This is a genomic window from Paraburkholderia sp. GAS42 (genome assembly GCF_050436565.1).
In the GTDB taxonomy this organism is placed as follows: domain Bacteria; phylum Pseudomonadota; class Gammaproteobacteria; order Burkholderiales; family Burkholderiaceae; genus Paraburkholderia.
This window is the reverse complement of record NZ_JBNDML010000007.1, coordinates 230,380-286,980: the sequence shown is the minus strand read 5'-3', so window position 1 is coordinate 286,980 and position 56,601 is coordinate 230,380. Positions and strand designations below refer to the sequence as shown.

The following is a 56,601-nucleotide window of genomic DNA, read 5'->3' as shown; positions in this document are numbered from 1 at the left end:
AAGGCTTCCAGAAGCGCGCGATGCACACGGCGCTCGCCGACATCCATGAATCGATCGACGAGCTGAAGTATTACCGCGAGCACTTCCTGATTCCAGAGGCCAGCGCGCCCGGCGCTGCCGCCGTCGCGATCTGACTTTCCGTCCCGCGGTCTAAAAACCTACCGGGGAGTGCGCTGTGCGCTCTTCGGGCGGAACGCCTTCACCACGTCCGGGTTCGTCTCCACATACGGGCCGCCGATCAGATCGATGCAGTAGGGCACCGCAGCAAAAATGCCCGGCACGGTCACGGCACCCGCCTCGTCGCGCAGACCTTCCAGCGTTTCCCTGATCGATTTCGGCTGACCGGGCAGATTGACGATCAGCGCGGCGTGCTCCGCTGTTTCGCGGACCACCGCGACCTGCCGCGACAGGATCGCGGTCGGCACGAAATTCAGGCTGATCTGCCGCATCTGCTCGCCGAATCCCGGCATTTCCTTCGTTCCCACCGCCAGCGTCGCTTCCGGCGTGACGTCGCGCCGCGACGGGCCGGTGCCGCCCGTTGTCAGCACCAGATCGCAGCCCGTTTCATCGACCAGCTCAACGAGCGTTGCCGAAATGGTGGCGGCGTCGTCCTGAATCAGCCGGGTTTCGACGCGCCACGGTGAGGCGAGCGCAGTGCCCAGCCACGCCTGTAACGCCGGAATGCCCTTGTCTTCGTAGACGCCCGTGCTCGCGCGGTCGCTGATCGACACGAGGCCGATCAGGATTTCGTCAGGGTGGTTACGCTTCGGTGTCGTCATCGTCGTCCTCGCGGGCGCCGTCGGCTTCATCGTCGTCGTCGCCGGTTTTGCTCGCATCCTTGATCCACTGGAACAGTTCGCGGAAATAGCGCGGCGGCCTCGCCTGCTGCTGCTCTTTACGTGCGTTGCGGATCAGCGTGCGGCCTTCCTGCGGGTCGGCGGCCGGGTGCTGGCGGATGAATTCGGTCAGCGCCGCGTCGTCGGCAAGCAGCTTTTCGCGCGTGCGTTCGATCCAGTGCAGGCGGGCCGTTTCAGCCTTGTTGACGCCACGGTAGCTATCCAGTGCGGTGCGCAGCGCGGCGGTTTCCGTATCAAGCAGCCCGCGCATCACGCGGCCGACGTACTGCACCTGCCGGCGCTTGCCTTCGTGATCGGTAATGCGGCGAGCTTCGCGGACTGCGTCGTTCAGCGCTTCTGGCATCGGCATGCGCTTGAGCGCGTCTTTCGGCAGCGCGATCAGTGCTTCGCCCAGTTCCTGCAGCGCGTGCATGTCACGCTTGAGCTGCGATTTGCTGGGACGGTCATACCCGTTCTCGTCGACTTCCGGAGCGGGTTGCATGGGTTGAGTGCGGGTTTTGCGTGTCATGCCCATATTGTAACGTGCCGTGCCGCGCAAACCCCTATGCCGGATGGCTGACGCCTGGGCGCAAAGGCATCTGAAGGTCAGGTGCAGCGGCGCGGACCTTGCTATGATCGCGGGATGCAGAATTTCACCGATGCGAACAACCCGTGGGCCGGTTTCCGGCCCCGAACCGGACGGTAACGACGATGGCAGCAGACACCGACATGGACGTCAAACAGCGCTTTTTCCCGCACACGCAAGATGAACTGAAGCAGATCGCCGAAGACATCCTGCGCCACGCCAGGGCAATCGGCGGCAGCGACGCGGCCACCGAAATCTCCGAGGGCGACGGCCTGTCGGTCTCTGTGCGGCGCGGCGAAGTCGAAACGATCGAGCACAACCGCGACAAGATGGTCGGCGTGACGGTTTTTATCGGCAACAAGCGCGGCAACGCGAGCACGTCGGATTTTTCATCCCAGGCACTGAAGGATACCGTCGCGGCGGCGTACAACATCGCGCGCTTCACTGCGGAAGACGACTGCGCCGGCCTCGCCGAGCAGGAACTGCTGGAATCGAATCCGCGCGATCTCGATCTCTACCATCCGTGGAATCTCTCCGCCGACGAAGCGGTCGAAATCGCCCGTCGCGCTGAAGACGCCGCGTTCGCCGTCAGCCCGCAGATCCGCAACTCGGAAGGCGCGAGCGTCTCGGCGCAGCATTCGCAGTTCGTGCTGGCAACCTCACGCGGCTTCCTGGGCGGCTATCCGTATTCGCGGCATTACGTTGCGTGCGCACCGATCGCGGGCAGCGGCCGCAACATGCAGCGCGACGACTGGTACACGTCGAAGCGCAGCGCCGGCGAGCTGGCCGATCCGGAAGCCGTCGGCCGCTATGCCGCCCAGCGCGCGCTGGCGCGTACGGGCGCGCGCGGTCTCGACACGCGCAAGGTGCCGGTGCTGTTCGAAGCCCCGCTCGCCGCCGGTCTCCTTGGCGCGTTCGTGCAGGCAACGAGCGGCGGCGCGCTGTACCGCAAGACCACGTTCCTCGTCGACAGTCTGGGCAAGCCGGTGTTTGCGCCGCACGTTCAGGTGGTTGAAGATCCGCACACGCCGCGCGCCATGGGCAGCGCGCCGTTCGACGAAGAAGGCGTGCGCACGCAGCGTCGTTCGGTGGTGAAAGATGGCGTCGTCGAGGGCTATTTCCTGTCGACGTATTCGGCGCGCAAGCTCGGCATGAAGACGACGGGCAACGCGGGCGGCTCGCACAATCTGTCGCTGCTGAGTTCGAAGACACGTCCGGAAGACGACTTCGAGGCCATGTTAAAGAAGCTCGGCACAGGCCTGTTGCTGACCGAACTGATGGGGCAGGGCGTCAATTACGTGACGGGCGACTATTCGCGCGGCGCGTCGGGCTTCTGGGTCGAGAACGGCAAGATCCAGTATCCGGTCGAGGAAATCACCGTGGCGGGCACGCTGCAGGAGATGTTCCACCACATCGTCGCGATCGGCGCGGATACGATCGTGCGCGGCACCAAGCAGACCGGCTCGGTGCTGATCGAACGGATGACGATCGCGGGGCAGTAAGCGTTCGTCAGCGCGGCCTTGTGCGCGCAAAGCGCACTAAGCGCAATACGCACAAAGTAAAACGCCACGGGCGGCCAGCCCGTGGCGTTTTTTCATGTATTCATTCACACGTGGCGTTCAGCCACGGCGTTCATCAAATCCTGCGCCGATACGTCACAAACGCATAGTCGAACTCATTCGGCGCGTGCGCGCGATGCGTCTCGCGCGTGAGTTCTTCCCAGTGTTCCGGATCGGGCGCGGGAAACGTCGCGTCGCCTTCGAAATCGGCGGAAATCTCGGTCATCACCAGTTTGTCGGCGTGACGGAAGCCTTCGTCGTAAAGTTGTGCGCCGCCGATCAGAAACGCCTCGGGCGCCTGATCCTGTTGAGCCAGTGTGAGCGCCTCGTCCAGATTCGTCACGGTGTCGCAGCCGTTGAAGCGGCGTGTGGCATCGCGGGTGACGACGATATTGCGCCGTCCGGGCAGCGCGCGGCCGATCGACTCGTGGGTCTTGCGGCCCATGATGATGGGCGCGCCCATCGTCGTGCGCTTGAAGAAGGCGAGGTCTTCGGGTAGCCGCCAGGGCAACTGGTTGTCTCGGCCGATCACGCCGTTGCGGGCGCGAGCGACGATCAGGGTGAGCGTCGTCATCGAGGGGTCAGTGAACGTAATCGTGCTGATTCTACCTGACGCCCGCGCAGCCTCCCTTCGCGGAATCCACAGAAAGGAGGCGCGCTACTCGTGATGCTCGCTGTCGCCGTGCAGGGCGGCCTTGTCCTCGGGCGCGATGCCTTCGCGCAGGCCGTGCGCGCCCATCAGCCGGTATAGCGTGACGCGCGAAATGCCGAGATCGGCCGCCGCTTCGTTCAAACGATGGCGATGGCGCAGCAGCGCCGACTCGATCGCGCGCTTTTCCGCGGCTTCGCGCGCTTGCGAGAGGCTCATCGTCTGCTGCTCGGTGAAGTGCGAGAGGTCGAGATCGTCGGCGGAAATCAGCTTGTTTTCGGCCATCACGATCGCGCGGCGGATCCGGTTGATCAGTTCGCGCACGTTGCCCGGCCAGTTGTAGTTGTACATCGCCTCGATCGCCGAAGGCGTGAAGCCGCGGATCTTCCGCCCGCTGTCCGCCTTGAACTTGTGCAGGATGTGATGCGCGAGGATTTCGATGTCCTTGCCGCGCGAGCGTAGCGGCGGTTCGTCGACGCGCAGCACGCACAGACGGTGGAACAGGTCGGCGCGGAAGCGTCCGTCGCGCATCGCGGCTTCGAGGTCGATGTGGGTCGCCGAAATGATACGCACGTCGACCGCGATCGATTCGCGGCCGCCGAGCCGTTCGATCCTGCCTTCCTGCAGGAAGCGCAGCAGGCTCGCCTGGCTTTCCATCGGCAGATCGCCGATCTCATCGAGCAGCAGCGTACCGCCATCAGCCGCTTCGACGCGGCCGATCTTGCGCTGGTTTGCGCCAGTGAACGCGCCGCGCTCGTAGCCGAACAGCTCGGATTGCAGCAGATGATGCGGGATCGAGCCGCAGTTGATCGCGACAAACGGCGCCTTGCGGCGCGGCGAGCGTTCGTGAATCGCGAGTGCGGTCAGCTCCTTGCCGGTGCCGGATTCGCCGGAGATGAACACGCTTGCGTCGGTGTTGGCGACCTTGCGGATCGTGCGAAAGAGCTGTTGCATTGCTTCGCATGTGCCGACCATTTCGTCGTCGCCGGAAACCGTGACGCTCGCGGTCAGATCCGGATCGTACAGCGTGACCATGCCGAACGCGTGGCCGACCAGATAGTCGATCGTCGCGCTGGCAACCGGCGTTTTCACGTAGTCGAAGCAGTAGTGCCGGATGAGGCGACGCGCTTCCGGATCATTGAGCCGTTCAGCCGTGGCAAGCGCGATCCAGCCGACCTGCTGCTGGCGCAGGCTCGATTCCAGACCCGGCAGGTCGCGCAGCGCGAAGCTCGTCAGATCGGCGATGCCGGCGCACGCCATGTCCGGCTTCAGGAGCCGGCCGAGTTCGTGCGCCGAATGCGCCACCGCGACTGTCCAGCCGCGGCTCTTCAGATGGGCGATCAGCGTTTCGTCGGGGACGCGGGCCACGTACAGCAACGTGCGCGCGGCATGCGCATCGAGATTCATCGTGTCCGGCGCGCGCCCGGCGGCGCCTTCCTGCGCGCGGGCGTCGGGCAGCTCCTCCTTGTGGGGCAGCGCCAGGCGCCCCGTCTCCGGCTCGCCTTGCGCGGCGGCTTCCTTGCTGTCGGCAAGCGAAAGCCGCGTGCCGGCGCCAGCGAGCGGAGTGACGGTAGTCAGGTGGGGGGATTCGCGCACGATCGACCTCGTATCGGTGGCACGTCAGAAAGTGTAGGGAAATCGCACGCCGACCACAAAGTTCGGCGCGTCGGGCGTGAGGCCCACCGACACCGCGCCGTTGATCGTCAAATGCCTGTTCACTACGTGATTCAAGCCAAAATTCAATACCGACGCGGTGGTTTCGCTGCCCGGCACCTTGACGTAGTCCGAACCCGGCGACTTCGTCTTCGATGACGGCTCGATGGCCATCGTGTAGGAAATGCTTGCGGAATCCTTGTCCGAGAACGCGAGCGCGACACCGCCACCGAACTGGACGATGTCGCCGAGCTTGACGGTCGCGGGCTGGGTCTGGCCGGACACCGACGAGATATCCGCAAACGAGCGGGCGATGTTGTACGTGTAGGACACACTGCCGAACAGCACGACCGGGTCGTAGGTTTTCAATACTGACATGCCCGCCGTGATATTCCAGAAGCCCGTGCCCGTGGGCAGCTTGCTCGGCGCGACGAGATTCGTGTTGTCGGGTGTCAGCTGGACGACCTTGATGCCGAACGGCGACGTGCCCGTGGGCGCTTTCACGCGCAGACTGCCGACCACGTCGGGGAAGTTGTTGGTCTCCTTCAGGAACTGGTAGTAGATCCCGAAATTGACGTCGCCGATCGCGTTCGAGTTGACCGACGCGTCCGACAGCGTATTGGCCGCGCCACCCGCGCCCCCGACGATGAAGTCGCTGTGACGGTAGATGTACGGCACGTCGACGTCGACGCTGATGCGGTCGGTGAGACCGTAGCGCGTGTCGAGGTCGGCGATCACCTGATGCGATTTCGTCTGGCCGAGGTTGATGTTGCCGAGGAAAATCGCGTCGAGCGCGAGGAACCCGGACAGCTGCAGCTGGCGACGGTCGTAATAGGTATCGCTGATGCCCCAGTCGAGGGTCAGCTTGTGGTCGAAGAGCGGCGCGTGTTCGCGCTGCATGACAGCTTCTTCGGCCGGGGTGCGCACCGGCTCGGCCGCTTTCTGCGTCTGGCCGATCGTGCCATCCGTGCCGGCGGTGCCCGCGGGTCCCGAGGTGCCTGCCGTGGCCGGTGTCGTGCCCGTACCCGCCGGCACGCCGGATGAGCCGCTGTCGGGTGCCGGCGGATTGACGGGTACGCCGGTCGCCGTGCCCGTGGAGCCGCCCGGCGCCGGTGCGCCCGGTGTCACCTGCGCGAGCGGCGGCAGCGGCACGGGCAGGCCATCCGCGCCCGGCTGTTCGGCCACCGCTTCAGAACCGGCCGGGCCGCCGTAACCCGGCGCACCGCGTCCGCGCTGCGCCATTTCGAGGTTCGTGACCTGCCGTTCCAGCGAGTGAATCTGTCTTTGCTGTTCGTCGACGACACGCATCAGTGTATTGAGCCGCTCTTCTACCGACTGCCCCGCGAGCGCCTGCGCGCCCGCCCCCTGCGAGAGCGCGAGCAGCAGCACGGCGGCCGGAATGGCCGCCAGTGCGCTGCGGGGCGCCCTGGCCCCTGAATCGTTCTTCATTCTTCTTTCCCCCGGGAAAACAGCCGCACGCTGCAGGTCTCCTTGTTGCAACGCGTAGCCGCTGGTACTGCCTGAGTCTCTTTTTCCTACGGTCCCTTGTGGCGGGTGGCAGCCCGCATCATCTCCTTGAGTTCTGCAGTGCCTGCAGGACGCCGAGTTGCCGCTGCATCGCCGGTGTCATCTGCTGGGTCTGAAGGTGCAACTGCAACTGGTTCGCGACCTGCTGGTTATTGCCGGCAATCTGCAGCAACTGCGCGATTGAACTGGCCTGCTGTGCGGGACCCGGCGCGATGGTCTGCGTCGCGAGTCCGGCGGGGGTCTGCAGCGCGACGGTGACGCCGCCCGTACCGAACGAGATCCCGGCCTTGACGGTGCCGGTTGCGTTCGATGCGCTCGAAGTCGCCGAATTCGTGCCGCCCGGCAGATTCGCCACTTGTGCCACGTTATTGTTGAAATCGATCGTTGCTGCGTTCACGCCGATGTTACGGTCGCCTGCTACCTGCGTTACCTGCGACACGCCGTTTACCGAGACGCCCTGTCCGCCGCTGGTCGTTGCGTTCGGATTGGCATCGCTGCTGGCGGCGGTGGTCGCGTTGTGTTCGATGACTTTCGTCATCGTGCTCACCCTGGCGTTGATGTCGTTGGTCAGATTCCTCGAGACGGTAAGAGCGCCCTGGGCGATCGCTGCTGCGCCATTAGGCAACTGCCATTGTGAAAGGATACTCAGCACGAACCCGGAAATCATCGGTGCGCCAGCGTACCTGCCGGTCTGATGTTCCAGGACGTCGTCGTCCACCATTTGCCACTTGAGTTGTTGAGGGGCAACATCGTGCGCCGACAGAAAGTCGGGAACGGGCGAAGCGCCCATCCCGTCGGCGGCAAAAGCCCCGCTCGCGAAGACGCAACCCGATGCGCACAACGCAAAGCCGAACCGGGTGAATGTATGCTTCATGGTCGGGTCAGAACAGGTCTGCCTTGGTCAAGCCAAATTCGACAAAAGGAGTCGCCGCCGTCCCGTTTGCCAGCGCATGGGTGCGCAGCTTCAGCGCCAGCGACTCGTTGTCCTGCAACAGCGGTGAATCCTCCAGAAATGGTTTCCCGAGGACGGCGAACACGAGACCGTTCCAGGTCTGCGCGAAGTCCTCTTCGAGCACGATGCGATTGCCGAGGGCAGGATCCGCAATGAAGATGCGGCTGTCCTGCGCGTGCTTGACGATCACGAAATGCTCGTACCCTCCGATATTCATCAGAACCATGACGGGAATCTGCAGGTGATACAACGCGTCGACATTGACCCGATACCCTCTGCCGCGCAGCCCGATCGTCTCGACGAACTTCTTCATGTCGAGCATCGAAAAACCGTTCTTCACGACGACTTCGGGCGTTGAAAACACCATCATGCGACGGATGAGTTCCGTCTCGGGGATGTCGATGCCGTAGCCATACTTGAGAAGGGTGGCGAGCGCAGCTGCTCCGCAGCTGTAATCGAACTGCTGGCTGACGATGTGGCCGTAACGAATGTCTTTCATCGAACGAACCGTTTTGGTGAGCGGAACGCCCGTCAGGGTAGACGTATCGATGACTGCCTGTGCGTGGCCTGCCGCACACATCGTGCAACTTGCCAGCGCAGCGGCGAACCTGACTGCGCGCCGCAACACGAGAGGTGGGACAAGCCCGGACATGCTGGTCTCCTGCTGATTCACGCCGGCCGCTTCGGTGGCGGCCGGCGCGTTCCCCACTGTGGTTCGATCAGTGACCGCTGTTGAGCGCAGCGATCGCCAGACCGTTGTGCTGCAGGTTGCCCGCGCCACCGGCGATGTTCACGCCGATGTTGCCGCTTGCGCCGGCAAGCGCACCTGCGCCCAGCATTGCCGTACCCTGGAACTGACCCTTTACCGACATCGAAGCGTTTTGCGAGTTTTCTTCCGTGGCGACCATCGCCGTGGTCTTCGCAGCGCCCGGCGACGTCGTCGTGACCGCGCCAGCAAGGCTGTTGTTCTGCGCATTGCCGATACCGGACGCGACGTTCACACCCACGTTGCCCGAGACGCCTTGCAGCGAGTTATCGCCGATCGAGGCATTCAGGTTGAAGTTGTTGATTTTCGCGTGGCCGGAAGACGACTGTTTGTTGAAGATCTGCGCATTGCCGAACACGTTGCCGACGTCGACCGAAGCGAGCGACGTATCGTTGCTCTGGGCGTTGTCGATGCCTTCTGCGATGTTGATACCGAGGTTGCCCGACACACCCGAGCCCGCGCCCGTGCCCGTCGTGGCGGTCAGCGTGCCGGCGACGCGCGTGTCATAGACCTGCGTGACATGGCCGGTCGTCTTCACGTCCGTGCTGGTCAGCGTGTCGTTCACGCTATAGCCCCATGCGTGCGAAGCTTCCGACGACTTGCTGAACGACTCCGAGCTCGCGCTTGTGTGCGTATGCGTGTCTGAGTCGTTGTGCGCCCAGGTCGACGTCGAGTTCTTCTGTTTGAAGCCCGAGCCGCTGTCCGTTGCGGTTGCGGCATAGCTTTCGGTTGCGTCGGCGTAGGCTGCGTGGTTGGCATCGGCAGATTTCGACGAGGTCGACGTGTCGTGCGAGTTGTAGCCGTGCGAGGCGGTCGTCGCGCTGCCTTCGTTGTGGTCCTTGCTGTAGCCGGCCGACGTGCCTTCCGAGCCCGAGAGCGTCACGCTCGCGTAGCCGTTGTCGACGTTGCCGCCGCTGGAGGTGGAGATGCCGACCGTTACCGAGCCGGATGCGCCTTGCGACTTGTTGCCGTTGGCGTAGCTGGAGTGCGCGCTGTTCGCCGAATAACCGTCGTTGTGCGTCTTCGTCTTGTCGCTTGCCGAGGCGCTGTTGCTGGCCCAGCCGGAGTCGCTCGTGCTATGCGCCTGGCTGGCTTCCGCGACGCTTGCCGTGTTGCCGTAGGCGTAGTTGCTCGATGAACTCTTCGTCGTGGTCGAGTTGGCTGCGTTCGTCGTGGTCGTCGTGTACATGCGCGACGAGTCTTCGTTCGACTGATACGACTTGTTGTTGTACGTGCTGTTCGTGCCGGTGCCGACGAGGCTGGTCGAACGGTTGTTATAGGTCGTCGTCACAGCGCCCTTGATATAGCTCTGTGCCTGCGGATCGAGCGAAGCGTAGACGCTGGTGCTCTGGTTGTTGTTCACGACGGCGCCGGCGGTGCTGGACACGTGCACGCAACCGAACAGGGTGACCCAGCCCTCGATGCCGACCTGTTCGCCGATCAGCGTGGCATTGAACAGGTAGGGGTTCGAGGGCGATGCGAAGGCGGAACCCGTAGCTGCCGCAAACACCGCCGCTGCAATAATTGTGCGTTTCATTTTTTCGCTCCGATACGAGTGTGGCTATTTAGAAAAGAGTGCCCGCCGGGGGACGGAGCACAAAACTGTTTGCCGTTGCATTACCCGCTCCGGCAGTCTGGTTGATCTGGACGATCCCGCTGACGTTCTTGAAGGCCTCCCCTGAAATGTTGGCCTCCCTGACGCTTTGAACCCCGATGGATTGACCCGAACCACCGTTTTTCGCGGCCGCCGCGGATAGCACCCCATCCGCGACGGTCTCGACTCCGAGCGCCGCAGTGCCGAGCTGCACACTGTTTTGCTGGAGATTCCCTGCGCCCGCAGACTGGTTCAACATCACCGCTCCGGAGGTACTGGAAAACGCGTTGCCTTCGATCGAGGCGCGCGCGGCCTTGACCTTCGCGGCTACCGTCGAGCTCTGGGCGCTGGCGTTGTCGTTCGCCACTGCGCCGCCCGTCGTGATCGTCAACTGATTGGCCTGGACATTGTCGAGGCCTGCCGTTTCGTTCATCGCGATCGCGCCGTGTACGCCGGTCGCTGCGCCGTTCGCGATCGTCGCATCGGCGGTGACGCGCGGAACGGACTGCGCGTGTGCGGTCTCCGGGAGGAAGCCGCCGAACGCCGCGGCGCCAGACAGGGCGCACGCGACGAGCGATGCGCGCAGGCTCAGGCGGCTGATGCGGCGCGGGCTCATTTCAGGCCTCCCAGCGCCCCGCCGAGGGCGGTCGACAGCGGTGCCAGTGCGCCCGATACCGATGAGGAAATCGTGCCGCCGATGCCCGGTGCCGGCGTACCGATGTTGCCGTTGTTCAGCGCGACGTTACTGCCGGTCGTGTTGCCGCTGAGGATGCGCGTGACCGCCTGCAGGCCGGCTGCGCCGACGCCGCCATCAGCGAGTCCGGTCGAGCCGTGCGCGGACGTCAGGTCTGCGTCGGACACCAACGTCGCCATCATCGGATTGAAGCTGTTGGCCGGGAACGTCGTGGCCCGCACCAGCACCGGGTCCTGGCTCTTCGGCACGTTGTCGTAGGCGATGCGCGGGGTGATCTGGCGTTCGACGATGATGTCGCCCGGATTCGTGACCTGCTGGGCGTTCGCGAGCGTCGCGGCGCCGGCGGCCAGCGCGCCGAGCAGCAGGGCTGCAAGGCGCGGCGCATGCAGGCTGCGGGCATGCGTCGTCTGGGTTGGAGCGGTCATGTCTGTGTCCCCGATATCGAACCGAAATGCCGGCGCAGTGCAGCGGCGATCGCGTCCGTTGTTACATTCGCGTTACTTTCTCGTGTAGCTCGCCACGTTGCTTTGCGCTGCCCGGGCCGCATCCACCGGAACCGGCAGTGGAGTGGGCGGTGCAATCTCATCCCACAGCGTCACCGAACCGCCGCGCATCTGCGGCGTTGCCGCGACCATCACCATGCCGACGGCGCCGCCGCGCTGCCGCGACAGCATCTGGTCGTCGAGCATCAGATCGTTCGAGGCGGCAACGTCGGGCGTGTCGGCGGGAATGGTGAGCGCCTGCGCGGTCACAGCGCCGCCGTCAGCCGGGGCGTCCGCTGCGGCGGACGAGGGGTTCACTGCGATTTCGGTCGGACTGAGGGGGGCCACGGATGCAACGGGTGTCGTGCTGCTGTCGGATGCGGGAGCAACCACCTGGGCGATGACGTCGAGCGGCAGCGTCATCGACGCCAGCGAGACGCAGACTGCGGCGCCCAGCGTGGTCAACTTCATGTCGATGCGGAAAACAGGTCGCATGGTGTGTCTCCTTGATGCATGACATTTAGCGAAACGTGTGCCATCCGCCGCAATCCGTTGACAGGGCTGGACAGCTTCTAATTGATGTGACGGCTGAATTAAGAAAACGCGCGAAAACGTTTCAGACCTGAAACGGGCGGAAGAAAATGCCGGGGATTTCCGAAAGTCGAGATGAGAAGTGAAACGGGGTGGAAACGTTTAATCGTGTGAGGGAAACGGTTTATTAGCAGGTTGCAGACAAGCTGAATCGGCCGCCCAGCCTTGCCTGTGGCGGAAAAGAGATTTAATTTGCATAAATGTTTTCTGGGCGGCGCGCGTATAGTAAGCTCTCGAAAACAGATACACACTTTAAAAAAGTCCGGACCACGGACGTCTCATAACACACGCGCCGCTTTTCGGGGATCCGCTGTCCGCACGGAATGGAATGGCCGTTCGGTTTTTGCCAACGCGAAATCCCGACGTGAACCAGCGTGTCTGAAAACAACTGTTCAGGTACGTGCCGTCATCCTTAACGTTCGTTGACGAGAGGATCTGAATAATGGAATCCGCACCGCGGCAATTGATTTACGTGACTCGCGATCCAAGCGCGGACCTGAACACGCGCTTTCATCAGCGCGGCTGGCATGTGGAAGTAGTCAATTCGGCTCGAGACGTTCGTCGCGCAGTGCGCGCTGGTACGGCAGCCGGTGGCCTGCTCGATCTGTCGAGCCGCTTTCAGCCGCATGAAATTGTCGGCTTCGAGTCGTGCCTCACGATGCCCAATGTCGGCTGGGTTGCCGCCACCACACCCGGCCAGTTGCAGGACGCGGCACTGCGCCGCCTCGTGCGCGACTACTGTTTCGATTACGTAACGGTCCCGTATGCGGGCGACCGCATTGTCGATTCGGTCGGTCACGCTTATGGAATGATCTCGCTGGGCGAGCCCGCCTCGAACGATTCTTCGACCGCCGGCACTGAAGGCGAAATGGTCGGCTCGTGCGACGCGATGCTGGCGCTCTTCCGCTCGATCCGCAAGGTTTCGATGACCGATGCGCCGGTGTTCATCTCCGGCGAATCGGGCACGGGCAAGGAACTGACGGCGATTGCGATTCACGAACGCTCGGGCCGCCGCGCGGCGCCATTTGTACCGATCAACTGCGGCGCGATTCCACCGCATCTGCTGCAATCCGAACTGTTTGGCTACGAGCGCGGTGCCTTTACCGGTGCGAACCAGCGCAAGATCGGCCGCGTTGAAGCGGCCAACGGCGGCACGCTGTTCCTCGATGAAATCGGCGATCTGCCGATGGAAAGCCAGGCGAGCCTGCTGCGCTTCCTGCAGGAAGGGAAGGTCGAACGGCTGGGTGGCCATGCGTCGACGTCCGTCGATGTGCGGATCATTTCGGCGACGCACGTCGACATGCATACCGCGATGATCGAAGGACGCTTCCGCGCCGACCTCTACCACCGTCTGTGCGTGCTGCAGATCGACGAACCGCCGCTGCGTGCGCGCGGCAAGGACATCGAACTGCTCGCGCGCCACATGCTCGAGCGTTTCAGGAAGGATGCGAGCCGGCGTCTGCGCGGTTTTTCGCCGGATGCAATCGCGGCGCTGCATAACTACAGCTGGCCGGGCAATGTGCGCGAACTGATCAATCGGGTGCGCCGCGCGATCGTGATGTCCGAAGGGCGCGCGATCACGGCGCGCGATCTCGAACTCGCGGACTACGTGGAAATTGTGCCGGTGTCGCTCGCGCAGGCACGCGAAGCGGCCGAACGGCAGGCGATCGAACTCGCGCTGCTGCGACACCGCGGACGTCTCGGCGATGCGGCGCAGGAACTCGGCATCTCGCGTGTGACGCTGTACCGTCTGCTGTGCTCGCACGGCATGCGGCATATCGATGGCGAACCCCTCACGCAGAATCCCGATCTGCCCGTGACTATTCCGCATCTCTGAAGCGCGTTCGACGTTTCTTTCAACTTCATCCAGGGACTCGCCGGCTGGCTCCGGTGGTCGCTGGATCGACGGCAAAGCGGCGCGGCCGGACGGGAGTCCGCCGCGCTTGCTAAAATCAGGGATTCTCCGCCAAAAACGGGTGCGTCCGCGCCCGGCCGAAGGAACCCGAATGAAACAATACCTCGACCTCGTCCGCCAGATCCTCGACACCGGTACGTGGCAGGAAAACCGCACGGGCATCCGCACGATCAGCATGCCCGGCGCGATGATGCGCTTCGATCTGCAGCAGGGTTTCCCGGCTGTCACCACGAAGAAACTGGCGTTCAAGTCGGCCGTGGGCGAACTGGTCGGATTCCTGCGCGCGTCTCGTAGCGCGGCGGAGTTTCGCGCGCTCGGCTGCAAGGTCTGGGACGCGAACGCCAACGATAATCCGCAATGGCTCGCGAACCCGTATCGCGAAGGCCCGGACGACCTCGGCGACGTGTACGGCGTGCAGTGGCGCAAGTGGCCGGCCTACAAGGTACTGGACGCGGGCGCCACCGCGCAGATCGCCGACGCGACCTCGCGCGGCTTTAGCGTCGTTACCCGGTTCGACGAAGCGGGCACGCCGAAAGTGCTGCTTTACAAGGCGGTCGATCAATTGCGGCAGTGTCTCGACACGATCATGCGCAATCCGTCGGACCGCCGCATTCTGTTTCACGCCTGGAACCCGGCGGTGCTCGACGAAATCGCGCTGCCCGCGTGTCACCTGCTGTACCAGTTTCTGCCGAACGCGGCGAAGCGCGAGATTTCGCTGTGTCTGTACATTCGCAGCAACGATGTCGGTCTCGGCACGCCGTTCAATCTGACCGAGGGTGCGGCGTTGCTACATCTGGTCGGCCGGCTGACGGGTTACACGCCGCGCTGGTTCACGTATTTCATCGGCGACGCACACATCTACGAGAACCAGCTCGACATGCTGCAGCAGCAACTGACGCGCGAGCCGTTCGAAAGCCCGTCGTTCGCGATTGCCGACCGCGTGCCGGCTTATGCGCAGACCGGGGTCTACGAGCCGGAATGGCTCGAGAAAATCGAGCCGTCGGATTTCTCGCTGGTCGGTTACCGGCATCACGAGCCGCTGACTGCGCCGATGGCCGTGTAGGCTTCGTTTCGTTTTTTTATGTCGCTTCGTTTGGCGTCGCGTCAAAAAAAGCCCGCAGCGATGCGGGCTTTTTTGCGTCTGATTGCGATCGGAAAAGACTTTAAGCTTTGTGACGCTCCTCATGTCCGCCGCTCGTGGCGTGCTGGTCCGGGCGCGGCTGAGGCTGCGGATGCGGCTGCGGTTGCTGGACCTGCTGCGGCGGACGCGGCTGCGGCTGGGGTTGTGGCGCCGGCTGGGGATGCGGCTGCTGCGCCTGCTGCGGATGAAATTCCTGGCGCGGCTGAGGCTGGGGTTGTGGCTGCGGACGCGGTTCCGGACGCGGCTGTTGGGCCTGCGGCTGTGGCTGCGGGCGCGGCTGCTGGACCTGTGGCTGGGGTTGCGGGCGCGGCAGCTGGGCCTGTGGCTGGGGTTGTGGTTGCGGGCGCGGCAACTGGGCCTGTGGCTGGGGTTGTGGTTGCGGGCGCGGCAGCTGGGCCTGCGGCTGGGGTTGTGGCTGCGCGTGCATTTCCGGCGCCCGCGGGGCCTGTTGCGCCGGCTGAGGCTGCGGACGTGGCATCTGTTGCGCCTGCTGTTGCGGTTGCTGCTGCGGCTGCTGCGGATGGATTTCCGGACGCGGCTGCTGGGCGACAGCCGCGTTCTCCGGACGGTTCGGTGCAGGCGGCGCGCCATGTTCCGCCTGTACCGGACGACCCTGCATCGCGCCGCCAGACTGTTGCGGCTGAGGCTGCGGCTGTCCATGGGACTGCTGCGCCATCGGCACGTGCGGCTGCGTCCACGCTGGCTCGTGGCGCGGCTGACCGGCTGCGGCGCCTTGTTCCGGATGCGGCTGTCCGCCATTCGGAGCATTGCCCCAGACCTGTGGCGGACGAGGCACGCCATTACCCGGCTGCGGATGTTCGTTAGCCATCTGCGTGGGCGCGCCCGGCCGTGGTTGCGCCCCCTGAACGGGTTGTCCGGGCTGACCGGGCCGTCCCGCCTGTTCTAACTGGCCAGGCTGTCCGGGCCGTCCCGCCTGTTCTAACTGTCCAGGCTGACCGGGTCGTCCCGGCTGTTCTAACTGACCAGGCTGCCCTGGCCCCCGCGGCCCGCCTTGCATCCCAGGCGCGCCCTCAACGACCGGACGTCCCACGTTTGCAGCAGGCTCACCCGGACGCTGCGCAACCTGACCTTCACGACCCGGCATCGCGCCCGGCCCGTGTGACTGCACAATACGCACGTTCTGCTGCGGCATACCCGGTTCACCGCGTCCCGGCCCGTTACCCAGATGCGCCGGCACGGAAGTGCGCACGACCGGACTACCCGCGTTCGGCACGCGGCCGCCGCTTTGCGCAAAATGTTGCGCGAGGTTGTCGCGATACGCCGCCGGCATCGCCGGACTACGCGTTGCGATTACCGGCCGTTCCGACACGTTCGACGGCGGGCGGTAGTTCGCGTTGCGCATTCCCGGGTTGAAGCTCTCGCGCACCGGCGCGATGCCGGGGCCGCCCGAATTGATCTGCACGTTTTTCCACTGACGCGGATCAACCTTCTGCGCAAAGCGTCCCACTGGCTGACCGTGGACGAATGCCGTCGCCGGGACGGCCGTCACGCCACCTGGCGCGCGATAGTTGATGTAGGTGTTGTGGACGTTGATGTTCGTCACGTTCACTTCCCGGTTGTAGTTGTTCACCACCACCGAGTTGTTGACGCGATCGTAATAGTGCGGACTCCAGCCCCCCCAACGCGGATGCCAGGGCTCGCCCGGTCCCAGCGGGAACCACGCGCAACCCGCCGCCACCGCGCCGCCGATCGCCAGATTCACGCCCCAGTTGAAGTGGCTGTCGCCGCCGCCCACAAACGCGACGAGCGCCGGCGCATACACCGGTGGCTCGCTGACGACAACCGGTCCCGGCGCCCACGCCCATGAATTGTCGACGTAAGCCCAGCGGCCGTAGTGATACGGCGCGAAGCCCCACGGTGCGTCGTCGATCCATGTCCAGCCCCACGGCGCCTGCCAGACCCAGTGGCCGTCGTGATACGGCGCCCAGTCCGTCGGCACCGAATTCGGCACCCACATTTCGCCGTATTGCGGGTCGTTGCGCCACGTGCCGTTCGCATCGAGATCCTGGTAGCCAGGGATGTCGCGCGACACATAGCGCGCCGAGACCGAGCGGTCCTCAGCGGCGTCGCGTCTCAATGCCCATCGATCGAAAGCGTCAGGGCCCGGTGCGCCGTTATCGGCAACCTGCTGCAGGTTCGTGCCGGAGAACGTCACCTGCTGGCCAGCCTGAACGGGCACCTGTCCGCCGTCGCCATAGACCGTCGCGGCGCCATTGCGCACTGTCACGGTCGTGCTGCTGCCATCGGGTGCGACGTCGACGCGATAGTCGCCCGCCGCTGTCACGCCGAGTGCGAGATTCGGTGTGTCGATTTCGTACGTCGAGCCGGGCGGCAACGAACGCACGCGCGTCGAGAGCGTGCCCTGCGCGACCTTGAGCTGCGCATTGTTGTCGTCGAGATTGAGGACGTCGAGGCTCGTCGATTCACCGAGGCGAACCGCCGTCGAACCAAGGTGCATTTCGGAGCGCGCGCCCTTGTCGTTCCAGAGCTGGTCGCCGGTCGTCAGCGGACGGTTGATCTGCGCGTACGACCAGTCGGTCGCGCCGGCGGGTTCCGTCGTGACCGCGCCTGAGGTGTAGTTCAGGCGCGCGACGCGTCCCGGCGGGTCGACGTTCTGTCCTGTTGCCGCCTGCGGCGCGTACGGCGGGGCAGCCTGCGCGAACGCAGTCTGGGCGGCAAGCGAAAACGGAGCAGCAGCGATCAGGGCATAGCCCGTGAGACGACGGAACGTAAGCAGGTGTGTGGTGAGTGTTTTCATGTTTTCTCTCCGTCAGACGCGGCCCTCTGGCTGCATCCTGTGAAATCACTCTACCTGCCGTGCCTGTATCAAGGCGCGCTCATTTGTAAGCCCTCCGGGGATGCGTGTAACAAAAATTGTCGTTTGTGACGTGCCGCGGGAAAAAGCTGGAGCCCGCGGGTCATTCCGTCAGGAAACTGTCGAAATGACGGCGTCCAGCGGGCGTGATTCGCAGGATGCGCGGCCGGTCCGTGCGTTCAACCCAGCCGTGTGTCTTCCACGCATCGAGCAGCGCCGCGCCGAGCGCACCGCCCAGATGCGGCCTGCGCTCGCTCCAGTCGAGGCAGGTACAGGCGAAGCGTCGGCGCAGCGCCTGCTGGCCGCCGACGTCGATGCCCCAGCCGGCGAAGCGGGCCGCGCCGGCGGGCGTCGCGTCGAGCGTGTCGCCGTGTTGCGTGAGCATGCCGTCGCCGACCATCCTTTCAAACACGCGCACCGCCAGTTCACCGGCCATATGGTCGTAGCAGGTGCGTGCGTAACGCATGTCGACCGGTACCGTGCGCGCGGGCCGCAGCACCGGACGTTGCGGCGCGGCGGCCTGCGCGACATTGGCGAGCGCTTCGATCGTGGCGGCGATCTCCGGCGTGGCGATCCGGAAGTACCGATGCCGGCCGCGGACTTCGAGCGCGAGCAGACCGCCGTCAGTCAGCCGCGCCAGATGTGCACTGGCGGCGGACGGCGAGAGCCCCGCGATCAGCGTGAGTTCGCCGGCCGGCCGCGCACTGCCATCCATCAACGCCCACAGCATCGCGGCGCGGCCGGGATCGGCGAGCAGCGCGCCGAGGCGGCTGAGGCCAGGAAAATGGCTCTGGTCACGATCGTCGAGGAGCGGATTGGACATGAGTGTCTCCATATGGGCGGCAGCCGGAAAGGCACGCGATGACATGACTTTAGCGCGGCATCGGCATTCATGTTTCAGCGCGACCTGAAATATGGAGTGCGGTCATGCTTCCGGATGCGTGATCCTCGCCAGGCTAGAATCGGAATCTCCTTCCGGTGTACAGCAAGGCAGTCATGAAACTCTTCTTCGCCATTGCGGCGCTCGCGACCATGGCGCTATGCGCCGGCTGCGCGCAGGGCGGCGCGGGCCCGTCGCAGTCAGGTTCGAGCGGCATCACGATGTACGGCACCATCGACGAAGGCGTCACTTTCCATAAATAACCTCTGCCGCATCGGCAGCATTGGCGGGAATTGATGCATCATTGGCATTCCTGCCATGAGCGGACGTGTGACGATCCAGAACATCGCCACTTCTACCGCGTGAGGCCTGTCGATGTCGTCCATTGGTGCTCCTTCTTCCGCTGTTCCCGATCCGCTTCTGCCTGACGCCGGCGGCCGGCGCGCCGCACGCGTGCTGGCCGTGTGTCAGGCGCTTTACACGTCGTCCGTTTCCATCGATCTGACATTGACCGGGCTCGTCGGATACACGCTCGCCGACGACAAGGCGCTCGCCACGCTGCCGTTTTCGCTGATCACCGTCGCTGCCGCGCTGACGACGATCTTCGCGTCGTTCCTGATGGCCCGCATCGGGCGACGCGCGGGCTTTGTGATTGGCGCGGGTGTCGGTGCGGCGGGCGGCGCGATCTCCGTGTATGCGATCTTTCATCACAGTTTCTGGGCGTTCTGCGCGGGCACGGCGACGGTCGGCGTATTCCAGGCGTTCGCGCAGTACTACCGGCTCGCCGCCGCCGACGCGGTCGGCGTCGAAGCGAAAGGCCGCGCGATCTCGACGGTGCTGGCGGGCGGCGTCGTGGCCGCCGTCGCCGGCCCGGCGCTTGCCGCCTGGAGCCGCGACTGGCTCGCGCCGGTGGCGTTCGCCGGCTCCTACGTGATGGTGACGGCATTCGGGCTGCTGTCGATCGTGCTGCTCGCGCTGTTCTATCGCGATCACGTGCCGTCGGCCGCGAGCGCTGCTGTGGCGGCCGAGCCCGCGCGAGCCCTCGGACGCATCGTCCGGCAACCGATCTTCCTCGCCGCGCTCGCGAACAACGCGCTCGGCTATGCGGTGATGACGTTCGTGATGACCGCGACGCCCATCGCCGCCGTCGCCTGTGGACACACGATCGGCGAAGGCGCGCAGATCATCCAGTGGCATCTGGTCGGCATGTTCGCGCCGTCGTTCATTTCCGCGCGATTGATCCAGCGCTTCGGCGTCCTGCGCGTGATCGGCACGGGAATCGTGCTGTCGGCGCTGTGCGGCGTGCTCGCACTTCGCTCGACCGACCTGCCGCACTTCTATGCGGCGCTGGCGTGCCTCGGCGTCGGCTGGAATTTCATGTTCGTTGGCGGCTCGACACTCCTGTCGCAATCGTACCGGCCGTCCGAACGCGCGAAGACGCAGGCCACCAGCGAATTCACGACGTTTGCGTTTTCCGCGCTCGGTTCGCTGTTCGCCGGGCAACTGCTCGCGCACTTCGGCTGGACGCTGGTCAACGCGGCTATTTTTCCGGTGCTCGGCATGGCCGCGCTCGCGACGCTCGCTTTCGCGTGGTCGCGCGCCCGTGTTGCCGTTGCCGTGGCTTCCTGAGTCTTTCTGTTTCGACTGGACGATTGCCTGCTCACATGACCGGTTCTGTTTCTAATCCTGTTGTCCGTCACGTTGTGATCGCGGTCGCGCCGGATCTCGTGCTGCTCGATGCGTGCGGTCCGCTGGAGGCATTCTGGCGCGCCGAGTTGACGTTGGCTGAAGCGGGGCACAAGGCTGCAGGTTCATCCGCTGGCCATCGTCCGGGTGAGAAGCCGGTGGCGTATCGGGTGACCGTGGCTTCGATCGAAGGCGGTGTTTTGCAGACGTTTCCGGGCTTGCCGGTTGTCACGCAACGGCTCGATACGCTCGACGATGAACGCATCGATACGCTCATCGTTCCCGGTGTGCCGATCGACGAGCGGATCGCGCTGCAGTCCGAACTCGTTGCGTGGATCGCGCGCCGCGCGCCGGATGTGCGGCGCGTGTGCTCGGTGTGCACCGGCGCGTTCTATCTGGCGGCGGCGGGTATCCTCGACGGACGCCGTGCAACGACGCACTGGCGCGACGCTGATCTGCTCGCGCGGCATTTTCCGAATGTGCGCGTCGATGCTGATCCGATTTTTATTCGCGATGCGCGAGACTGGCGTGAAGCCGACGATTTACGTCAGGCGCCTGATGGGCGCGATGCACACGACGCAGGTAACGGGCGTGGTTTGGGCGGCTCCCGCGCGGGTGACGCGCGCGACCTGAAGGAAGAGCGCGCGGTGTGGACTTCGGCGGGCGTAACAGCGGGCATCGATCTCGCCCTGGCGCTGATCGAAGAGGACGTCGGACACGCGGTCGCGATGCAGGCTGCGCGCCGGCTGGTTGTCTTCATGAAGAGGCCGGGCGGACAGTCGCAGTTCAGCGCGGCGCTGGCGGCGCAGGCTTCGGCAGGCGGCCCATTCGACGCGCTGCACAGCTGGATGGCCGTCAATCTGCGCGACGACCTGTCGGTTGAGCGGCTCGCCGGACAGGCGCGGATGAGCCCGCGCACTTTCGCACGACGTTATGTCGACGAAGTCGGGCGCACGCCGGCCAAAACCGTTTCATCGATGCGGCTCGAGGCGGCTGCGCGCTCGCTTGCCGCTTCGCGCTCGCCGCTCAAGCGGATCGCGCTCGACTGCGGTTTCGGCAGCGAGCAGAACCTGCGACGTGCATTCCTCAGGAGATTCGGCGTGTTACCGCTCGATTATCGCGAGCGGTTTGCGTCGGCTTCGTGAGGGGTTTAACGCGTGCAGGTTTCCCGCGCCGGCAAGCCGGCCCCACCGGGCTTCACACCGCGCTGTTTCTGGCACTCGTATAATCGGCTCCTTTCGATAATCTCAATCCGAACGGAGTCCAGGATGAGTAGAGTGAAGACCCACACCCCTGCGGCCCCGATGGACCGTTCCGAAACCACCTTCCGCTTTCTCGCCGAGCCGACCTCGGTCAACTTCGGCGGCAAGGTTCACGGCGGTGCGCTGATGAAGTGGATCGACGAAACCGCTTACGCCTGTGCGGCCGTCTGGTCGGGTCGCTACTGTGTGACGGTGAGCGTCGGCAATATCCGCTTCCGCCGTCCGATCCTGGTCGGTAACCTGGTTGAACTGCGCGCACGCGTCGTCGCGACAGGACGCACCAGCATGCACATTCATGTGTCCGTGCAGGCGGGGGACCCGAAGGGCGGCGAACTGTTGCAGACGACTGACTGCCTCGTCGTGATGGTCGCTGTCAACGAGAACGGGCACCCGGTCGCGGTGCCGTCGTTCGTACCGGAAACCGACGAGCAGAAGCGCCTCGCCAAATACGCAATGGACGTCAAGGAAGCACTCGATGCCATCGTCGAGCTGAAGCCGGAAGAAGTGGTGAAAGGCGAGGTTTGAGATTGCGGGCGGCGTGAGGAAACGCTGCGCCGGCTGACGCCGACGCAGCGTTTTTCACATCCAGCCGCGATCCGGCATCAGACCTTGACCGTACCGACCATCTCGGCCGGCTTGACCCATTCGTCGAACTGCTGCTCCGTCACGTGGCCGAGCGCGAGCGCCGCGGCCTTCAGTGTCGCGCCTTCCTTATGCGCCTTCTTCGCGATCTGCGCGGCCTTGTCGTAGCCGATGTGCGGATTCAGCGCAGTGACCAGCATCAGCGATTCGTTCAACAGCGTGTCAATGCGATCCCGGTTCGGCTCGATGCCGACGGCGCAGTTGTCGTTGAAACTGTGCGCGCCGTCGGCGAGCAGCCGAATGGATTGCAGCACGTTGTGCGCAATCATCGGACGGAACACATTGAGTTCGAAATTGCCACTCGCGCCGCCGAAATTCACCGCGACGTCGTTGCCGAACACCTGACAGGCCAGCATCGTGAGCGCTTCGGACTGCGTCGGGTTGACCTTGCCTGGCATGATCGAGCTACCCGGTTCGTTCTCTGGAATCGACAGTTCGCCCAGACCGCAACGCGGGCCGCTCGCGAGCCAGCGGACGTCATTGGCGATCTTCATCAGGCTTGCTGCAACCGTTTTCAGCGTGCCGTGCGCGAAGACGAGGGCGTCGGCGGCTGCCATCACCTCGAACTTGTTCGGTGCGGACACGAACGGCAAGCCGGTGAGCTTGCCGATGGCGGCCGCGACCTTGTCCGCGAACTGCGGATGCGCATTCAGCCCGGTGCCGACCGCCGTGCCGCCCTGCGCGAGTTCGTACAGATGCGGCAGCGCCGATTCGACATGCTTTGCGCACTGATCGAGCTGCGCGACGTAACCCGAAAACTCCTGGCCGAGCGTGAGCGGCGTGGCGTCCTGCAAATGTGTGCGGCCAATCTTGACGATGCCGGTGAATGCCTTCGCCTTCGTATCGAGCGTATCGCGCAACGTCTTCAAAGCCGGCAGCAGATGCTTGACGATGCCGACGGCCGCTGCGATATGCATTGCCGTCGGGAATACGTCGTTCGATGACTGCCCGCGGTTCACGTCGTCATTCGGATGCACCTTGCGCGCTTCGCCGCGCTCGCCGCCGAGCAGTTCGCTGGCGCGGTTTGCGATCACCTCGTTGAGGTTCATGTTGCTTTGCGTGCCGGAACCGGTCTGCCATACGGCTAGCGGGAATTCGTCGGGGTGCTTGCCATCGATGATCTCGTCGGCGGCCTGGATGATTGAGCTGGCCTTCTTTTCGTCGAGGACGCCGAGGCCCTGATTCACCTCAGCCGCGGCGCGCTTGATGAGCGCCAGCGCCGTGATCAGTTCCGGCGACTGTTTTTCGGTCGAGATCCTGAAGTTCTGCAACGAGCGCTGCGTCTGCGCGCCCCAGAGCCTTGCATTCGGCACGGCAATTTCGCCGAACGTGTCACGCTCCATTCGTACATCTTCGGTCATGGTTCAACTCCACTTGAGAAAGTGCTATCGCGCCGCGTTCTGCGGCTGGCGAACATCAAAGCTGGCTGTCGACTGGCAGCAGCATGAAAACTCCTGTCATCAGATTCCTGTAAAAACCTGCGTCCGGATCCAGGTTCCACGTTCGCAACTGTCCATTTTCTTCACCCGTCCAGATGAGTTCGCTGGGCGGCGCGCTTGTTGCCTTGAGCCGCGCAAGCTGCTCGGGCGTGACCAGCGTCACGCGATAGCTGACCGCCGGCGCCGTTGCATGATCGAAAATCCTCGCCAGTTGATCCGCGATCGGCGCGCTATGAATCACGAGCACCAGTTCAGTGTTGAGATTCGCGGACCGCGGATCGAGATTCATCGAGCCGATCACGGCCGTCTGGCGGTCGATCACAAAGGTCTTCGCGTGCAGGCTCGTCCGCGATGTCGAACCGGCGAAGTCGACCCGCGTACGGCCTTGCTCCTGTTGGGGCATGAATTCGTAGAGTTCGACGCCACGTTCCAGCAGCGGCACACGATAGGGACTGTACCCGGCCGCCACGACGACTGCATCGGTGGCGGCAAGCGAGTTGGTCAGCACGGCGACGCGCACCCCGCGCCGCGTCATTTCACCGAGCGTCTTGACACCCACATCGTGAGGCACGAAGTAGGGTGATGTGATCAGCACTTCCTTTTGCGCCGCGTTCGCGAGCGCAATCACGCGTTCCAGCGGCGGACTTTTGTAGTTCGGCGAAGGATGCGTGATCTTGTCCGGCGTGTCGGCCTTGAATTCGGCGTGCGCCCACGTGAGTCCGAGATCGCCATGTGTAATCTGCGATGCAAGCGGCGTCGCATTCAGCGGCTTCGCGTTGTACGGGTCGGCGTTGGTGCGCCAATGCGCGCGCAGTTCGTCGCGCATTGTGTCGAGTTCACCAGCGTCGAACCGCTGCTTGTTGAGCACGCGTAGCGGGTACGACGCGCTGCTGTTCCAGTATTCGTCAAAGCTTGCCGAAATGTCGGCTGTGACCGGGCCTGCAGCCAGCACGTCGATGTCGCGAAACTGCAGCGTTTCGCTCGCACTGAAGTATTCGTCGCCAAGATTGCGGCCGCCGACAATTGCCAGCTGGTTGTCCGCGATCATCGCCTTGTTATGCATGCGCCGCGTGAAGTGGCCGAGCTGTGTGAATACGTTGCTCGTGCGCTGGAACAGGCTTTCCTGCGCGGAACCGAACGGGTTGAAGACACGGACTTCGATGTTGTCGTGCGAGTTGAGCGCCGCCATCACGCGATCGATGTCCTTGAAGTTCAGGTCGTCGACCAGCATGCGCACCCGTACGCCCTTGTCGGCCGCATAGAGCGCGGCCGCGAGAAGCAGCTTGCCGGTGGTGTCCTCATTGGCGGTGTAGTACTGCATGTCGAGCGTTTTTGTCGCGGCGCGGGTGAGCGCGATACGCATCTGCAACGCGTCGGTGCCGTTCGCCAGCACGCGGAAGCCGGACTCATCAGGGTGGGCGCGCTCGAGCGGCGCCAACGCCGCGCCAAGCGCGGTGGGTTCCGACGCCGGCAGGGCATGCGTGATGTCGCGGTGAAGATCGGTAGCCGGTGGGCGCGTTGCGCAACCGCTGACAAGCGCCACGACCGCGCACGCGAAGGCGAAGCGGATGCCCGCAGTCCACGTGCCATGCAGATGGAGCCAAACCAGATTGTTTTTGCTGTTGTATGCCGGCACCTTCACTCTTTCTCCCGTTGAATCGACTGCCACCGATAGCAAGCGGCATACCGCGAACAATTCACGCGGCCTGGAAAGCATTCTAGGTGGAATCCGGCACGCAGGCCGACTCGGCCATTCGGCATATTGTTTGCACGAGCGGGCCACTTCAGAATGTGTGGAAGCGTTCGGCTGGCTGGCGCGGCGGCACGGTGACGGATGCGCCATAGCGAGTGGCGGAGGGCAGGGCGAGGGTTGGGCAAACACGCGGCGAGCGCTCGGGAGAGCGTGAGCTGCCGCGTATGCGCGGTCATCGGGACGATGGCCGCGCGAAGCGAATAACGACGCGGGTATCGACCCGGGTGACGAGGTGGCTCAACTGCGTTCGGGCGTCAGCGCGGGAGCGCCGTCGGGATGCGTCGAGCCTTTTGCCGGGCGGCCGGCCCAGTAGCCCGCGAGCAGCGAACCCGACAGGTTGTGCCACACCGAGAACAGCGCGCCTGGGAGCGCGGCGATCGGCGTGAAGTACAGCTTGCCGAGCGTCGCGGCGAGGCCCGAGTTCTGCATGCCGACTTCGATTGCAAGTGTGCGGCAGACGGCTTCGTCGAAACCGAGCACACGGCCGCCCCAGTAGCCGCCGAGCAGGCCGATGCCGTTATGCAGCACAACGCCGAGCATCACCACGAGGCCGACCGATGCAATGCTCTTCTGCGTGCCGCCCACCACCGCCGCGATGATCAGCAGGATTGCGACCATGGAAACCAGCGGCAGCAGCGGCTCGATCCTGCGCACGACGCGACCGAACAGATGATTGACGATCAGGCCAACGACGATCGGCAGCGCGACGATCTGCAGGATGCTCATCAGCATGCCGTGTACGTCGACGGCAATCGAAGCGTCGACGTAGAGACGCGTGAGCAACGGCGTCGCGAACACGCCGACGAGCGTCGACAGTGCGCTGATCGTGACAGATAGCGCGACGTCGCCACGCGCCAGATAGATCATGACGTTCGACGCTGTGCCGCTTGCCACACTGCCGACGAGCACCATTCCGGCGGTGAGATCGGGCGGCATGCGCAGCGCCTTCGCGATCACCCACGCGGCAAGCGGCATCACGAGGTAGTGCAGCACGATGCCGGCAACAACCGGAGCCGGCCGCGTAAAGACGCGCTGGAAATCGGCAGCAGAAAGCGTGACACCCATGGCCAGCATGATGATCGTGAGCAGGGTCGTGACGTGCGGGGCGATGCCCGTGACGGACGTCGGCGAAAAGTACGCCGCAAGTGAAACGAGCACGGCCCACAGAGGGAAAAGACGGGTAACGCGGGCGAGCATGAAAGGTCCTGTTTGCCTGGATTGACGGTAAAAGCAGCGCCGCTATGTAGCGGACGCTTATTTTACTGGTCAGCTTCCAGTCAGACAGCCGTTCCCGGCTACGTATTCAGCGTTTACCGGGTAAGTCCTGGGTCGGTCGCCGGATCAGCGGCCGGGATGGCAGCGGGCACGCGCCGGAGGCTCATCCGGTGAAAACGGAGCGTCATCAGCAGCGCCACGCTGGCGAGGCCGGCGGCGAGGCCCCACCACAGGCCGCGCGCGCCCAGACCGAAGTGAAACGCCAGCGTGTAGCCGGTGGGAAAGCCGATGCCCCAGTAGCCGAAGGCAGCGACGATCATCGGCACACGGGTGTCTTTCAGACCGCGCAGGCAGCCGGAGCCGACCGTCTGCATGCCGTCGACGATCTGGAAGATGGCCGCTACGCGGAGCAGGGAAGCGGCAAGCGAAACGGTCGATGCATTCGCCGGGTCGTCAAGGTGCAGATACAGGCCCACGATCGCATGTGGCGCAATGATCAACACAAGGCCCGACAGCACCATGAAGCCGACGCCGAGCGCGAGCGCAACGAACCCGGCATGTCGCGCGGCAAGCGGTTGCCCGGCGCCCGACCAGTACCCGACGCGCACATTCGCCGCCTGGCCGATCGCGAGCGGCACCATGAAAGCCACCGAGGCCACGTTGAGTGCGATCTGGTGCGCGGCGAGCTGCGATTCGCCGAGCAGGCCGACCATCAGGCCGGTCGCGAGGAAAAGCGTCGACTCGACACCGTATGTGATCGCCACCGGCCAGCCGATGCCGAACAGCTCGCCCATCAGCGGCATTTCGGGCCGCGTCGCCGTGACGAAATGCCTGTAGCGCGGGCGCAGATGCAGCAGCGCCAACAGGGTGAGTGCGGTCAGCCAGACAGTGATGGTCGTCGCAGCGGCCGAGCCGAGGAATCCGAGTCGCGGTAGACCGTACGCGCCATGAATCAGGCCGTAGTTCAGGAAAGCGTTTACGAAGACGCCACCGATCGACACCCAGAGGAGCCGCTTCGCCGCCCCGATAGCCGGCAGAAACGAGCGCATCAAGCCGATCCCGATCAGGCTGGCAGGCGCCCCCCAGCGCAGCATCGCCGCGTATTCGCCGACGTTGTGCGCGAGCACGGCGGGTTCGCCGAACGCGAGCAGGATCGGCGTCGCAAGTGACAGCAGCGCGAACGCCGGAGCCGCGAGCAGGATCGAGAGCAGAAGGCCTGTCCAGTAGATATGCGGTACGCGGTCTTCCGCCTGCGCGCCGCGCGCATGCGCAACGCTCACGCTGACGGACGTCAACACGCCCTGCAGCAGCGTCACGACGACGAAGAACAGGTTGGCGCCAAGGCCACCGGCCGCGAGTGCGTCCGGGCCGAGCGAGCCGAGCAGGACGGTATCGGTGACGGCCATCGCCATCTGCGAAAGCTGTGCAATGGCAAGCGGGGCAGCGAGACGGGCGGTGTCGGCGGCATGGCGCGACAGCGAGGGCGCCGCCGTGGCGACGCGGGAAAAACCAGGTTGGGTCATGAACGAGGAACGGCGCGCGGAACCGGGGTCCGCGCCGTTTTCTTCTAAAAGAGACAGCTTATTGTGTCGCGGTGCCGCTGTCGATCAAGAAGCACATTTCTGGTGCGGTTTCTTTCGCTAGCCTTCATGGACGGCGATGCGCGTATCGCCCAGCAGGACGACCTGGCCCGCGCGGATCTTGCAGGTCTTGCGTGTTTCGACCTGGCCATCGACCGTTACCGCACCCGACGCGACGATCAGCTTCGCCGAACCGCCACTGTCTGCGAGGCCGGTGATCTTCAGCAGGTTGTGGAGTTCGACGTAATCGCCGGTCAGCGTGAAATCGAGGTTGGGCATGGCGCGCGCCGGTCAGAAACGACAGAAGGGAGGGGCTCGAATCATAAGCCAGAAGTGCGATGCGCGCACCCCGCGTGCCTGCACGACGACGCATGAACGTTCCGGACCGTTTTATTTGTCCCTCGATCGCCATCGGTCGGCTCGCTGGAAGCAGCAAAGTGCAACGTCCGGCGCACCGAAAAAAGGGCGCTTGTCGGCGCAGGTTGTATGGATATACAGTATGCGTCGCCCCGTCACTTCGCGTTGCTGACCCCTGTGCTTTCTGTCGCCGATTCCCCGCCATCCGATGCCGCCGCTTATCTCGCGCAGCTCAACGAAGCGCAGCGCGAGGCCGTCGAATTCGGGGCGGACAATCCCGGGCACACGCCCGGCGCGCTTCTGGTGATCGCCGGGGCAGGATCCGGCAAGACGAACACACTGGCGCATCGCGTCGCACATCTGGTCGTGAAGGGCGCAGATCCGCGTCGCATCCTGCTGCTGACGTTTTCGCGTCGTGCTGCGCAGGACATGACCCGGCGCGTCACACGCATCGCCGGCGCGGCGCTCGGCGCGCGGGCAGCGCTCGTGCAGGGTCTGACGTGGTCGGGTACGTTTCACAGCGTCGGCGCGCGCCTGCTGCGCGAATATGCCGATCTCATCGGTCTGTCGCCCACGTTCACGATCAATGATCGCGAAGACTCGGCCGATCTGATGAACCTCGTACGCCACGAACTCGGCTTGTCGGCGAAGGAGAAACGGTTTCCGTCGAAGAACACGTGTTTCTCGATCTATTCGCGTGTCGTGAACACCGGCGCTTCACTGGCCGACGTGCTAAACACCGCGTTCCCGTGGTGCCGCGAGTGGGAAGCCGACCTGCGCATGCTGTTCGCCACGTATGTGGCCGCCAAGCAGGCGCAGAGCGTGCTCGACTACGACGACCTGCTGCTCTACTGGTCGCATATGGCCGCAGAACCGTCGATCGCCGCCGACATGTCGGGCCGCTTCGATCACGTGCTGGTCGACGAGTATCAGGACACCAACCGCCTGCAGGCGTCCATCCTGCTCGGGATCAAGCCGGACGGTCGCGGACTTACAGTGGTCGGTGACGACGCGCAGTCGATCTATTCGTTTCGCGGCGCGACGGTGCGCAACATCCTGGATTTCCCGGCGCACTTCAATCCGCCTGCAAAGCAGGTCACGCTCGAACGCAACTATCGTTCAACGCAGCCGATACTCGCTGCATCGAACGCGGTGATCGACCTCGCGGCGGAGCGCTTCACGAAGAACCTGTGGACCGATCGCGCTTCGGCACAGCGGCCGCGTCTCGTCACCGTTGCCGATGAAGTCGATCAGGCGCGTTATGTGGTCGAGAAGGTGCTGGAAGCGCGTGAAGACGGCATGAAGCTGAAGTCGCAGGCCGTCCTGTTTCGGGCGTCGCATCATAGCGCGGCGCTCGAGATCGAACTGACCCGGCGCAACATCCCGTTCATCAAATTCGGCGGCCTCAAGTTTCTCGATTCGGTCCATGTGAAGGACGTGCTCGCGGTGCTGCGATGGGCGGAGAATCCGCGCGATCGGGTCGCGGGTTTTCGCGTTGTGCAGTTGATGCCCGGCGTCGGCCCGGCGACGGCCGCGCGGGTGCTCGATCAGGTCGCCGAACGCGCCAGTGCGGGCGCTATCCCGGACACTCACACAGACGCATGCGGTAGCGTGCATCACACAGTCGACGCGCTGGCGTCGTTCGCGCCGCCGGCCCGCGCAGTGGAGGACTGGCATCCGTTCGTCGAACTGATGTCGAAGATATGCGGCCGGCAGTCGTCGTGGCCGGTGGAGTTCGAACAGGTCCGCCGCTGGTACGAGCCGCATCTCGAGCGTAACCACGAAGACGCCGCGATTCGCCAGGGCGACCTGCTGCAGATGGAAAGCATCGCGGGCACCTATCCGTCACGTGAGCGTTTCCTGACCGAACTGACGCTCGATCCGCCCGACGCCACCAGCGACGAATCCGGCGTGCCGCTGATCGACGAGGATTATCTGATCCTGTCGACGATCCATTCGGCGAAAGGGCAGGAGTGGCGCAACGTGTTCGTGCTGAATGGCGTCGATGGCTGCATTCCGTCCGATCTCGCCACCGGCAACGACGCGGAACTCGACGAGGAGCGGCGTCTGCTCTATGTCGCGATGACGCGCGCGAAGGAAGACCTGCATATCGCCGTGCCGCAGCGCTTCTACGTACACAACCAGACGCAGCTGGGCGACCGCCATGTTTGGGCGCAACGCACGCGCTTCATTCCGGCGCACCTGCTGCCGTTGTTCGACGCACACGCCTGGCCGTATGTGCCTGTGCCCACGGCGCCGACGGCCGCGGGGCTCGCGGCGGCCGCGCACGCGAAAATCGAGATCGCCGCGAAGCTGAGAAAGATGTGGGATTGAGCGAGGGATTAACTGCTGCAGGCGCGCCTTAAATGTGAACAGCAAAGGTGCACCGCAAAGGCGCACCTGCAGCCAGTCGCCGTGCGTTACCGCGATTCCCGCTGTTGCGGGCGCGGCGGCGGCGTGAAGAAATTGCGCAGCCACGCGGCGAGCCGCGTGAACACGTCGTACGGTTCTTCGATGAAAATCTCCGGCTTCAAGAGCCGCAGGTATTCCATGATCTGCTGCGCTTCCTGCTTCTGGAACGAGCCGTGCGAAATGCCAAGCCGCAGCAGTCCGCGCAGTTCACCCAGCTTTTCGCGCGCCATGCTGCCGACGCTCGTCTCACAGCCGATCTTCGCTTCGTACACGCGCTGGCGCAGCGACTCCGCGAGCCGCCATGCCGGCGTCTGCATCACTTCTTCGAGCGCCTGAATATCCTGCGCCGCCGACTTGATCTGCGCCGCGAGCGGATCGATCAGCGACGGGTCGCCCTGCGCCTCATTGACGATCGCCGTGGCCCAGTCGCGGCACTGTTTCACGAGCTCTTCGGGCGTCCACTCGGAACGCGCCGCGAAGCCGAAGCCGAATTCGTTCGCCTGACGCATCAGGATCGCGACCACGTCCGGGAATTCCTTGTCGAGCGTGCGCTTCGCCCACGCGTACTGGCCGCCCTGCAACATACGCTGCACGGCGTGCTCCGTCAGCGGGACCATGTTGTCCAGCAGCTTCGCGCGCAGAAAATCTTCGAATGAAGGCGTTGCGAACTGCGGATCGAGCTTCAGCGATACCCGCAGAAACGCCTCGAAATCCTTGCGCAATGACGCAACGGTCTCGTCTTTCAGTGAGAGGGTGATGTGACCCATATCTTCCTGTCCCGATTGGTCGTCCCGCGTTGCATCTGTCTGGCGTCGCCGGCGGCCCGCGGTGAGCGGCCCGCCAGACGCATTGCGCGGCTGGTCCCTGTTTTCTGGCGAGACCGGCAATTGCGCCAGCCCGACAAGGGGACGTCGACTGTTTATCGGCGGGTGACGCCGAAACTTGAGCGGGATTTATGGAGGGGGCCACCCTGGCTGGACTGTCACCGGCTACCGGCTGGGAGCGCCGGCGGCCAGGTGGCCGGAAGGGCAGGAACCGGCTATTTGAGCACCACGCCTTGCCACAGGAAGAACACCGCAAGACCGACGGCGATTGTCAGTAGCGGCCGGCGCGTCAGCGCGCTCACCAGCACGGCGGCGAGCGCGCCGACCAGCTGCGGATTGCGCCACGTAAGCTCGGCGTCACCGCCGTGCGGCGACACGGCCATCGGCACGATGATGGCCGTCAGCACGGTGACCGGCACAAAGCCAAGCGCGGTGCGCACGAGCGGCGGAAACACCAGCCGGTCGCCGACGATGAAAACCGTAGTGCGGATCAGCCAGGTGATCAGCGCCATCCCCAGAATGATCAGGACGTAATTCATTGCGACACCTCCGCGGTGCGCTGACGCTGCACGTCCGTCCGCGACAGCGCCACACCGATTGCGACGCCCGCGATCACCGCGCCGAGCAGGCCGAGCTTGTACGGCCAGCCCTGCCAGAAAAAGGCGAGCGCGCCGGCGGTCGCAGCCGCGGCGATGTAGCGGAACGCGACGAGCTGCGGCACGACGATCGCGATGAACGTCGCGACCATCGCGAAATCGAGTCCAAGGGACTGCAGGCCGGGAAAGGCCGCGCCGAACAGCAGGCCGGCGAGCGTCCAGATCTGCCAGTTGACGTACATCGAGACGCCCGAGCCGAGAAAATGCCACGGGCCGACCTCGCCGGGCGCGTGACGCCGATAGTGCGTCCACGCGACGGCAAACACTTCGTCGGTGAGAAGGCCACCGAGGACGACGCGCCAGCGCATCGGCAGATGGGCGACGTAGGGCGCGAGTGTCGCGCTGTACAGCACGTGCCGCAGGTTCACGACGAACGTCGTCGCCCACAGCACGATGAAACTGGCATTGCCCGCCATCAGGCCGACGGCGATGAACTGCGCGGACCCGGCGAACACGGCAAGCGACATCAGCTGGCCATGCCACAGGTGCAGCGGCCCCGATGTCACGAGCGTGCCGAAAATGACGCCGAATGGCGCGGCGCCGACCATCATCGGGATCGTGTCGCGGGCCCCTGCGACGAATTCACTGAAACGGCTGGACTGGCTCAATCTCGCTTCTCCTTTGAAGAAGGAGCGTAGCTGTCCCGCGTGGAAGTGGCTTGTACGTTCTTGCTATGGGCGTCGGGGTGACGTTTGTCTGCCCAGTGTTCGCGCTGTGTTTGCGCTGCATTTGCGTTGCGCCGGCTTCGGTTCGCGTAACCCGCAACGAGGCATCGCACCGCGAGGGCCATCACGGCATCGCACGTCAGGTCACGTCCGAAGATTACGCCGACTGCCAGCGCCCCGGCGGCACACCGAACATGCGGCGAAAGTGGCGCGTGAAATGGCTCTGGTCGGCGAAGCCGCTGGCGGCGGCAACATCGGCCACCAAAGCGCCCGCGCGCAGTGGCCCCAACGCGCGCTGCAGCCGGATCTGGTTGCGCCACGCGTGCGGCGGCATGCCGGTCGCCTGTGCGAAAAGCCGTGCGGCGTGAAACGGCGACAACCCGACGGCGCCGGCCAGATCGGACAACAGCACCGGCACCGCGAGATCCCCGCTCAGCTGGGCCTGCATGATCGCGACACGCGGATCACTCGCTGCGATCCTTTGTGTTTCAGGCTGCGTGCGACCGTAGCGAACGAGCAGCGTCGAAAGCGCGTCGATCATCGCGGTTTCGGCGGCGAGCAGATCGGCGCCGGCTTCCATCAGCTGGTGAGCGAGCCGCAGCCTGTGCGCAAGGTCCGGGTCGCGAATGACGGCCGGATCGAACCACGGCAGGGGCTGTGGCCTTCCGGCGAGCTCGTCGGCGATCTGCTGGAGGAAGTCGACCGGCGCGTACATCACGCGATAGCGCCAGCCCGCATCGACCGCCCGGGAACCGGTGTGCAGCTCGCCGGGGTTGATGACCGGCACGCTGCCGGCTTCGGCGACGTAGTTCGACCCGCGATAGCGATAGGCTTCCGCGCCCGCTTCGATGACGGGAATCGCGTACGCATCGTGCCAGTGGGGCGTGAACGCCTGGTCGTAATACTCGGCCGTGAGCATCTCCGCGCCGGGGATGAGCGGCGTGCGCCAGTAGCGGGGGCAATCGCGGAAACGGGTGGAAGTCATGGGCAAAGTCCGGCTGGACCCGTCAGTCTAGCGCGAGCGCGGCTTCGATGGGCCGCCTCGTTACTTCACCGGAATCGCCGTGCCCGCTGGCATCGGCACGGCGGTCACGCTGTTTTTCGGGCTGCCGGTTGCCACGCGGTCGCTATACGTCAGATAAACCAGCGTATTGCGCTTCGGATCGACCACCCGCACCACGTGCAGCGTCTTGAAGATCAGCGACATGCGTTCGGAAAACACGTCCGACTGCTGTTTGACCGGCCCGTTGAAGTGGATGGCACCGACCTGCCGGCAGGCGATCGACGCCTCGGTCGGATCTTCCGCGATACCGAGCGTGCCCTTGATGCCGCCGGTGCGTGCCCGCGACACATAGCAGGTGACGCCGGCGACATCGGGATCGTCATAGGCCTCGACGACCACGCGATCGGAGCCCGTCAGATGGAAGTTGGTATTGACGCTGCCAATTTCCTCGCCGTGGGCGAGCGGTATGACGCAGGCCACCGATGCTGCCGATGCGGCTACGAGCGACGCCCGCAACAAAGTATGTTTCATTGCAATCCCGCGGAAAAAACCGTCATCGTATACCGTCGACCGGGCGCGCGGACGAGGTTTGACAGTTGTTTGCGTCCCTTTTATATTTCGTGGTCAGACCAACTTTACCAATTTCGACAGGTGGCCGGATTCTGCGTTGTCGCCGCATGGCAGCGTCTTGTTCAACTTCTCTGGTTTCCCCATGAAAGTCGCGCTTTTCATTCCCTGTTTCATCGATGCGTTCTATCCCGAAGTCGGCATCGCGACGCTCGAACTGCTCGAGCGTTTTGGCATTGAGGTCGATTATCCGCAGGAGCAGACCTGCTGCGGCCAGCCGATGGCCAACAGCGGCGCGCAGATCGAGGCGGCCGGCGCCGAGCGCGTGTTCGCGCGCAACTTCGCGGGCTATGACTACATCGTCGGGCCGTCGGCGAGCTGCATTCATCATGTGCGGGAACACCTCACGGCAATCGGGCAGACCGACGAAGTCACCAAAGTCCGCGCAAACGCATACGAACTCGTCGAATTCCTGCATGACGTGGTCGGCGCGCGGGCGTTTCCGTGGGCCGAGTTTCCGCACCGCGTCGGGCTGCACAATAGTTGCAGCGCGTTGCGGCATCTGCGGGAAGGATCTGTCTCCGAGATCGCCGGCGTGCCGTCTTCGAAGCCGCGCACGCTGTTGCAGGGCGTGAAAGGCGTCGAGTTCGTCAGCCTCACGCGGCCCGACGAATGCTGCGGCTTCGGCGGCACGTTCTCGGTGACCGAAGAGCCTGTCTCGGTTCGCATGGGTCAGGACAAGGTCCGCGATCACCTGAACGCGGGCGCGCAATACATCGTCTCGGGCGACATGTCGTGTCTGATGCATCAACAGGGCTGCGCCGAACGGATGAAGGCGGACGCCCGCTTCATCCATATCGCGCAGGTGCTGAACGGAGCGCGCGAATGAAGCGGATCGATCATGCGAAGGCGGCCGGCGACTTCATCGCGAAGTCAGAGCACGTCGCGTTTCACGACAGGCGCCTGTGGGATTTGCGCCAGAAGCGCGACGTGCAGGCGCACGGCATCGCCGAATGGGAAACGATGCGCGAACTGGCGTCGGGCATCAAGGAGCACACGCTTTCGCATCTTTCGGCGTATCTCGAACAGTTCGCCAGCGCGGCTGAAGCCAACGGCGTCGTGGTCCACTGGGCGGCGACGGCGGAAGAGCACAACGAGATCGTCTACCGGATCATGTCCGAACGCGGCATGACGGCGCTCGTCAAAAGCAAGTCGATGCTCACCGACGAATGCGCGATGCGTGACTATCTGGAGCCGCGCGGCATCACGGTGATGGAGACCGACCTCGGCGAGCGCATCCAGCAGCTCGATCATCAGGATCCCAGCCACATGGTGGTGCCGGCGGTGCACAAGCTGCGCGGCGACGTGGCCGAACTGTTCGGCCGCACGATCGGCACCGATCCGGAGAACAGCGACATTCACTATCTCGCCGAAAGCCAGCGCATGAACACGCGGCCGTACTTCGTGCGCGAAAAGACGGCCGGCATGACCGGCTGCAACTTCGCGGTGGCGGAGACGGGCACGGTAGTCGTCTGTACGAACGAGGGCAATGCCGATCTGTCGGCGAACGTGCCGCCGCTGCATATCGCGTCGATCGGAATCGAGAAGCTGATCCCTCGAATATCCGATCTTGGCGTGTTTGTGCGGATGCTGTCGCGCAGCGCGCTTGGCTCGCCGGTCACGCAGTACACGTCGCACTTTCGCGCGCCGCGGCCGGGCGCGGAGATGCACTTTATCCTCGTCGATCACGGTCGGGCCGAACGGCTCGCGATGGAGGATTTCTGGTATTCGCTCAAGTGCATCCGCTGCGGCGCCTGCATGAATACGTGCCCCGTGTATCGGCGCAGCGGCGGTCTGTCGTATGGCGGCACGTATTCGGGGCCGATCGGCGCGATCATCAATCCGACGTTCGATCTGAAGCGATATAGCGCGTTGCCGTTTGCGTCGACGTTGAACGGCAGCTGCACGAACGTGTGCCCGGTGAAGATCAACATCCACGAGCAGATCTACAAGTGGCGCGAAGTGATCGCGGTGCGCCACGAGGTGCCGTTCGTGAAGAAGGAAGTACTGAAAATGGCGGGGCGTCTGCTCGCGAGCCCCACGCTGTATCGCGCGACGATCGCGTCGCTGGGCGGCGCGCTGCGGCGGTTGCCGAATTTCGTGCTGTATAACCCGCTCAATATCTGGGGCCGGCAGCGTGAACTGCCGGACGCGCCGAAAATGACTTTCCACGAGTGGTACAAAAAAAATCGCGGAGGCCGTGATGGCGACGCGTGATGCTTTCCTCGCCAGAGTGCGCGCGGCGCAGCCTGCGGCGCGCGCGCTGCCTGACGTGCCGCTGTTCGCTTCGCCCGGTGGCGACCTGTGCGAGCGTTTCACCGCGGCGCTTGGGGCGATGGGCGGAACGTGCGTCGAGGCGGCGTCGGCCACGGACGTGCACGCGCTGCTCGATGCGCGCTTCGGCGCGAACGTGGTGATCTGCAGCGCGACGCCCGAAGTGCAGGGCACGCGCGCGATGGATGCAAACACGCCGCCGGCTTCGCTGGAGGACGTCGACGTGGGCGTCGTCCGCGCGCGCTTCGGCGTCGCGGAGACCGGCTCGGTGTGGTTCAGCGAGAAAGAGTATGTCGTGAATGCGCTCGGCTATCTGACGCAGCATCTCGTCGTGCTGCTCGACCCGGCCCAGATCGTCGACGGCTTGCAGGACGTGTACCGTCAGCCGGATTTTCGTGATGCGCGTTACGCGGTGCTTGTGACCGGCCCGTCGGCAACGGCGGACATCGAAGGCGTGCTGATTCGCGGCGCACAGGGCGTGCGATCGTTGACGGTCGTGTGGATGGCGGCCAGCGGCGCGTCGAGCTGATGATCGAGGCTGCCGCGAAAACCAGTGGGCGCAAAAACAAAAAGGCCCGCAACGATGCGGGCCTTCGCAATTCTTGGCTCCCCGACCTGGGCTCGAACCAGGGACCTACGGATTAACAGTCCGGCGCTCTACCAACTGAGCTATCGGGGAACAGCAGTGCAACGATGCGGTACTACTCTGCGGTACTACTTTTACGCAAAAAAGCCCGTTATGGCTAACGGGCCTTTGCAATTCTTGGCTCCCCGACCTGGGCTCGAACCAGGGACCTACGGATTAACAGTCCGGCGCTCTACCGACTGAGCTATCGGGGAACAACAACAGCAGAGAAGGGAAATTGTATGGGGTGCTTCAGGGCCTGTCAATAGCTTTTGCTCATCCTGGCCGCACTTCCATTACGCCTGGCGTACGCCAGGGCGGGCCGCAAACCCGCGCCGCTCAACGCTCGAGCAGTGCCAGCTTTTCCTTCACATCCTTGAATTCGTCGGCTTCCGGCAGCGGTGCTTTCGTCTTTGTGATGCTCGGCCAGCCCTTCGCGAGATCGGCGTTCAGCGGAATGAAGTCCTGCTGGTCGCCCGGCACGTCCTCTTCGGCATAGATCGCATTCACCGGGCACTCGGCGACACACACAGCACAGTCGATGCACTCGTCGGGGTCGATCGCGAGGAAGTTGGGACCTTCGCGAAAGCAGTCCACCGGGCACACATCAACGCAGTCGGTATAGCGGCACTTGATGCAGCTTTCGGTCACAACGTGAGTCATTCAGGCAGCTCCTGCATGCGGTATCTGGGAAGGCGAAACGCCAAAAGCGCTATTGTAGCGTAACGTCAAGAGGCGCATAGGGTAGCGGTCAACAGGGTTTATATCGTTTCGTGATTAGTTTATGGCGTGCGCGGGTTGTCGTCGCCGTCGTGGCTGTGGCTGTGGTTGTGGGGGCGGTTGTGGCTGCGATTGCCGCTGCGGTCAGACTGCTCCGGACGCCACTGCGCTGGCCATTCGGCGGAGCGCACTTCGGGCCGTGGGGCGACGCGCATTCGGGTAACATGAGACAGGTCGGCCCGTCCGAGGCATGGAGCGCCCGCTGTGGCCTTCTCCGATTATTAGCAGTCCGGCTTGCTCAATATGATTATTAATTCGCTGCTCGATACTGATCTGTACAAGTTCACGATGATGCAGGTTGTTCTGCATCATTTCCCCGCAGCGAATGTGGAATACAAGTTCCGCTGCCGGACACCTGATGTCGACCTTGTGCCGTATATCGACGAAATTCGCGATGAGGTTCGCCAGCTCTGCCATCTGCGTTTCTCGGACGACGAGCTCGATTACCTGCGCCGCATGCGCTTTATCAAGGGCGATTTCATCGAGTTTCTCGCGCTTTTCCACCTGAGCGAAAAATACATTTCGATCAAGCCATCGGAGAAGGGCAATGGCGAGATCGACATTGAGATCAAGGGGCCGTGGCTGCATACGATTCTCTTCGAGATTCCGATGCTCGCCATCGTCAACGAGGTGTATTTCCGCAATACGCAGCAGAAGCCGGATTACACCGAAGGTCGCGAACGCCTGCGCGAGAAGATCAAGCTGCTGGGCGCCCGTCCGGAATTCGCGGAATGCAAGATTGCCGACTACGGCACGCGCCGCCGTTTCTCGAAGCAGTGGCACGAAGAGGTGATCCTCACGTTGAAGGATGGCCTCGGGGAGCAGTTCGCGGGCACGAGCAATGTGTTCTATGCGCTGAAACACGGCCTGACGCCGCTCGGCACGATGGCGCATGAGTACCTGCAGGCGTGCCAGGCGCTGGGCCCGCGCCTGCGCGATTCGCAGATCTTCGGCTTCGAAATGTGGGCCAAGGAATATCGCGGCGACCTCGGCATTGCACTGTCGGATGTCTATGGCATGCGGGCGTTCCTGCGCGACTTCGACATGTACTTCTGCAAGCTGTTCGACGGAGCGCGCCACGATTCGGGTGACCCGTTCGACTGGGGCGAACGGCTGCTCAAGCATTACGAGGCGAACCGCTGCGACCCGCGCACGAAGATTCTCGTGTTCTCGGATGCGCTCGATATTCCGAAGGTGCTGCAACTGTACGAACGGTTCCGCGGACGCTGCAAGCTGGCGTTCGGCGTCGGCACCAATCTCACTAACGATCTCGGCTATAACCCGCTGCAGATCGTGATCAAGATGGTCCGCTGCAACGGTCAGCCTGTCGCGAAACTGTCCGATTCGCCGGGCAAGAACATGTGCGACGACAAGGCCTATCTCGCCTATCTGCGTCAGGTGTTCGGCATCGAGACGCCCGAAGAAGAAGCCGCGAAGTAAAGCGATATCGAAGTGCGCGAACATGGCCGTCCGGACGGGTGTTCGCGAGAAGGGCGGCCGGTATAATTCTGTCGATACCGCAAGGTCATGGTCATCGACACGAGGATTGCACATGGACACATCGGTTGCCCGCCGCAACATTCTGGCTCGCATACGTGCAGCGCAGGGCCGCCCGGCCGAGCCTGCCGCATCCGAACGCGAGGCCGCCGCGGATTACCTTGCGCGCCATCCTGAAGGTCCGCGTCCACCGATGCCCGATGACCTCGTCGCACGGTTCGTCGATGAAGCGCGCAGGATGTCGACCACAGTTGAAGAAATCAATACGTTGAACGACGTTCCCGCTGCCGTGCATCGTTATCTTTCGGAGCACGGCCTGCCGGTGCAGGCCATCGCGTGGCAGACGCTGCGCGACCTCGCGTGGGCCGATGCTGGCATGACGGTGGAATTCCGCAAGCCTGAGGATCCCGATCTCGTCGGCATTACCGGCTGTTTTTGCGCGACGGCGGAGACCGGCACGCTGGTACTGCTTTCCGGACCTGAAACGTACGCATCCGCTGGCCTCCTGCCGGAAACGCATGTCGCGATCGTCCCCGCATCCCGCATCGTCGCGGGTCATGAGGACGCGTTTCGCCTGATCCTTGCCGAACGCGGCGAGTTGCCGCGCGCGGTCAATTTTGTGTCCGGACCGTCGCGTACCGGCGATATCGAACAGACCATTGTGCTCGGCGCACATGGCCCTTACCGGGTTCATGCCATTGTCGTACGTGGCGCGTGAAGCGCCGCGCGGCTCGCCCGCAGATCTCAAACCGGATTCTGATATGAAAAGACGTACCGCGTCCCACGCGGGCATGGCGCTTGTCGCCATGCTTGCGACGTTCCCGCAATTCGCTTCTGCTGCCACGCCAGACGGCGCGACGCTTTCCGCGCTCTGGGGCGTGCCGTTTGCTGGCGTGCTGCTTTCGATCGCGATCTTCCCGCTCGTCGCGCCAGCGTTCTGGCATCACCACTTTGGCAAGATCGCGGCGGCGTGGGCAGCCGCATTTCTCGTACCGTTCGCCGTGGCCTTCGGCGCGGACGCCGCGTTCGGCACGCTCGTACATGCGCTGCTCGAAGAATACATACCGTTCATCGTATTGCTTGCCACGCTCTATACCGTAGCGGGCGGCATCTGCGTGCGCGGTAATCTGCATGGCTCGCCACGGCTCAATACGGGCATTCTCGCGCTCGGCACCGTGCTCGCCAGCATCATGGGCACGACGGGCGCGGCGATGCTGCTGATTCGCCCGCTATTGCGCGCGAACGACAACCGCAAGCACGTCGTGCATGTTGTTGTGTTCTTTATCTTTCTGGTCGCCAACGCCGGTGGCTCGCTGTCGCCGCTCGGCGACCCGCCGCTTTTCCTCGGCTTCCTGAACGGCGTGAGCTTTTTCTGGACTACGACGCATCTCGCTCTGCCGATGCTGTTTATCTGCGTCGTCCTGCTTACCGTGTTTTATGCGCTCGATTCCTACTATTTTCGTCGTCGCGAAGAAGCGCGCAAACCGTTCCTCGATCCAACGCCGGATTCGGCGCCGTTCGGTCTCGACGGCAAGATCAATTTCGTGCTGCTTGGCGCGGTGATCGCGCTGGTGCTGATGAGCGGCCTGTGGAAACCGGGCACCGAGTTCAACGTGTTCGGCACGCACGTCGCGCTGCAAAACGCCGTTCGCGACGCCGCGCTGATCGTGGTGACGCTCGTGTCGCTCGCCATCACGCCGCGCGCCGCGCGCGCGGGCAACGATTTCAACTGGGCACCCATCGAGGAAGTGGCGAAACTGTTCGCCGGTATCTTCGTGACGATCGCGCCGGTCATCGTCATCCTGCGCGCGGGCGAGGCCGGTGCGTTCGCGGGCATCGTTCATCTGGTCAACGACGCGTCGGGCCAGCCGCACGACGCGATGTATTTCTGGGCGACGGGTGTGCTGTCGTCGTTTCTGGATAACGCTCCAACCTATCTGGTGTTTTTCAACCTGGCCGGCGGCGACGCGCAGACGCTGATGACCACCGGCGCCACGACGCTCGCGGCGATATCGGCGGGTGCGGTGTTCATGGGCGCGAACAGCTATATCGGCAACGCGCCGAACTTCATGGTGAAAGCGATCGCGGAGTCGCGCGGCGTGCGTATGCCAGGTTTTTTCGCGTATCTCGGCTGGGCTGTGGTCGTGTTGATGCCGGTGTTCCTGGTGACGACCTGGCTGTTTTTCTGATTCCGTGTCGATTCTGTACCTATAGCAACGTAATGAGGCCAGCGCCCGGTACAGGCGGCGCCGGCGGGAAACCCGGAGAATGGCAATGCAGAAGATTCTTGTGGCGCGTCCGATCTTTCCGGACGTGATCGATCGGCTCAAGCAGTATTTTGATGTCGACTGGAATAACGGCGATGTACTCAGCGTCGACGAACTCGCGCGTCGGCTCGCCGACAAGGACGGCGCGCTGACTGCCGGTGACCCGGTGGGCGCGGCCGCACTCGCCGCCGCGCCGCGGCTGCGCGTGGTGGCCAACATGGCCGTCGGCTATAACAATTTCGACATGGCAGCGTTCAACCGCGCGAACGTGCTCGGCACGAATACGCCCGACGTGCTGAACGAATCGACGGCCGATTTCGGCTGGGCGCTGATGATGGCGGCTGCGCGCCGCGTTGCCGAGTCGGAACACTGGTTGCGCGCGGGTCACTGGCAGAAATGGAACTACGACAGTTTCCTCGGCGGCGATGTGTACGGGTCGACTCTCGGCGTCATCGGTATGGGACGCATCGGCCAGGCGCTCGCGCGCCGCGCGCGCGGGTTCAACATGCAGGTGATCTATCACAACCGTTCGCGCGTCGCGCCGGAGATTGAAGCAGATTTGAATGCGCAGTACGTATCGAAGGAAGAACTGCTGCGTCGCGCCGATCACGTCGTGCTCGTGCTGCCATACACGAAGGAAAGCCATCACACGATTGGCGCATCCGAACTTGTCCTGATGAAGCCGACCGCGACGCTGACCAATATCGCCCGGGGCGGTATCGTCGATGACGCGGCGCTCGTGGAAGCATTGCGCGCAAAGCGCATCGCGGCGGCTGGCCTCGACGTTTTCGAAGGCGAACCGAAGCTGAATCCCGACCTGCTCACCGTGCCGAACGTGGTGCTCACGCCGCATATCGCGAGCGCGACGGAAGCCACGCGCCGCGCGATGGCGAATCTCGCGGCGGATAACCTCATCGCGGCGCTCGGCGCGGGTCCGCGCGCCGGCCGGCCGCCCAATCCAATCAATCCTGAAGTGCTGGGGAAAGTGCGTACATGACCACTATTCTGCTCGCGGCCGTCGTCATTCTGGCGGTTGCGCTCGTCATTGCCCTGCTGGTGTTGATGCGCGGCCGTAACGCCGCAAACGGGGAAGATCGCTTCGCCGAACTCGGCGAACGCATGACCGATACCGCTGGCGCGCAGACACGCGCCTATGAACGGCTCGAACGTGAATTGCGCAACGAGATCACAGAAACGGCACGCACATCGCGTCTGGAACTGGCCGGCGGCTTTTCGCAATTCCAGCAGACGCTTGCTTCGCAGCTCACGAGTATCGCGACTGTGCAGAACAGCCAGATCGACGGCTTTGCGCAGCAACTCGTGAAACTCACCGAGTCGAACGCGCAGCAGCTCGAAGCCGTACGGCAAAGTTTGCAGCAGCAGTCGCTGCAGGCGCGGGAAGAGCAGGGTGTGACGCTGAAGCGTTTCGGCGATACGCTGACCATGCAGCTTGGGCAACTGACCGAAGCGAACGACCGGCGCTTTGCCGAAGTGCGCGCGACGATCGAGCAGCGCCTGAAGGACATCGAAGCGAACAACTCGACGAAGCTCGAGGAGATGCGTCGCACGGTCGACGAAAAGCTGCATGCGACCCTCGAACAACGCCTCGGCGAATCGTTCAAGCAGGTGTCGGACCGGCTGGAACAGGTGCATCGCGGGCTGGGCGAGATGCAGACGCTGGCAGCGGGCGTCGGTGACCTCAAGAAGGTGCTGACGAACGTGAAGACGCGCGGCACATGGGGCGAAGTGCAACTCGAAGCACTGCTCGAGCAGTTGCTGACGGCCGATCAGTATGCGAAGAACGTCGCGACGATTCCGAAAAGTGGCGACCGCGTCGAATTCGCGATCAAGCTCCCGGGCCGGCACGATTCGGGCGACGGCGTCGCCATCCCCGTATGGCTGCCGATCGACGCAAAATTCCCGCGCGAGGATTACGAGCGTCTGATCGAAGCGCAGGAGCGGGCTGATCCGGTGGCCGTCGAAGAAGCATCGCGCGCGCTCGAAGCACGCATTCGAGCCGAGGCGCGCACGATCGCGGAGAAATACGTATCGCCGCCGCACACGACCGATTTCGCGTTGCTGTTCCTGCCGACCGAAGGGCTCTATGCCGAGATCCTGCGTCGCCCCGGTCTCACCGATCTTTTGCAGCGTGACTATCGCGTGACGATCGCTGGCCCGACGACGCTGACCGCGTTGCTGAACAGTCTGCAGATGGGCTTCCGCACACTTGCCATCGAGAAGCGTTCGAGCGAGGTCTGGCAGGTGCTGGGCGCGGTGAAGACGGAGTTCGGCAAGTTCGGCGACGTGCTGGCGAAGACGAAGTCGCAACTGGAAACCGTCACGCGTTCGATCGAACAGGCGGAAACGCGCACGCGTGTCATGAACCGCAAATTGCGCGACGTCGAAGCGTTGCCAGGAGAGGAGGCGAGCGGTCTGCTGGGCGACGCGCTTTCAGGCGCGGATGCGGACGAACCGTGACGCAGGTCCATGCGCGCTGCGTCTGGTGAGCCGCGCGCATGAAACGCTTTGACGCCGGCGATCAGGCAGGGCGGTCAAAAGCGACCTCGCCATACGAGCGTGGGTGACGGAAATCAGCTTGCCCCGGCATTACCCGACGTCGCGAAAATCAGTCCGCCTTGACGCCGCCCGACGCCGCCAGCCGTTCGAGCGCATCGCCCGTCATGCGCACGATGCGCCAGTCGGGCATCACGCTTGCGCCCATCTTCTCGTAGAAGTCGATGGCCGGCTGGTTCCAGTCCAGCACGGACCATTCGAAGCGTCCGCACTGGCGTTCGACGGCCAGTGCCGCGAGATGCTGCAGCATCGCGGTGCCAAGGCCCGTACCGCGTTGCGACGGTTGCACGTACAGATCTTCGAGATACAACCCGCGGCGGCCGAGAAACGTCGAGAAGTTGTGGAAGAACAGCGCGAAGCCGACGATGCGTCCGTCCGCTTCCGCGACCAGCGCTTCCGACGACGGCTTGTCGCCGAACAGCGCATCGTGCAGACCTTGCTCGGTGGCGACGAACAGATGCGTGAGCTTTTCAAACTCGGCCAGCTCGTAGATCAGCGCGAAGATCGCGCTGATATCGGCGGGCGTCGCTGCGCGGATGTTCGCGGCCATTACGCTTCTTCCGGCGCGTCGGACAGATGGATCTCGATGCCGCCGAAGCGCGACGCAACCCAGTTGTACGCGTGGCAGGCAATCCACAGCAGGATGAAGCCGAGAATTGCGTTCAGAAGCAGTGCGCTGAACACGGTACTCAGTTCGACCGAGCCATAGCGGATGAACGCGACCAGTACGCCCAGCAGCACGATCGGCACGCTGAACGTCAGATAGACCAGGATCAGCGCCTTGGCGGTCTGTCCCGGCGCGATGAAGGAGATCTGCTTTTTCATTTGAATCAAACCCGCTGGTCGTAGTGGTTTCGTGGAGATGAGGTGTTCAGACGAGGCCGTCGAACAACATGATGTCGACGGCGTCGCCTGCATCGATGTCGGATTGCTCGTGAGCGAGCATGAGGAAACAGTTCGCTTCGCTCATCGAGCTGAGCACGCCGGAGCCTTGCGAGCCGGTTGGCGTGACGCGCCACTGGCCGTACTCATCGCGCGTCGCGACGCCGCGCTGGAACTCGGTGCGCCCCGCACGTTTGCGAATGGCCTGCGTGCTGGTTGCCGTGATCACCGGCTGCGGCGGCACCGTGGCGCCCGACATGACGATGAGCGCTTCGCGCACGATCTGGTAGAAGGTCACCATGACCGCGACCGGGTTGCCCGGCAGGCCGAAGAACAGCGCCGGCTGACCGGCGCCCGGCCGGCCGCCCGACCAGACGCGCCCGAACGCGAGCGGCCGCCCTGGGCGCATCGCGAGACTCCAGAACGCGACGTCGCCGAAGGTGCGCACCAGCTGCTTCGTGAAATCCGCTTCGCCGACCGACACGCCGCCGGACGTCAGGACGACGTCCGCGCTTTCGGCGGCGTTGCGCAAGGCCGCTTCGAGCGCGGCCGGTTCATCGCGGACGACGCCGAGATCGAGCGCGACGATGTTCATCCGGCGCAGCATCGCGAAAAGCGTGTGACGGTTGCTGTCGTACACGCAACCGGGATCGAGCGGCTCACCGAGCGAGCGCAGTTCGTCGCCGGTCGAAAAGAACGCGACACGCAGACGTCGGCGGACTGACACTTCACCGATGCCGAGCGACGCCAGCAGGCCGAGGTCGGACGCACGCACGACGCGGCCTGCGCGCAGCGCGGGCTGGCCCTGCGCGAGGTCTTCGCCGGCGAGGCGGCGGTTTGCGCCGCACGTCAACGCGTTCGCGGGGAAATGGATCGTCTCGCCTTCGCGAGTCACGACTTCCTGCGGCACGACGGTGTCGCAGCCGGACGGGATCAGCGCGCCGGTCATCACGCGCACGCATTCGCCTGTCTTGATCGTGCGCTCGAACGCGTGGCCTGCGAGCGCCTTCCCGGCGACCCGCAATCCGATCGTGCCCGGTTGGCCCGTAAGCGATGCGCCGGCGAGCAACGCGCCGTCGAACGCGTAGCCGTCCATCGCCGAGTTGTCGTGCGCGGGTACGCTGATCGGCGAAACGATGTCTTCAGCCAGCACGCGATCGAGCGCGTCGTGCAGCGGCACGCGTTCGACGGCCGTCACGGGGCTCGCCCACTCGCGCACGATTGCCTGCGCCGAGGAAACAGGCAGCGCGTGAGGGTCGTACTGGACGATACAACGTGAAAAGTCGTTAGGCGTGGTCATGGGTGGAGAAGCGTCGCGGCCGGATGCGGGTCCGGCGATCGTCTCGTGACGCGTGCGGCCGGAGGCGGCTTTTGCAGCTGCGCAAGGTCTTATGCCCGTTCGAGATCGGCGAGTTCCTGCAAGGAGTTGGCATTGTAAAACGCGCGCCCGTCCGCAAAGGCGACTTCGACGGTCGTGTGGCGCGCGTACCACGCGCGGACCTTGCGCTCGCCAGCCGCCAGAAAGGCCGCGAGATCGTCGGCGAGCGATGTGCGTAACAGCGCGATCACCGGGTGCATCGAGACTTCGCCATTCACATTGCGGGTCGTGGCTGTGGCAATGTCGGCCGTGTTGGCTTCGAGTGCCTCCGCCAGGTGCCGGGCGAGATCGGCGGGCAGATTCGGCGTGTCGCAGGGCGCACTCAGCACGAACTCCGTTTTCGCCGCGCGCAGCCCAGCCAGCAGTCCGGCCAGCGGGCCCGGGAAATCCGGCAACGTGTCGCCGATGACCGTCGCGCCGAATGGCTCGCCCAGTTCGGCGTAGCGGTCGGCATGGCGATTGGCGCTGATCAACAGCGGCCCGGTCTGCAGCGCGAGGCGTCTCAGCGCATGAAGCGCAAGCGGCTCGCCGTGCAGCCGTTGCAGGCCCTTGTCGAGGCCGCCCATGCGCGTACCGCGTCCGCCTGCGAGAACGAGTCCGGTGATCTGTCCGGTGGGGATCGACATGAACGCGACGGCCTCAGCCGCCGATGTACGACATTTCGACGCGCCGCTCGTCCGTCGCGTTCGGCGTCGCGCTGGCGCTGCCGCGCAGCTGCGAATAGCGGTCGGCGCGCGTGTGCCAGATACGGGCCACCGCGGTGGCGATGTCGGCGTCGCTGGCGCCATTGCGCACCAGCGCGCGCAGATCGTGTCCGGACGAGGCGAACAGGCACAGGTAAAGCTTGCCTTCGGTCGACAGCCGCGCGCGCGTGCAGCTTCCGCAGAACGCACGCGTGACGCTGGAGATGACACCGATCTCACCGTTGCCGTCGGCGTAACCCCAGCGCTGGGCGGTCTCAGCGGCGCTATGCGCTTCGAGCGGCACAAGGGGAAGGTCCGCATCGATGCGCGCGACGACGTCGGCGGAAGGCAGGACTTCGGCCATATTCCAGCCGTTCGACGTGCCGACGTCCATGTATTCAATGAAACGCAGTACCGCGCCTGTGCCCCTGAAGTGGCGCGCCATCGGGACGATTTCGGTGTCGTTCGTGCCGCGCTTCACGACCATGTTCACCTTGAGGGGCGCGAGGCCGACCCCGTGCGCCGCTTCAATGCCTTTCAGCACGTCGTCGACCGAGAAGTCGGCGTCGTTCATCCGGCGGAATAACGCATCGTCGAGCGCGTCGAGACTGACGGTGACGCGCGTCAGGCCCGCGTCCTTCAGACTTTGCGCCTTGCGGGCGAGCAGCGATCCATTGGTGGTGAGCGTGAGATCGAGCGGACGGCCATCGGCTGTTTTCAGCGCGGCGAGGCGTTCGATGAGGAATTCGAGGTTCTTGCGCAGCAGCGGTTCGCCGCCCGTCAGACGGATTTTTTCCACGCCATGTTCGACGAATATGCGCGCGAGGCGCTCGATTTCCTCAAACGTGAGCAGGGCGCCGTGCGGCAGGAACGGATAGTCCTTGTCGAAAACCGCGCGCGGCATGCAGTAGACACACCGGAAGTTGCAGCGATCGGTGACCGAGATGCGCAGGTCGCGTAGCGGCCGGGCAAGCGTATCCGTCAGCTCGCCACGCGGCGCGTGCGCGGGACCGGAGAAATCCGGAATCGCGCTGACATCGGCAACAGGGATGATGCGTCGGGACATGATCGCTTTTATGTCGGCTAGATATTCATTCTAGCGGAAACGGGGTGCTCGCTGCCCCCGGCCTGCGCGACATGGGGACATACCTGGTATCGGCGCTGGCGCACGCCAGGCGCGCGTGTCCTGCCCAAAAAACAAAAAGCCCGCCGGTGAGGGCGAGCTTTCTGTATCCAGCGGTGAAGCTTACTGCGAGTGCTTTGCGGTTTCGACCTGCTGCATCGGCGCGCTGTCGACCGGCGGAAGCGGCTTGCGCTCGCGTGCGACGCGTGCTGGCTTGACGGTCTGGGCCGCCGCTTCCTGCGCGGCGCGCAGCTTGTCGGCGTCCGTGTTCACCCAGACGAGACCGGCCTTTTCGAGCACGGGCTGGAGGGCTTCGGCCGACAGACCGTTCGAGCGCGATGCTTCGCGTGCCACGACCGGGGCTGCGGCTACCGGCACCTGAACTGCAGCGACGGGCGCTTCCACTGCGGCAACCGGCACTTCAACAGCGACCGGTTGCGGTTCGGCGCGGACCTCGGCTTGCGGCGCCGGAACGACAGCGACGGCTTCGATACCTGCGTCGTGAACCGGCGCGGGCATTGGTTCAGCTTGCGTTTCGACGACCAGCGCTGCCGTGTGCGCAACCTGCCCGGCCTGCGCGACCGCTTCGCTGACAGCCGGTGCAACGGGCGCCGCGGGTGCAACCGGAGCAACCGGAGCAACCGGAGCAACCGGAGCAACTTCCACCGGAGCCGGTTCGACGTAAGCCGCTGCCGGCGCTTCAACTGCTGGCGCAGCATGAGCAACCGGTGCTTCATCGGCTGGCACGACCGTCTCCGACTTCACAGCTTTTTCGACAGCGAGAGCCGGTGTTTCGGCCGACGCGTGCAGTTCAGAGACGACGGCGGTTTGCGTCGCGACTGCTGCGACGGCGGCTTCCACCGGCGTCACATCGTTTGCTTCGCTACGTTCGACGCGCTGTTCCGGCATACGCACCGGGGCATCGGCTGCGGCGCCGACAGTATCGCCTTCTGCTTCGGCGACATCGGCGGCCAGATTGACGTTCGAGCCGTCTTCCTCGCGCTCGCGACGACCACCGCGACGACCGCGACGGCGACGGCGACGCTCTTCGCCATCGCGCGCAACCGCTTCCTGATCGACCGGAGCACCGCCCTCAGTGACATCTGCCTGTACCGGCAGGGCCGCTTCCAGTGCTGCGTCCTGATTCAGCGCTTCCACGCCTTCCTGCGGCTGGCGGGTGCGACGCTCGCCACGCTCACCCCGTTCGCGGCGCTCGCCGCGTTCCTGGCGTTCGCCACGCTCGGCGCGCTGTGCACCTTCGTTTGCTTCTACGCGTTCGCCGCGTTCCTGACCACGCTCGCCACGGCCATCGCGACCTTCGCGCGGCTCACGGCCTTCACGTGCCTCACGCGGCTCGCGACCGTTGCGCGGCTCACGCGGCTCACGTGCTTCACGCGGTTCACGTTGCTCGCGCGGTTCGCGTGCCTCACGGCCTTCGCGACCTTCACGCGGCTCGCGGCCTTCGCGTTCCTGACGCTGCGCCGGTTGACCCTGACGGCCACCGGTCGCGCCTTCACCACGGCCGGCCGCATCGCGACCCCCTGCGCCACCGCGACGATTGCGGTTGCGATCGCCACCACGCTCACCCGTACGCTCGCCACGCTCCGCACGTTCACCACGTGCCGGACGCGTCGGCTTTTCGGCCTGAGCCGGTGCCGGAGCAGGCGCTGCCGGCGCCACGCCGAACAGGTTCTTCAGCCAGCCGATGAAACCGCCCCCTGCCGGCGTCACGGCGACAGGCGCCGGAGATGCCGCTGCCGGCCTGACAGGCGCGCTCGGTGCCGGCTTTTCGGGCGTGATGCCCTTGACCGCTGCTTCCTGCTTCGGCTTCACTTCTTCGGTGCGCTTGCTGTAACCGGTTTCCGATTCCAGTTCACGGGCCGCTTCTTCGGCCATCTTCCACGAAGCACGCGGATCGTCGAGGCGCGCATCGTCGTGACGCAGGCGCTCGAGCTTGTAGTGCGGCGTGTCGAGGTGCTTGTTCGGGATCAACACGACGTTGACCTTGAAGCGCGATTCGATCTTGTTGATTTCCGCGCGCTTTTCGTTCAGCAGGAAGGCGGTCACTTCGACCGGCACCTGGCAATGAATGGCCGCGGTGTTTTCCTTCATCGCTTCTTCCTGAATGATCCGCAGCACCTGCAGCGCGGACGATTCGGTATCGCGGATGTGGCCCGTGCCGTTACAGCGCGGGCACGTCACGTGGCTGCCTTCCGACAGCGCCGGACGCAGACGCTGACGCGACAGTTCCATCAGGCCAAAGCGCGAGATCTTGCCCATCTGGACACGCGCACGGTCGTGCTTCAGCGCGTCTTTCAGGCGCTGCTCGACTTCGCGCTGGCTCTTGGCCGATTCCATATCGATGAAGTCGATCACGATCAGGCCGCCCAGGTCGCGCAGACGCAACTGGCGGGCCACTTCGTCGGCGGCTTCGAGGTTGGTGCGCGCGGCGGTTTCCTCGATGTCGGCGCCCTTGGTGGCGCGGGCCGAGTTCACGTCGATCGCGACGAGCGCTTCGGTGTGGTCGATCACGATCGCGCCGCCCGACGGCAGCGGCACCGTACGCGAGTACGCCGTTTCGATCTGGTGTTCGATCTGGAAGCGCGAGAAAAGCGGCACATCGTCGTGATACCGCTTCACCTTGCTGACATTGTCCGGCATCACGATGTCCATGAAGGCGCGTGCCTGGTCATGGATTTCGGTGGTGTCGATCAGGATTTCGCCGATATCCGGCTGGAAGTAATCGCGAATCGCGCGGATAACCAGGCTCGATTCGAGATAAATCAGCATCGGTTGACCCGACGAGCCGCTTTGCGACGCAGCTTCGATCGCGCGCCACAGCTGCATCAGGTAGTTCAGGTCCCACTGCAGCTCTTCGGCGGAACGGCCGATCCCGGCCGTGCGCGCGATGATGCTCATGCCTTCCGGCAGTTGCAGTTGCGCCATGGTTTCGCGCAGCTCCTGACGGTCGTCGCCTTCGATCCGGCGCGAGACGCCGCCGCCGCGCGGATTGTTCGGCATCAGCACGAGGTAACGGCCGGCCAGCGAGATGAACGTGGTGAGGGCTGCGCCCTTGTTGCCGCGTTCTTCCTTTTCGACCTGAACGATCAGTTCCTGGCCTTCGCGCAGCGCATCCTGGATGCGTGCGGAGCGCATGTCGACGCCGTCACGGAAATACTGGCGGGCGACTTCCTTGAACGGCAGAAAACCGTGGCGATCTTCGCCGTAGTTGACGAAACAGGCTTCGAGCGACGGCTCGATGCGGGTAATGACGCCCTTGTAGATATTGCCTTTGCGCTGTTCGCGGCCGGCGGTTTCGATATCGATATCGATGAGTTTTTGCCCATCGACGATGGCGACGCGCAGTTCTTCCTGCTGCGTCGCATTAAACAGCATGCGTTTCATTGAACGGCTCCAGAGCGGCTCTGCCTGCCCGCGTTCCGGTTGTCAGCCAGAACGTCGAGGACAGCGGCATGCCGCGCCTTATTGTGTTTTCACAAGCACGCTGGAGCGGGAACGATGGTGGGAGAATTGCCAGATACGGCCGGTCCGGCATACGGACACGGAGCCGCTGGGCACACGCGAATACGGCTTCAAATAACGGCACGACACGCCGCGGGTTCTGGCAGTCCGACCTGCATCGCCTTCATGTGTCCTTCCGGCGCGCCAGCTATGCGCAGGACCATCCGGACGAAGGCTGCGGCCATGCCGCAGCGGGAAGCTTGCTCAAAACGCCCGACTTCCCACTCGGGGTGTCTCACCTCATTTTGACGTCGCCATGTCCCGCACTCTCTGCAGGACGCGCTCGGGCGCACGCCGTATATTCGCAACCAGGAGCATCACGCGGGGCCATCAGACCGCCCGCGACCTACGCTCACCGGATAAATTCTTTTTTACCAACATTCCGTTACCGTCGGAACCGACCGTGACCGAACGCGCCTGTGGGCGCCGTCCCTGCCGGGTGCTGATTCCGCGCGTGCAACTCGCTGCATCTCATTTTCAGGGTGAGCAGCCAGACCCCGGCGCAAGTAAAATAACGGTTTATCGCTTGCACCTGCGCAATCCGCCCGCATTCCGGCGCGATACGCCGGTTAAATGCACCGGTCCAATGCGCCGGCCTTGCAGACTGCTGGGCAAATTATATTCATAATGAAAGAGTTAGGCAAAATATCCCAGAAATCGCTCAACAGCGGGGTCGCAAGCGACCAGGTCTCGATGGTCGAGATCGACGACGGCGCGGCCGGACAGCGCATCGACAACTTCCTTTTGCGCGTCTGTAAAGGCGTGCCCAAAAGCCATATCTACCGGATCCTGCGCAGCGGCGAAGTGCGGGTGAATAAGGGTCGGGTCGATGCCCAATATCGCCTGCAACTGGGTGATCTGGTCCGTGTGCCGCCGATCCGGATCGCGCAGGGCACCGAAGCTACCGCGCACGCGCCGGTGCCGTCTGCGGACTTCAAGATCCTCTTCGAAGACGATCACATGCTCGTGATCGACAAACCGGCCGGCGTCGCCGTCCACGGTGGCAGTGGTGTTGCCTTTGGCGTCATCGAACAGATGCGCGAGGCGCGTCCGCAGGCGAAATTCCTCGAACTGGTGCATCGGCTCGACCGGGAGACGTCCGGCGTGCTGATGCTCGCGAAAAAAAGGGCGGCACTCGTCGGCCTGCACGAACAGATTCGCGAGAACCAGATGGACAAGCGGTACTATGCGTGCGTCCACGGCGACTGGGCGAGCGACTGGGGGCGTCGGCGCGCGGTGAAGGAACCGCTGCACAAATATCTGACCCCGGAAGGCGAGCGGCGCGTGCGCGTGCAGCCGGACGGCCTGCCGTCGCATACGGTGTTCAATCTGATCGATCGCTGGCCTGAATACGCGCTGCTCGAGGCGGAACTGAAGACGGGCCGCACGCATCAGATTCGCGTGCATCTGCAGCATCTGGGGCTGCCGATCGTCGGCGACGCCAAATATGGCGACTTCGCGCTGAACAAGGCGCTGGCGCGCTCGAACGCGAATCCGGGGCTCAAGCGTATGTTTTTGCACGCTTACCGGCTGAAGCTCAAGCATCCCGCCACCGGCGACACGCTGCAGTTCGATGCGCCGCTGCCGGCGGAATGCCGGCGCTTCGTCGACCAGCTGACTGCATTACGTGATCAACCACATAACGAGACGAACACGCATGGCTCGAGAGCAATTTGACCTGATCGTTTTTGACTGGGACGGCACCTTGATGGATTCGACCGCCCACATCACGCGCAGCATCCAGGCAGCGTGTCGCGATCTTGGTCTGCCCGTGCCTGGCGACGAGGCCGCGAGCTATGTGATCGGTCTGGGCCTGCGCGACGCGCTCCAGATCGCTGCGCCGACGCTCGATCCGGCTGACTATCCGCGCCTTGCCGAGCGCTATCGCTTTCACTATCTGGTCAAGGATCAGATCACCGAGCTGTTCGACGGCGTGCGCGAAATGCTGCAGGAATTGCGGGAGACAGGTTACCTGTTGGCCGTCGCGACGGGCAAAAGCCGCGTCGGGCTGAACCGTGCACTCGACCAGAGCCGCCTGACGAGCCTGTTCGACGGCACGCGCTGCGCCGACGAAACGTTCTCCAAACCGCATCCCGCGATGCTGCATGAACTCACGCGCGAACTGGGGCAGGATCTGGCGCGAACCGTCATGGTGGGCGATACGACGCACGATCTGCAGATGGCGATCAACGCGGGTGTCGCAGGGATCGGCGTGGGATATGGCGCACATCCGGCCGCGTCGCTGACGGCGCTCACGCCGAAATTTGTCGCCGACAGCGTCGGCTCCCTGTCTTCCTGGCTGCGCGAAAACGCATGAGCTGCGCGACGAACGATCCGGTCAGGATCTGTGCCTCCGATGAGCTGGTCGACGGCGGCGCCGGCGTGCGTCACGCCGCGACCTACGGCGGTGGGGAGGCAATTGTATTCTTCGTACGTTACGATGGCCGCGCGTACGGCTACCTGAATCGCTGCGCGCACGTACCGATGGAGCTCGACTGGTCCGAAGGGCAGTTCTTCGAATCGTCCGGTTTATACTTGATGTGCGCTACGCACGGTGCGATTTATGCGCCGGACACCGGTCGGTGTGTCGGCGGTCCGTGTCGTGGCGGCAGGCTGCGTCCCGTCGAGGTCGACGAACGCGACACGCCTGAAGGCCGCGCCGTGTTCTGGCTTCCGGACGACCATTTGCGTCCGGTCACCCCTTGACCCTTCTTCCTGCGACGCATGGCCGACAATCAAAATCCTGACCCCATCGAACCCGCTGGTTCGGAGCGACGCCCGCCCGGGTCGGAGCCCGGCTGGGAGCGCGCCGCGCTCGAGCGCATTGCGCTCGCCGCCATCACTGAACAGCGCGCGGCACGGCGCTGGAAAATCTTTTTCCGCTTCGTGTTTCTCGCGGTGCTTGCGCTGCTGGTGTGGGGCGTGTTCGACTTCAGCGGCGAACATGTGTCGACGACCGGGCGGCACACGGCGCTCGTGTCGCTGGACGGCGAGATTTCGTCCGATACGAACGCGAACGCGGAAGACATCGACACCGCGCTCGCTAACGCATTCGACGACGACGGCACGGCCGGCGTGATCCTGCGCATCAACAGCCCGGGCGGCAGCCCGGTGCAGGCGGGCATCATCAACCGCGAGATTCGCCGTCTGCGTGGCAAATATCCGTCCATTCCGCTGTATGTCGTGGTCGATGATATGTGCGCGTCGGGTGGCTATTACGTGGCGGCCGCGGCGGACAAGATCTATGTCGACAAGGCGAGCATCGTCGGTTCGATCGGCGTGCTGATGGACGGATTTGGCTTTACCGGGCTGATGGACAAGCTTGGTGTGCAGCGCCGGCTGCACACGTCGGGAGAGAACAAGGGATTTTTCGATCCGTTCTCGCCGGAGACGCCGAAGATGGACGTCCATGCCCAGCAGATGCTCGACCAGATCCATGCGCAGTTCATCGACGCGGTGCGTCAGGGCCGCGGCAAGCGTCTTCATGAGACGCCGGATGTGTTCTCGGGCCTTTTCTGGACGGGCCAGGAGAGCATCGAACTGGGTCTTGCGGACGCCCTTGGCGATACGGACTACGTCGCGCGCGAGGTGATCAAGGCGCCGGATATCGTTGACTATACGGTCAAGGAAAGCATCACCGATCGCGTCGCGAAAAAGTTCGGCGCGGCCGTGGGTGCGGCGGGCGTGCACGCGATGATCGCGGGCGGGAAGTTGAGCCTGCGCTGATCGACAGGCGTGTGGACGGCGCGGTCTGGTTGACTGGCGTGCGCCCCGACCGCCGTCGCGCTTGTCGCTTAAACCGCCAGCAGCAGGAAAATTGCCGGACGCTTGTGCAGATCGATGGCCGGCGCCTTCTTCCAGTCGGCTACCGGGCGGCTCGCGATGGTTTCCTCGGGCAACGTCAGATCGACCGCAACACACACGAGCGTCGAGGGCGCGCAGGTCGCGATCAACGTATCCAGCAGCGCGCGGTTCCGGTAGGGCGTCTCGATGAAGATCTGCGTCTGCTTCGCCTTGCGCGACTGCTGTTCGAGTTCACGCAGACGCTTCGCCCGTTCCGCCGCATCGACCGGCAGGTAGCCGTGAAACGCAAAGCTCTGGCCGTTCAGGCCGGACGCCATCAGCGCCAGCAGAATCGAACTCGGCCCGACCAACGGCACGACCTTGACGCCGCGCTCGTGCGCGCGCCGCACGAGCAGCGCACCGGGATCGGC

52 protein-coding genes and 2 tRNA genes (2 of these 54 cut by a window edge) are annotated in these 56,601 nt (G+C 64.2%); 21 read left to right on the top strand and 33 right to left on the bottom strand.

Translation table 11 applies throughout. The features are described 5' to 3' along the window. Positions 1–134: the final stretch of an oligoribonuclease gene (gene orn, locus P3T16_RS13690; RefSeq protein ID WP_429256866.1), read on the top strand. It extends 484 nt beyond the left edge of the window; 134 of the gene's 618 nt are visible here — the last part of the coding sequence; its start codon lies off the left edge, out of view; the stop codon is at positions 132–134. Between the two features lie 24 nt (positions 135–158). Here the strand turns inward: orn and mog are convergent, their stop codons facing one another. Both mog and yjgA read right to left on the bottom strand, forming a co-directional pair. Beyond that, positions 159–779, bottom strand: a complete 621-nt coding sequence (mog, locus tag P3T16_RS13685) for a molybdopterin adenylyltransferase (RefSeq protein WP_429342696.1) — start codon at positions 777–779, stop codon at positions 159–161. After that, positions 760–1,365, bottom strand: a complete 606-nt coding sequence (gene yjgA, locus P3T16_RS13680) for a ribosome biogenesis factor YjgA (protein WP_429342695.1) — start codon at positions 1,363–1,365, stop codon at positions 760–762. Before yjgA ends, mog begins: the two co-directional genes overlap by 20 nt. Before the next feature lie 182 nt (positions 1,366–1,547). Between yjgA and pmbA the strand changes: the two genes are divergently transcribed. Continuing rightward, entirely contained in the window at positions 1,548–2,924 is a 1,377-nt protein-coding gene (pmbA, locus tag P3T16_RS13675) for a metalloprotease PmbA (protein ID WP_429256863.1), read from the top strand. A gap of 133 nt (positions 2,925–3,057) precedes the next feature. On the opposite strand, the gene P3T16_RS13670 is transcribed toward pmbA, so the two are convergent. The 9 genes from P3T16_RS13670 to P3T16_RS13630 all read right to left on the bottom strand — a co-directional run bounded on the left by P3T16_RS13670 (position 3,058) and on the right by P3T16_RS13630 (position 11,793). After that, complete coding sequence (locus P3T16_RS13670; protein ID WP_429342694.1) at positions 3,058–3,555, bottom strand: dihydrofolate reductase; 498 nt, start codon at positions 3,553–3,555, stop codon at positions 3,058–3,060. A gap of 84 nt (positions 3,556–3,639) precedes the next feature. Continuing rightward, a complete protein-coding gene (locus tag P3T16_RS13665) occupies positions 3,640–5,226 on the bottom strand; it encodes a sigma 54-interacting transcriptional regulator (RefSeq protein ID WP_429342693.1) in 1,587 nt (528 codons plus the stop codon). 24 nt (positions 5,227–5,250) lie between these two features. Beyond that, complete coding sequence (locus P3T16_RS13660) at positions 5,251–6,732, bottom strand: hypothetical protein (protein WP_429342692.1); 1,482 nt, start codon at positions 6,730–6,732, stop codon at positions 5,251–5,253. 118 nt (positions 6,733–6,850) lie between these two features. Beyond that, positions 6,851–7,684 carry a peptidase C39 gene (locus P3T16_RS13655; RefSeq protein ID WP_429256859.1) on the bottom strand — a complete coding sequence of 278 codons (834 nt, stop codon included), beginning with the start codon at positions 7,682–7,684 and terminating at the stop codon, positions 6,851–6,853. 7 nt (positions 7,685–7,691) lie between these two features. After that, positions 7,692–8,414 carry a C39 family peptidase gene (locus P3T16_RS13650; RefSeq protein ID WP_429342691.1) on the bottom strand — a complete coding sequence of 241 codons (723 nt, stop codon included), beginning with the start codon at positions 8,412–8,414 and terminating at the stop codon, positions 7,692–7,694. A 67-nt stretch (positions 8,415–8,481) separates the two neighbouring features. Then, entirely contained in the window at positions 8,482–10,065 is a 1,584-nt protein-coding gene (locus P3T16_RS13645; RefSeq protein ID WP_429342690.1) for a hypothetical protein, read from the bottom strand. A 28-nt stretch (positions 10,066–10,093) separates the two neighbouring features. Continuing rightward, a complete protein-coding gene (locus P3T16_RS13640; protein WP_429342689.1) occupies positions 10,094–10,738 on the bottom strand; it encodes a hypothetical protein in 645 nt (214 codons plus the stop codon). Then, positions 10,735–11,241 (bottom strand): hypothetical protein, encoded by a 507-nt coding sequence (locus P3T16_RS13635; RefSeq protein WP_429342688.1) that lies wholly within the window; start codon positions 11,239–11,241, stop codon positions 10,735–10,737. Before P3T16_RS13635 ends, P3T16_RS13640 begins: the two co-directional genes overlap by 4 nt. 72 nt (positions 11,242–11,313) lie before the next feature. Next, positions 11,314–11,793 (bottom strand): hypothetical protein, encoded by a 480-nt coding sequence (locus tag P3T16_RS13630; RefSeq protein ID WP_429342687.1) that lies wholly within the window; start codon positions 11,791–11,793, stop codon positions 11,314–11,316. Positions 11,794–12,331: 538 nt separating this feature from the next. Between P3T16_RS13630 and P3T16_RS13625 the strand changes: the two genes are divergently transcribed. Beyond that, complete coding sequence (locus P3T16_RS13625) at positions 12,332–13,726, top strand: sigma 54-interacting transcriptional regulator (RefSeq protein WP_429256853.1); 1,395 nt, start codon at positions 12,332–12,334, stop codon at positions 13,724–13,726. 169 nt (positions 13,727–13,895) lie between these two features. Continuing rightward, the gene (locus P3T16_RS13620) at positions 13,896–14,867 is read left to right on the top strand and encodes a thymidylate synthase (protein ID WP_429256852.1); all 972 of its coding nucleotides are present in this window, start codon (positions 13,896–13,898) and stop codon (positions 14,865–14,867) included. Positions 14,868–14,967: 100 nt separating this feature from the next. On the opposite strand, the gene P3T16_RS13615 is transcribed toward P3T16_RS13620, so the two are convergent. Then, a complete protein-coding gene (locus tag P3T16_RS13615) occupies positions 14,968–17,724 on the bottom strand; it encodes a DUF6600 domain-containing protein (RefSeq protein ID WP_429342686.1) in 2,757 nt (918 codons plus the stop codon). A 160-nt stretch (positions 17,725–17,884) separates the two neighbouring features. Further along, the gene (locus P3T16_RS13610) at positions 17,885–18,604 is read right to left on the bottom strand and encodes an ArsR/SmtB family transcription factor (protein WP_429342685.1); all 720 of its coding nucleotides are present in this window, start codon (positions 18,602–18,604) and stop codon (positions 17,885–17,887) included. 173 nt (positions 18,605–18,777) lie between these two features. On the opposite strand from P3T16_RS13610, the gene P3T16_RS13605 reads away from it, so the two are divergent. From P3T16_RS13605 to P3T16_RS13590, 4 genes are all read left to right on the top strand, one after another. Then, on the top strand, positions 18,778–18,924 hold the full coding sequence (locus P3T16_RS13605) for a hypothetical protein (RefSeq protein WP_429342684.1): 147 nt from the start codon (positions 18,778–18,780) through the stop codon (positions 18,922–18,924). A 112-nt stretch (positions 18,925–19,036) separates the two neighbouring features. Beyond that, complete coding sequence (locus P3T16_RS13600; RefSeq protein ID WP_429342683.1) at positions 19,037–20,290, top strand: MFS transporter; 1,254 nt, start codon at positions 19,037–19,039, stop codon at positions 20,288–20,290. A 35-nt stretch (positions 20,291–20,325) separates the two neighbouring features. Beyond that, entirely contained in the window at positions 20,326–21,492 is a 1,167-nt protein-coding gene (locus tag P3T16_RS13595; protein ID WP_429342682.1) for a GlxA family transcriptional regulator, read from the top strand. A gap of 123 nt (positions 21,493–21,615) precedes the next feature. Next, positions 21,616–22,134 (top strand): acyl-CoA thioesterase, encoded by a 519-nt coding sequence (locus P3T16_RS13590; protein ID WP_429342681.1) that lies wholly within the window; start codon positions 21,616–21,618, stop codon positions 22,132–22,134. A 77-nt stretch (positions 22,135–22,211) separates the two neighbouring features. On the opposite strand, the gene fumC is transcribed toward P3T16_RS13590, so the two are convergent. From fumC to P3T16_RS13565, 5 genes are all read right to left on the bottom strand, one after another. Continuing rightward, complete coding sequence (fumC, locus tag P3T16_RS13585) at positions 22,212–23,612, bottom strand: class II fumarate hydratase (protein WP_429342680.1); 1,401 nt, start codon at positions 23,610–23,612, stop codon at positions 22,212–22,214. A 55-nt stretch (positions 23,613–23,667) separates the two neighbouring features. Next, entirely contained in the window at positions 23,668–25,260 is a 1,593-nt protein-coding gene (locus tag P3T16_RS13580; protein ID WP_429342711.1) for a phospholipase D family protein, read from the bottom strand. Between the two features lie 420 nt (positions 25,261–25,680). Next, on the bottom strand, positions 25,681–26,640 hold the full coding sequence (gene panS / locus P3T16_RS13575; RefSeq protein ID WP_429342679.1) for a ketopantoate/pantoate/pantothenate transporter PanS: 960 nt from the start codon (positions 26,638–26,640) through the stop codon (positions 25,681–25,683). Positions 26,641–26,753: 113 nt separating this feature from the next. Continuing rightward, positions 26,754–28,181, bottom strand: a complete 1,428-nt coding sequence (locus P3T16_RS13570; RefSeq protein ID WP_429256843.1) for an MATE family efflux transporter — start codon at positions 28,179–28,181, stop codon at positions 26,754–26,756. Positions 28,182–28,298: 117 nt separating this feature from the next. Beyond that, entirely contained in the window at positions 28,299–28,517 is a 219-nt protein-coding gene (locus P3T16_RS13565) for an RNA-binding S4 domain-containing protein (protein ID WP_429256842.1), read from the bottom strand. Between the two features lie 207 nt (positions 28,518–28,724). On the opposite strand from P3T16_RS13565, the gene P3T16_RS13560 reads away from it, so the two are divergent. Then, complete coding sequence (locus P3T16_RS13560; protein WP_429342678.1) at positions 28,725–30,929, top strand: ATP-dependent helicase; 2,205 nt, start codon at positions 28,725–28,727, stop codon at positions 30,927–30,929. Between the two features lie 86 nt (positions 30,930–31,015). On the opposite strand, the gene P3T16_RS13555 is transcribed toward P3T16_RS13560, so the two are convergent. From P3T16_RS13555 to P3T16_RS13535, 5 genes are all read right to left on the bottom strand, one after another. After that, entirely contained in the window at positions 31,016–31,774 is a 759-nt protein-coding gene (locus tag P3T16_RS13555; RefSeq protein WP_429256840.1) for a DUF4088 family protein, read from the bottom strand. Between the two features lie 272 nt (positions 31,775–32,046). Continuing rightward, positions 32,047–32,370 carry an AzlD domain-containing protein gene (locus P3T16_RS13550; RefSeq protein WP_429256839.1) on the bottom strand — a complete coding sequence of 108 codons (324 nt, stop codon included), beginning with the start codon at positions 32,368–32,370 and terminating at the stop codon, positions 32,047–32,049. After that, positions 32,367–33,038: an AzlC family ABC transporter permease gene (locus P3T16_RS13545; RefSeq protein ID WP_429256943.1), complete on the bottom strand. Its 672-nt coding sequence runs from the start codon at positions 33,036–33,038 to the stop codon at positions 32,367–32,369. The genes P3T16_RS13550 and P3T16_RS13545 overlap by 4 nt, the downstream gene beginning before the upstream one ends. Positions 33,039–33,309: 271 nt before the next feature. Next, the gene (locus P3T16_RS13540) at positions 33,310–34,137 is read right to left on the bottom strand and encodes an AraC family transcriptional regulator (RefSeq protein WP_429342677.1); all 828 of its coding nucleotides are present in this window, start codon (positions 34,135–34,137) and stop codon (positions 33,310–33,312) included. 60 nt (positions 34,138–34,197) lie between these two features. Then, the gene (locus P3T16_RS13535) at positions 34,198–34,686 is read right to left on the bottom strand and encodes a CreA family protein (RefSeq protein ID WP_429342676.1); all 489 of its coding nucleotides are present in this window, start codon (positions 34,684–34,686) and stop codon (positions 34,198–34,200) included. 181 nt (positions 34,687–34,867) lie between these two features. On the opposite strand from P3T16_RS13535, the gene P3T16_RS13530 reads away from it, so the two are divergent. From P3T16_RS13530 to P3T16_RS13520, 3 genes are read left to right on the top strand one after another with little or no spacing between them, the layout of a single operon-like run. After that, positions 34,868–35,611, top strand: coding sequence for a (Fe-S)-binding protein (locus P3T16_RS13530; protein WP_429342675.1), 744 nt, complete (start codon positions 34,868–34,870; stop codon positions 35,609–35,611). Then, on the top strand, positions 35,608–36,999 hold the full coding sequence (locus tag P3T16_RS13525) for a lactate utilization protein B (RefSeq protein ID WP_429342674.1): 1,392 nt from the start codon (positions 35,608–35,610) through the stop codon (positions 36,997–36,999). Before P3T16_RS13530 ends, P3T16_RS13525 begins: the two co-directional genes overlap by 4 nt. After that, positions 36,986–37,585, top strand: a complete 600-nt coding sequence (locus tag P3T16_RS13520) for a LutC/YkgG family protein (protein ID WP_429342673.1) — start codon at positions 36,986–36,988, stop codon at positions 37,583–37,585. Before P3T16_RS13525 ends, P3T16_RS13520 begins: the two co-directional genes overlap by 14 nt. 74 nt (positions 37,586–37,659) lie before the next feature. Here the strand turns inward: P3T16_RS13520 and P3T16_RS13515 are convergent. The 3 genes from P3T16_RS13515 to fdxA form a co-directional block, all read right to left on the bottom strand. Further along, positions 37,660–37,735 (bottom strand) — tRNA-Asn (locus P3T16_RS13515). An 85-nt stretch (positions 37,736–37,820) separates the two neighbouring features. Continuing rightward, a tRNA-Asn gene (locus tag P3T16_RS13510) sits at positions 37,821–37,896 on the bottom strand. A 124-nt stretch (positions 37,897–38,020) separates the two neighbouring features. After that, a complete protein-coding gene (fdxA, locus tag P3T16_RS13505) occupies positions 38,021–38,344 on the bottom strand; it encodes a ferredoxin FdxA (RefSeq protein WP_429256833.1) in 324 nt (107 codons plus the stop codon). A 360-nt stretch (positions 38,345–38,704) separates the two neighbouring features. On the opposite strand from fdxA, the gene pncB reads away from it, so the two are divergent. The 5 genes from pncB (at position 38,705) to P3T16_RS13480 (ending at position 44,703) form a co-directional block, all read left to right on the top strand. Beyond that, entirely contained in the window at positions 38,705–39,901 is a 1,197-nt protein-coding gene (gene pncB, locus P3T16_RS13500; protein WP_429256942.1) for a nicotinate phosphoribosyltransferase, read from the top strand. A gap of 112 nt (positions 39,902–40,013) precedes the next feature. Then, positions 40,014–40,676 (top strand): LutC/YkgG family protein, encoded by a 663-nt coding sequence (locus P3T16_RS13495; protein ID WP_429342672.1) that lies wholly within the window; start codon positions 40,014–40,016, stop codon positions 40,674–40,676. 43 nt (positions 40,677–40,719) lie between these two features. Then, on the top strand, positions 40,720–42,147 hold the full coding sequence (locus P3T16_RS13490; protein WP_429342671.1) for a sodium:proton antiporter: 1,428 nt from the start codon (positions 40,720–40,722) through the stop codon (positions 42,145–42,147). 85 nt (positions 42,148–42,232) lie between these two features. Then, positions 42,233–43,222 carry a 2-hydroxyacid dehydrogenase gene (locus tag P3T16_RS13485; RefSeq protein ID WP_429342670.1) on the top strand — a complete coding sequence of 330 codons (990 nt, stop codon included), beginning with the start codon at positions 42,233–42,235 and terminating at the stop codon, positions 43,220–43,222. Continuing rightward, on the top strand, positions 43,219–44,703 hold the full coding sequence (locus P3T16_RS13480; protein ID WP_429256829.1) for a DNA recombination protein RmuC: 1,485 nt from the start codon (positions 43,219–43,221) through the stop codon (positions 44,701–44,703). The genes P3T16_RS13485 and P3T16_RS13480 overlap by 4 nt, the downstream gene beginning before the upstream one ends. Positions 44,704–44,851: 148 nt before the next feature. On the opposite strand, the gene P3T16_RS13475 is transcribed toward P3T16_RS13480, so the two are convergent. The 6 genes from P3T16_RS13475 to P3T16_RS13450 all read right to left on the bottom strand — a co-directional run bounded on the left by P3T16_RS13475 (position 44,852) and on the right by P3T16_RS13450 (position 52,270). Further along, positions 44,852–45,349 (bottom strand): N-acetyltransferase family protein, encoded by a 498-nt coding sequence (locus tag P3T16_RS13475; RefSeq protein ID WP_429342669.1) that lies wholly within the window; start codon positions 45,347–45,349, stop codon positions 44,852–44,854. Then, positions 45,349–45,624, bottom strand: coding sequence for a hypothetical protein (locus P3T16_RS13470; RefSeq protein ID WP_331595941.1), 276 nt, complete (start codon positions 45,622–45,624; stop codon positions 45,349–45,351). Before P3T16_RS13470 ends, P3T16_RS13475 begins: the two co-directional genes overlap by 1 nt. Before the next feature lie 46 nt (positions 45,625–45,670). Further along, on the bottom strand, positions 45,671–46,981 hold the full coding sequence (gene moeA / locus P3T16_RS13465) for a molybdopterin molybdotransferase MoeA (RefSeq protein WP_429342668.1): 1,311 nt from the start codon (positions 46,979–46,981) through the stop codon (positions 45,671–45,673). An 89-nt stretch (positions 46,982–47,070) separates the two neighbouring features. Further along, positions 47,071–47,685: a molybdenum cofactor guanylyltransferase MobA gene (mobA, locus tag P3T16_RS13460; RefSeq protein ID WP_429342667.1), complete on the bottom strand. Its 615-nt coding sequence runs from the start codon at positions 47,683–47,685 to the stop codon at positions 47,071–47,073. Between the two features lie 13 nt (positions 47,686–47,698). After that, positions 47,699–48,808, bottom strand: a complete 1,110-nt coding sequence (gene moaA / locus P3T16_RS13455; RefSeq protein WP_429342666.1) for a GTP 3',8-cyclase MoaA — start codon at positions 48,806–48,808, stop codon at positions 47,699–47,701. 180 nt (positions 48,809–48,988) lie between these two features. Next, positions 48,989–52,270 (bottom strand): Rne/Rng family ribonuclease, encoded by a 3,282-nt coding sequence (locus P3T16_RS13450; protein ID WP_429342665.1) that lies wholly within the window; start codon positions 52,268–52,270, stop codon positions 48,989–48,991. Between the two features lie 744 nt (positions 52,271–53,014). On the opposite strand from P3T16_RS13450, the gene P3T16_RS13445 reads away from it, so the two are divergent. From P3T16_RS13445 to P3T16_RS13430, 4 genes are read left to right on the top strand one after another with little or no spacing between them, the layout of a single operon-like run. Then, positions 53,015–54,064 (top strand): RluA family pseudouridine synthase, encoded by a 1,050-nt coding sequence (locus P3T16_RS13445; protein ID WP_429342664.1) that lies wholly within the window; start codon positions 53,015–53,017, stop codon positions 54,062–54,064. Then, positions 54,045–54,704 carry an HAD-IIIA family hydrolase gene (locus P3T16_RS13440; RefSeq protein WP_429342663.1) on the top strand — a complete coding sequence of 220 codons (660 nt, stop codon included), beginning with the start codon at positions 54,045–54,047 and terminating at the stop codon, positions 54,702–54,704. Before P3T16_RS13445 ends, P3T16_RS13440 begins: the two co-directional genes overlap by 20 nt. Then, complete coding sequence (locus P3T16_RS13435; RefSeq protein WP_429256821.1) at positions 54,701–55,093, top strand: Rieske (2Fe-2S) protein; 393 nt, start codon at positions 54,701–54,703, stop codon at positions 55,091–55,093. The genes P3T16_RS13440 and P3T16_RS13435 overlap by 4 nt, the downstream gene beginning before the upstream one ends. An 18-nt stretch (positions 55,094–55,111) precedes the next feature. Then, positions 55,112–56,113, top strand: a complete 1,002-nt coding sequence (locus P3T16_RS13430) for a S49 family peptidase (protein ID WP_429256820.1) — start codon at positions 55,112–55,114, stop codon at positions 56,111–56,113. 68 nt (positions 56,114–56,181) lie between these two features. On the opposite strand, the gene P3T16_RS13425 is transcribed toward P3T16_RS13430, so the two are convergent. Continuing rightward, positions 56,182–56,601 carry the 3' portion of an SAM-dependent methyltransferase gene (locus P3T16_RS13425; RefSeq protein ID WP_429256819.1) on the bottom strand. It continues 300 nt past the right edge of the window, so only the last 420 of its 720 coding nucleotides appear in the window; the start codon falls outside the window, past its right edge — the gene reads right to left on this strand; the stop codon is at positions 56,182–56,184.

Excerpts from the sequence above, each read along its gene's own strand:
- mog (WP_429342696.1), bottom strand. The coding sequence starts at position 779 with ATGACGACACCGAAGCGTAACCACCCTGACGAAATCCTGATCGGCCTC.
- yjgA (WP_429342695.1), bottom strand. The coding sequence starts at position 1,365 with ATGACACGCAAAACCCGCACTCAACCCATGCAACCCGCTCCGGAAGTC.
- pmbA (WP_429256863.1), top strand. The coding sequence starts at position 1,548 with ATGGCAGCAGACACCGACATGGACGTCAAACAGCGCTTTTTCCCGCAC.
- P3T16_RS13670 (WP_429342694.1), bottom strand. The coding sequence starts at position 3,555 with ATGACGACGCTCACCCTGATCGTCGCTCGCGCCCGCAACGGCGTGATC.
- P3T16_RS13660 (WP_429342692.1), bottom strand. The coding sequence starts at position 6,732 with ATGAAGAACGATTCAGGGGCCAGGGCGCCCCGCAGCGCACTGGCGGCC.
- P3T16_RS13655 (WP_429256859.1), bottom strand. The coding sequence starts at position 7,684 with ATGAAGCATACATTCACCCGGTTCGGCTTTGCGTTGTGCGCATCGGGT.
- P3T16_RS13650 (WP_429342691.1), bottom strand. The coding sequence starts at position 8,414 with ATGTCCGGGCTTGTCCCACCTCTCGTGTTGCGGCGCGCAGTCAGGTTC.
- P3T16_RS13645 (WP_429342690.1), bottom strand. The coding sequence starts at position 10,065 with ATGAAACGCACAATTATTGCAGCGGCGGTGTTTGCGGCAGCTACGGGT.
- P3T16_RS13640 (WP_429342689.1), bottom strand. The coding sequence starts at position 10,738 with ATGAGCCCGCGCCGCATCAGCCGCCTGAGCCTGCGCGCATCGCTCGTC.
- P3T16_RS13635 (WP_429342688.1), bottom strand. The coding sequence starts at position 11,241 with ATGACCGCTCCAACCCAGACGACGCATGCCCGCAGCCTGCATGCGCCG.
- P3T16_RS13630 (WP_429342687.1), bottom strand. The coding sequence starts at position 11,793 with ATGCGACCTGTTTTCCGCATCGACATGAAGTTGACCACGCTGGGCGCC.
- P3T16_RS13625 (WP_429256853.1), top strand. The coding sequence starts at position 12,332 with ATGGAATCCGCACCGCGGCAATTGATTTACGTGACTCGCGATCCAAGC.
- P3T16_RS13620 (WP_429256852.1), top strand. The coding sequence starts at position 13,896 with ATGAAACAATACCTCGACCTCGTCCGCCAGATCCTCGACACCGGTACG.
- P3T16_RS13615 (WP_429342686.1), bottom strand. The coding sequence starts at position 17,724 with ATGAAAACACTCACCACACACCTGCTTACGTTCCGTCGTCTCACGGGC.
- P3T16_RS13610 (WP_429342685.1), bottom strand. The coding sequence starts at position 18,604 with ATGTCCAATCCGCTCCTCGACGATCGTGACCAGAGCCATTTTCCTGGC.
- P3T16_RS13605 (WP_429342684.1), top strand. The coding sequence starts at position 18,778 with ATGAAACTCTTCTTCGCCATTGCGGCGCTCGCGACCATGGCGCTATGC.
- P3T16_RS13600 (WP_429342683.1), top strand. The coding sequence starts at position 19,037 with ATGTCGTCCATTGGTGCTCCTTCTTCCGCTGTTCCCGATCCGCTTCTG.
- P3T16_RS13595 (WP_429342682.1), top strand. The coding sequence starts at position 20,326 with ATGACCGGTTCTGTTTCTAATCCTGTTGTCCGTCACGTTGTGATCGCG.
- P3T16_RS13590 (WP_429342681.1), top strand. The coding sequence starts at position 21,616 with ATGAGTAGAGTGAAGACCCACACCCCTGCGGCCCCGATGGACCGTTCC.
- fumC (WP_429342680.1), bottom strand. The coding sequence starts at position 23,612 with ATGACCGAAGATGTACGAATGGAGCGTGACACGTTCGGCGAAATTGCC.
- panS (WP_429342679.1), bottom strand. The coding sequence starts at position 26,640 with ATGCTCGCCCGCGTTACCCGTCTTTTCCCTCTGTGGGCCGTGCTCGTT.
- P3T16_RS13570 (WP_429256843.1), bottom strand. The coding sequence starts at position 28,181 with ATGACCCAACCTGGTTTTTCCCGCGTCGCCACGGCGGCGCCCTCGCTG.
- P3T16_RS13565 (WP_429256842.1), bottom strand. The coding sequence starts at position 28,517 with ATGCCCAACCTCGATTTCACGCTGACCGGCGATTACGTCGAACTCCAC.
- P3T16_RS13560 (WP_429342678.1), top strand. The coding sequence starts at position 28,725 with ATGGATATACAGTATGCGTCGCCCCGTCACTTCGCGTTGCTGACCCCT.
- P3T16_RS13555 (WP_429256840.1), bottom strand. The coding sequence starts at position 31,774 with ATGGGTCACATCACCCTCTCACTGAAAGACGAGACCGTTGCGTCATTG.
- P3T16_RS13550 (WP_429256839.1), bottom strand. The coding sequence starts at position 32,370 with ATGAATTACGTCCTGATCATTCTGGGGATGGCGCTGATCACCTGGCTG.
- P3T16_RS13545 (WP_429256943.1), bottom strand. The coding sequence starts at position 33,038 with ATGATGGTCGGCGCCGCGCCATTCGGCGTCATTTTCGGCACGCTCGTG.
- P3T16_RS13540 (WP_429342677.1), bottom strand. The coding sequence starts at position 34,137 with ATGACTTCCACCCGTTTCCGCGATTGCCCCCGCTACTGGCGCACGCCG.
- P3T16_RS13535 (WP_429342676.1), bottom strand. The coding sequence starts at position 34,686 with ATGAAACATACTTTGTTGCGGGCGTCGCTCGTAGCCGCATCGGCAGCA.
- P3T16_RS13530 (WP_429342675.1), top strand. The coding sequence starts at position 34,868 with ATGAAAGTCGCGCTTTTCATTCCCTGTTTCATCGATGCGTTCTATCCC.
- P3T16_RS13525 (WP_429342674.1), top strand. The coding sequence starts at position 35,608 with ATGAAGCGGATCGATCATGCGAAGGCGGCCGGCGACTTCATCGCGAAG.
- P3T16_RS13520 (WP_429342673.1), top strand. The coding sequence starts at position 36,986 with ATGGCGACGCGTGATGCTTTCCTCGCCAGAGTGCGCGCGGCGCAGCCT.
- fdxA (WP_429256833.1), bottom strand. The coding sequence starts at position 38,344 with ATGACTCACGTTGTGACCGAAAGCTGCATCAAGTGCCGCTATACCGAC.
- pncB (WP_429256942.1), top strand. The coding sequence starts at position 38,705 with ATGATTATTAATTCGCTGCTCGATACTGATCTGTACAAGTTCACGATG.
- P3T16_RS13495 (WP_429342672.1), top strand. The coding sequence starts at position 40,014 with ATGGACACATCGGTTGCCCGCCGCAACATTCTGGCTCGCATACGTGCA.
- P3T16_RS13490 (WP_429342671.1), top strand. The coding sequence starts at position 40,720 with ATGAAAAGACGTACCGCGTCCCACGCGGGCATGGCGCTTGTCGCCATG.
- P3T16_RS13485 (WP_429342670.1), top strand. The coding sequence starts at position 42,233 with ATGCAGAAGATTCTTGTGGCGCGTCCGATCTTTCCGGACGTGATCGAT.
- P3T16_RS13480 (WP_429256829.1), top strand. The coding sequence starts at position 43,219 with ATGACCACTATTCTGCTCGCGGCCGTCGTCATTCTGGCGGTTGCGCTC.
- P3T16_RS13475 (WP_429342669.1), bottom strand. The coding sequence starts at position 45,349 with ATGGCCGCGAACATCCGCGCAGCGACGCCCGCCGATATCAGCGCGATC.
- P3T16_RS13470 (WP_331595941.1), bottom strand. The coding sequence starts at position 45,624 with ATGAAAAAGCAGATCTCCTTCATCGCGCCGGGACAGACCGCCAAGGCG.
- moeA (WP_429342668.1), bottom strand. The coding sequence starts at position 46,981 with ATGACCACGCCTAACGACTTTTCACGTTGTATCGTCCAGTACGACCCT.
- mobA (WP_429342667.1), bottom strand. The coding sequence starts at position 47,685 with ATGTCGATCCCCACCGGACAGATCACCGGACTCGTTCTCGCAGGCGGA.
- moaA (WP_429342666.1), bottom strand. The coding sequence starts at position 48,808 with ATGTCCCGACGCATCATCCCTGTTGCCGATGTCAGCGCGATTCCGGAT.
- P3T16_RS13450 (WP_429342665.1), bottom strand. The coding sequence starts at position 52,270 with ATGAAACGCATGCTGTTTAATGCGACGCAGCAGGAAGAACTGCGCGTC.
- P3T16_RS13445 (WP_429342664.1), top strand. The coding sequence starts at position 53,015 with ATGAAAGAGTTAGGCAAAATATCCCAGAAATCGCTCAACAGCGGGGTC.
- P3T16_RS13440 (WP_429342663.1), top strand. The coding sequence starts at position 54,045 with ATGGCTCGAGAGCAATTTGACCTGATCGTTTTTGACTGGGACGGCACC.
- P3T16_RS13435 (WP_429256821.1), top strand. The coding sequence starts at position 54,701 with ATGAGCTGCGCGACGAACGATCCGGTCAGGATCTGTGCCTCCGATGAG.
- P3T16_RS13430 (WP_429256820.1), top strand. The coding sequence starts at position 55,112 with ATGGCCGACAATCAAAATCCTGACCCCATCGAACCCGCTGGTTCGGAG.